The sequence below is a fragment of the Cerasibacillus terrae genome, assembly GCF_008039555.1.
GTDB classification, from domain to species: Bacteria; Bacillota; Bacilli; order Bacillales; family Amphibacillaceae; genus Cerasibacillus; species Cerasibacillus terrae.
The window spans coordinates 115,343-173,013 of the sequence record NZ_VDUW01000001.1 but is presented as its reverse complement, the minus strand read 5'-3'; the positions used below and the strand labels follow the sequence as shown (position 1 = coordinate 173,013).

General features: G+C 33.6%; 60 protein-coding genes (2 of these 60 running past the window's edge). 12 read left to right on the top strand and 48 right to left on the bottom strand.

The window, feature by feature from the left end; translation table 11 throughout:
• The 8 genes from FHP05_RS00850 to bshC form a co-directional block, all read right to left on the bottom strand.
• On the bottom strand, positions 1–1,356 hold the 5' portion of the coding sequence (locus FHP05_RS00850; protein WP_147665161.1) for a UDP-N-acetylmuramoyl-tripeptide--D-alanyl-D-alanine ligase. 9 nt of this gene lie to the left of the window's left edge; the window shows 1,356 of its 1,365 coding nt (coding positions 1–1,356); its start codon is at positions 1,354–1,356; the stop codon falls past the left edge of the window.
• A gap of 2 nt (positions 1,357–1,358) precedes the next feature.
• Positions 1,359–2,843 (bottom strand): UDP-N-acetylmuramoyl-L-alanyl-D-glutamate--2,6-diaminopimelate ligase, encoded by a 1,485-nt coding sequence (locus FHP05_RS00845; RefSeq protein ID WP_147665159.1) that lies wholly within the window; start codon positions 2,841–2,843, stop codon positions 1,359–1,361.
• Between the two features lie 178 nt (positions 2,844–3,021).
• A complete protein-coding gene (locus FHP05_RS00840) occupies positions 3,022–4,947 on the bottom strand; it encodes a stage V sporulation protein D (RefSeq protein ID WP_147665157.1) in 1,926 nt (641 codons plus the stop codon).
• A 111-nt stretch (positions 4,948–5,058) separates the two neighbouring features.
• The gene (locus FHP05_RS00835) at positions 5,059–7,254 is read right to left on the bottom strand and encodes a penicillin-binding transpeptidase domain-containing protein (protein ID WP_147665155.1); all 2,196 of its coding nucleotides are present in this window, start codon (positions 7,252–7,254) and stop codon (positions 5,059–5,061) included.
• A 14-nt stretch (positions 7,255–7,268) separates the two neighbouring features.
• The gene (gene ftsL / locus FHP05_RS00830; protein WP_147665153.1) at positions 7,269–7,637 is read right to left on the bottom strand and encodes a cell division protein FtsL; all 369 of its coding nucleotides are present in this window, start codon (positions 7,635–7,637) and stop codon (positions 7,269–7,271) included.
• On the bottom strand, positions 7,637–8,617 hold the full coding sequence (rsmH, locus tag FHP05_RS00825; protein WP_147665151.1) for a 16S rRNA (cytosine(1402)-N(4))-methyltransferase RsmH: 981 nt from the start codon (positions 8,615–8,617) through the stop codon (positions 7,637–7,639). Before rsmH ends, ftsL begins: the two co-directional genes overlap by 1 nt.
• Positions 8,618–8,729: 112 nt before the next feature.
• On the bottom strand, positions 8,730–9,161 hold the full coding sequence (gene mraZ / locus FHP05_RS00820) for a division/cell wall cluster transcriptional repressor MraZ (protein ID WP_147665149.1): 432 nt from the start codon (positions 9,159–9,161) through the stop codon (positions 8,730–8,732).
• Positions 9,162–9,521: 360 nt separating this feature from the next.
• A complete protein-coding gene (gene bshC / locus FHP05_RS00815) occupies positions 9,522–11,144 on the bottom strand; it encodes a bacillithiol biosynthesis cysteine-adding enzyme BshC (RefSeq protein WP_147665147.1) in 1,623 nt (540 codons plus the stop codon).
• Positions 11,145–11,380: 236 nt separating this feature from the next.
• Between bshC and FHP05_RS00810 the strand changes: the two genes are divergently transcribed.
• Positions 11,381–11,854, top strand: a complete 474-nt coding sequence (locus FHP05_RS00810; RefSeq protein WP_147665145.1) for an N-acetyltransferase — start codon at positions 11,381–11,383, stop codon at positions 11,852–11,854.
• Positions 11,855–11,949: 95 nt separating this feature from the next.
• On the opposite strand, the gene FHP05_RS00805 is transcribed toward FHP05_RS00810, so the two are convergent.
• The 4 genes from FHP05_RS00805 to FHP05_RS00790 form a co-directional block, all read right to left on the bottom strand.
• Positions 11,950–12,432 (bottom strand): RsfA family transcriptional regulator, encoded by a 483-nt coding sequence (locus FHP05_RS00805; RefSeq protein ID WP_147665144.1) that lies wholly within the window; start codon positions 12,430–12,432, stop codon positions 11,950–11,952.
• Between the two features lie 132 nt (positions 12,433–12,564).
• The gene (locus FHP05_RS00800) at positions 12,565–13,344 is read right to left on the bottom strand and encodes an enoyl-CoA hydratase/isomerase family protein (RefSeq protein ID WP_230973900.1); all 780 of its coding nucleotides are present in this window, start codon (positions 13,342–13,344) and stop codon (positions 12,565–12,567) included.
• A 94-nt stretch (positions 13,345–13,438) separates the two neighbouring features.
• On the bottom strand, positions 13,439–13,612 hold the full coding sequence (gene rpmF, locus FHP05_RS00795) for a 50S ribosomal protein L32 (RefSeq protein WP_147665142.1): 174 nt from the start codon (positions 13,610–13,612) through the stop codon (positions 13,439–13,441).
• A gap of 36 nt (positions 13,613–13,648) precedes the next feature.
• Positions 13,649–14,191: a YceD family protein gene (locus tag FHP05_RS00790; protein ID WP_147665140.1), complete on the bottom strand. Its 543-nt coding sequence runs from the start codon at positions 14,189–14,191 to the stop codon at positions 13,649–13,651.
• A gap of 193 nt (positions 14,192–14,384) precedes the next feature.
• Between FHP05_RS00790 and FHP05_RS00785 the strand changes: the two genes are divergently transcribed.
• Entirely contained in the window at positions 14,385–15,599 is a 1,215-nt protein-coding gene (locus FHP05_RS00785) for a nucleotidyltransferase (RefSeq protein ID WP_147665138.1), read from the top strand.
• Positions 15,600–15,650: 51 nt separating this feature from the next.
• Here FHP05_RS00785 and FHP05_RS00780 read toward each other — a convergent pair whose 3' ends face one another.
• A complete protein-coding gene (locus FHP05_RS00780; RefSeq protein WP_147665136.1) occupies positions 15,651–16,667 on the bottom strand; it encodes a SepM family pheromone-processing serine protease in 1,017 nt (338 codons plus the stop codon).
• A gap of 206 nt (positions 16,668–16,873) precedes the next feature.
• Between FHP05_RS00780 and ylbJ the strand changes: the two genes are divergently transcribed.
• The gene (ylbJ, locus tag FHP05_RS00775) at positions 16,874–18,097 is read left to right on the top strand and encodes a sporulation integral membrane protein YlbJ (protein WP_147665134.1); all 1,224 of its coding nucleotides are present in this window, start codon (positions 16,874–16,876) and stop codon (positions 18,095–18,097) included.
• Positions 18,098–18,221: 124 nt separating this feature from the next.
• On the opposite strand, the gene coaD is transcribed toward ylbJ, so the two are convergent.
• The 7 genes from coaD to FHP05_RS00740 form a co-directional block, all read right to left on the bottom strand.
• Complete coding sequence (gene coaD / locus FHP05_RS00770) at positions 18,222–18,707, bottom strand: pantetheine-phosphate adenylyltransferase (protein ID WP_147665132.1); 486 nt, start codon at positions 18,705–18,707, stop codon at positions 18,222–18,224.
• A gap of 1 nt (position 18,708) precedes the next feature.
• The gene (rsmD, locus tag FHP05_RS00765) at positions 18,709–19,269 is read right to left on the bottom strand and encodes a 16S rRNA (guanine(966)-N(2))-methyltransferase RsmD (protein ID WP_147665130.1); all 561 of its coding nucleotides are present in this window, start codon (positions 19,267–19,269) and stop codon (positions 18,709–18,711) included.
• 443 nt (positions 19,270–19,712) lie between these two features.
• Positions 19,713–19,976, bottom strand: coding sequence for a YlbG family protein (locus tag FHP05_RS00760; RefSeq protein WP_147665128.1), 264 nt, complete (start codon positions 19,974–19,976; stop codon positions 19,713–19,715).
• A gap of 37 nt (positions 19,977–20,013) precedes the next feature.
• Positions 20,014–20,454, bottom strand: a complete 441-nt coding sequence (locus FHP05_RS00755) for a YlbF family regulator (protein ID WP_147665126.1) — start codon at positions 20,452–20,454, stop codon at positions 20,014–20,016.
• Positions 20,455–20,558: 104 nt separating this feature from the next.
• On the bottom strand, positions 20,559–20,792 hold the full coding sequence (locus FHP05_RS00750) for a YlbE-like family protein (protein ID WP_147665124.1): 234 nt from the start codon (positions 20,790–20,792) through the stop codon (positions 20,559–20,561).
• 5 nt (positions 20,793–20,797) lie between these two features.
• A complete protein-coding gene (gene ylbD / locus FHP05_RS00745; protein WP_147665122.1) occupies positions 20,798–21,196 on the bottom strand; it encodes a YlbD family protein in 399 nt (132 codons plus the stop codon).
• 85 nt (positions 21,197–21,281) lie between these two features.
• Positions 21,282–22,325, bottom strand: a complete 1,044-nt coding sequence (locus FHP05_RS00740; protein ID WP_147665120.1) for a CAP domain-containing protein — start codon at positions 22,323–22,325, stop codon at positions 21,282–21,284.
• Positions 22,326–22,497: 172 nt separating this feature from the next.
• Between FHP05_RS00740 and FHP05_RS00735 the strand changes: the two genes are divergently transcribed.
• Both FHP05_RS00735 and ytvI read left to right on the top strand, forming a co-directional pair.
• Positions 22,498–22,860, top strand: a complete 363-nt coding sequence (locus FHP05_RS00735; RefSeq protein WP_147665118.1) for a YugN family protein — start codon at positions 22,498–22,500, stop codon at positions 22,858–22,860.
• Between the two features lie 319 nt (positions 22,861–23,179).
• A complete protein-coding gene (ytvI, locus tag FHP05_RS00730; protein WP_147665116.1) occupies positions 23,180–24,238 on the top strand; it encodes a sporulation integral membrane protein YtvI in 1,059 nt (352 codons plus the stop codon).
• Between the two features lie 129 nt (positions 24,239–24,367).
• Here the strand turns inward: ytvI and FHP05_RS00725 are convergent, their stop codons facing one another.
• The 7 genes from FHP05_RS00725 to cyoE form a co-directional block, all read right to left on the bottom strand.
• Positions 24,368–24,823 carry a DUF420 domain-containing protein gene (locus tag FHP05_RS00725; RefSeq protein ID WP_147665114.1) on the bottom strand — a complete coding sequence of 152 codons (456 nt, stop codon included), beginning with the start codon at positions 24,821–24,823 and terminating at the stop codon, positions 24,368–24,370.
• 32 nt (positions 24,824–24,855) lie between these two features.
• The gene (gene ctaG / locus FHP05_RS00720; RefSeq protein ID WP_147665112.1) at positions 24,856–25,770 is read right to left on the bottom strand and encodes a cytochrome c oxidase assembly factor CtaG; all 915 of its coding nucleotides are present in this window, start codon (positions 25,768–25,770) and stop codon (positions 24,856–24,858) included.
• Between the two features lie 177 nt (positions 25,771–25,947).
• On the bottom strand, positions 25,948–26,274 hold the full coding sequence (locus FHP05_RS00715; RefSeq protein ID WP_147665110.1) for a cytochrome C oxidase subunit IV family protein: 327 nt from the start codon (positions 26,272–26,274) through the stop codon (positions 25,948–25,950).
• A 3-nt stretch (positions 26,275–26,277) separates the two neighbouring features.
• The gene (locus tag FHP05_RS00710) at positions 26,278–26,901 is read right to left on the bottom strand and encodes a cytochrome c oxidase subunit 3 (RefSeq protein WP_147665108.1); all 624 of its coding nucleotides are present in this window, start codon (positions 26,899–26,901) and stop codon (positions 26,278–26,280) included.
• A gap of 2 nt (positions 26,902–26,903) precedes the next feature.
• Positions 26,904–28,778 (bottom strand): cytochrome c oxidase subunit I, encoded by a 1,875-nt coding sequence (gene ctaD / locus FHP05_RS00705; protein WP_230973899.1) that lies wholly within the window; start codon positions 28,776–28,778, stop codon positions 26,904–26,906.
• Between the two features lie 41 nt (positions 28,779–28,819).
• On the bottom strand, positions 28,820–29,872 hold the full coding sequence (gene coxB / locus FHP05_RS00700) for a cytochrome c oxidase subunit II (protein WP_147665106.1): 1,053 nt from the start codon (positions 29,870–29,872) through the stop codon (positions 28,820–28,822).
• 57 nt (positions 29,873–29,929) lie between these two features.
• A complete protein-coding gene (gene cyoE, locus FHP05_RS00695; protein ID WP_330998054.1) occupies positions 29,930–30,862 on the bottom strand; it encodes a heme o synthase in 933 nt (310 codons plus the stop codon).
• A gap of 556 nt (positions 30,863–31,418) precedes the next feature.
• Between cyoE and FHP05_RS00690 the strand changes: the two genes are divergently transcribed.
• Positions 31,419–32,336 (top strand): COX15/CtaA family protein, encoded by a 918-nt coding sequence (locus tag FHP05_RS00690; protein ID WP_147665103.1) that lies wholly within the window; start codon positions 31,419–31,421, stop codon positions 32,334–32,336.
• A gap of 51 nt (positions 32,337–32,387) precedes the next feature.
• Here the strand turns inward: FHP05_RS00690 and pyc are convergent, their stop codons facing one another.
• The 3 genes from pyc to FHP05_RS00675 form a co-directional block, all read right to left on the bottom strand.
• Positions 32,388–35,831 carry a pyruvate carboxylase gene (gene pyc / locus FHP05_RS00685; RefSeq protein WP_147665101.1) on the bottom strand — a complete coding sequence of 1,148 codons (3,444 nt, stop codon included), beginning with the start codon at positions 35,829–35,831 and terminating at the stop codon, positions 32,388–32,390.
• On the bottom strand, positions 35,819–37,012 hold the full coding sequence (locus FHP05_RS00680) for an FtsW/RodA/SpoVE family cell cycle protein (RefSeq protein WP_147665099.1): 1,194 nt from the start codon (positions 37,010–37,012) through the stop codon (positions 35,819–35,821). The genes pyc and FHP05_RS00680 overlap by 13 nt, the downstream gene beginning before the upstream one ends.
• Before the next feature lie 204 nt (positions 37,013–37,216).
• Entirely contained in the window at positions 37,217–37,498 is a 282-nt protein-coding gene (locus tag FHP05_RS00675) for a YlaN family protein (protein ID WP_147665097.1), read from the bottom strand.
• Between the two features lie 341 nt (positions 37,499–37,839).
• Between FHP05_RS00675 and FHP05_RS00670 the strand changes: the two genes are divergently transcribed.
• Positions 37,840–38,328, top strand: coding sequence for a hypothetical protein (locus FHP05_RS00670; protein ID WP_147665095.1), 489 nt, complete (start codon positions 37,840–37,842; stop codon positions 38,326–38,328).
• Positions 38,329–38,489: 161 nt separating this feature from the next.
• Positions 38,490–39,089, top strand: a complete 600-nt coding sequence (locus FHP05_RS00665; protein ID WP_147665093.1) for a YhcN/YlaJ family sporulation lipoprotein — start codon at positions 38,490–38,492, stop codon at positions 39,087–39,089.
• 37 nt (positions 39,090–39,126) lie between these two features.
• Here FHP05_RS00665 and FHP05_RS00660 read toward each other — a convergent pair whose 3' ends face one another.
• Entirely contained in the window at positions 39,127–39,366 is a 240-nt protein-coding gene (locus FHP05_RS00660; protein WP_147665091.1) for a hypothetical protein, read from the bottom strand.
• 184 nt (positions 39,367–39,550) lie between these two features.
• Entirely contained in the window at positions 39,551–39,859 is a 309-nt protein-coding gene (locus FHP05_RS00655) for a YlaH-like family protein (protein WP_147665089.1), read from the bottom strand.
• 183 nt (positions 39,860–40,042) lie between these two features.
• Between FHP05_RS00655 and FHP05_RS15235 the strand changes: the two genes are divergently transcribed.
• Complete coding sequence (locus FHP05_RS15235; RefSeq protein ID WP_191126193.1) at positions 40,043–40,216, top strand: DUF5325 family protein; 174 nt, start codon at positions 40,043–40,045, stop codon at positions 40,214–40,216.
• A gap of 9 nt (positions 40,217–40,225) precedes the next feature.
• Here FHP05_RS15235 and FHP05_RS00650 read toward each other — a convergent pair whose 3' ends face one another.
• From FHP05_RS00650 to FHP05_RS00610, 9 genes are all read right to left on the bottom strand, one after another.
• Positions 40,226–41,041: an inositol monophosphatase family protein gene (locus FHP05_RS00650; RefSeq protein ID WP_147665087.1), complete on the bottom strand. Its 816-nt coding sequence runs from the start codon at positions 41,039–41,041 to the stop codon at positions 40,226–40,228.
• Positions 41,042–41,206: 165 nt separating this feature from the next.
• Positions 41,207–41,407, bottom strand: a complete 201-nt coding sequence (locus tag FHP05_RS00645) for a hypothetical protein (protein ID WP_330998053.1) — start codon at positions 41,405–41,407, stop codon at positions 41,207–41,209.
• Positions 41,408–41,881: 474 nt separating this feature from the next.
• A complete protein-coding gene (locus FHP05_RS00640) occupies positions 41,882–41,986 on the bottom strand; it encodes a GapA-binding peptide SR1P (protein WP_147665083.1) in 105 nt (34 codons plus the stop codon).
• 303 nt (positions 41,987–42,289) lie between these two features.
• The gene (locus tag FHP05_RS00635) at positions 42,290–43,153 is read right to left on the bottom strand and encodes a polysaccharide deacetylase family protein (protein WP_147665081.1); all 864 of its coding nucleotides are present in this window, start codon (positions 43,151–43,153) and stop codon (positions 42,290–42,292) included.
• A 177-nt stretch (positions 43,154–43,330) separates the two neighbouring features.
• Positions 43,331–44,737, bottom strand: a complete 1,407-nt coding sequence (lpdA, locus tag FHP05_RS00630) for a dihydrolipoyl dehydrogenase (protein WP_147665080.1) — start codon at positions 44,735–44,737, stop codon at positions 43,331–43,333.
• A gap of 4 nt (positions 44,738–44,741) precedes the next feature.
• Complete coding sequence (locus FHP05_RS00625) at positions 44,742–46,022, bottom strand: dihydrolipoamide acetyltransferase family protein (RefSeq protein WP_147665078.1); 1,281 nt, start codon at positions 46,020–46,022, stop codon at positions 44,742–44,744.
• Between the two features lie 29 nt (positions 46,023–46,051).
• Positions 46,052–47,029 carry an alpha-ketoacid dehydrogenase subunit beta gene (locus FHP05_RS00620; RefSeq protein WP_147665076.1) on the bottom strand — a complete coding sequence of 326 codons (978 nt, stop codon included), beginning with the start codon at positions 47,027–47,029 and terminating at the stop codon, positions 46,052–46,054.
• A gap of 3 nt (positions 47,030–47,032) precedes the next feature.
• On the bottom strand, positions 47,033–48,115 hold the full coding sequence (gene pdhA / locus FHP05_RS00615) for a pyruvate dehydrogenase (acetyl-transferring) E1 component subunit alpha (RefSeq protein WP_147665074.1): 1,083 nt from the start codon (positions 48,113–48,115) through the stop codon (positions 47,033–47,035).
• Positions 48,116–48,447: 332 nt separating this feature from the next.
• The gene (locus FHP05_RS00610; protein WP_191126192.1) at positions 48,448–49,101 is read right to left on the bottom strand and encodes a YkyA family protein; all 654 of its coding nucleotides are present in this window, start codon (positions 49,099–49,101) and stop codon (positions 48,448–48,450) included.
• Between the two features lie 188 nt (positions 49,102–49,289).
• Here FHP05_RS00610 and def point away from each other — a divergent pair, with 188 nt between their 5' ends.
• From def to rnjA, 3 genes are all read left to right on the top strand, one after another.
• Entirely contained in the window at positions 49,290–49,841 is a 552-nt protein-coding gene (def, locus tag FHP05_RS00605) for a peptide deformylase (protein WP_147665070.1), read from the top strand.
• A gap of 678 nt (positions 49,842–50,519) precedes the next feature.
• Positions 50,520–50,729 (top strand): DNA-dependent RNA polymerase subunit epsilon, encoded by a 210-nt coding sequence (locus FHP05_RS00600; RefSeq protein WP_147665068.1) that lies wholly within the window; start codon positions 50,520–50,522, stop codon positions 50,727–50,729.
• 4 nt (positions 50,730–50,733) lie between these two features.
• The gene (gene rnjA / locus FHP05_RS00595) at positions 50,734–52,401 is read left to right on the top strand and encodes a ribonuclease J1 (RefSeq protein WP_147665066.1); all 1,668 of its coding nucleotides are present in this window, start codon (positions 50,734–50,736) and stop codon (positions 52,399–52,401) included.
• A 41-nt stretch (positions 52,402–52,442) separates the two neighbouring features.
• On the opposite strand, the gene FHP05_RS00590 is transcribed toward rnjA, so the two are convergent.
• The 7 genes from FHP05_RS00590 to FHP05_RS00560 form a co-directional block, all read right to left on the bottom strand.
• Positions 52,443–53,114 carry a potassium channel family protein gene (locus FHP05_RS00590; RefSeq protein WP_147665064.1) on the bottom strand — a complete coding sequence of 224 codons (672 nt, stop codon included), beginning with the start codon at positions 53,112–53,114 and terminating at the stop codon, positions 52,443–52,445.
• Between the two features lie 275 nt (positions 53,115–53,389).
• Complete coding sequence (locus tag FHP05_RS00585) at positions 53,390–53,842, bottom strand: TlpA family protein disulfide reductase (RefSeq protein ID WP_147665062.1); 453 nt, start codon at positions 53,840–53,842, stop codon at positions 53,390–53,392.
• Positions 53,843–53,946: 104 nt separating this feature from the next.
• Positions 53,947–54,489 carry a peroxiredoxin gene (locus tag FHP05_RS00580; protein ID WP_147665060.1) on the bottom strand — a complete coding sequence of 181 codons (543 nt, stop codon included), beginning with the start codon at positions 54,487–54,489 and terminating at the stop codon, positions 53,947–53,949.
• 159 nt (positions 54,490–54,648) lie between these two features.
• The gene (locus FHP05_RS00575; protein WP_147665058.1) at positions 54,649–56,136 is read right to left on the bottom strand and encodes an MDR family MFS transporter; all 1,488 of its coding nucleotides are present in this window, start codon (positions 56,134–56,136) and stop codon (positions 54,649–54,651) included.
• 71 nt (positions 56,137–56,207) lie between these two features.
• A complete protein-coding gene (gene cbpB, locus FHP05_RS00570; protein ID WP_147665057.1) occupies positions 56,208–56,669 on the bottom strand; it encodes a cyclic-di-AMP-binding protein CbpB in 462 nt (153 codons plus the stop codon).
• 496 nt (positions 56,670–57,165) lie between these two features.
• Positions 57,166–57,450: a PTS sugar transporter subunit IIB gene (locus FHP05_RS00565; protein ID WP_147665055.1), complete on the bottom strand. Its 285-nt coding sequence runs from the start codon at positions 57,448–57,450 to the stop codon at positions 57,166–57,168.
• 93 nt (positions 57,451–57,543) lie between these two features.
• On the bottom strand, positions 57,544–57,671 hold the end of the coding sequence (locus tag FHP05_RS00560) for a PTS galactitol transporter subunit IIC (protein WP_147665053.1). The gene runs 1,222 nt beyond the window's last position; 128 of the gene's 1,350 nt are visible here — the last part of the coding sequence; the start codon falls outside the window, past its right edge; it ends in the stop codon at positions 57,544–57,546.

Here is a 57,671-nt window from a genome sequence, read left to right as displayed (position 1 = left end):
TGGTATTAATTTATCGATGTATGTTTCTAACTTCATCCCACGAGAGGCTTTAAATAAAACAATTGTATCTTTTTGTAAAAAAGGTTGTAATTGCTTGATTAAAGATTCTGGTGTATGAATATGCTCACAAATAACATCATTTGTTCGTTTATTAATTTCTTCTGTAATAACAGAGGCCATATCCCCAATAGTAAATACAGCGTGGATTTCCTGATTGATTACATCCGCAATAGAACGATGCCATTGTTCGGAGTCATCACCTAACTCAAACATATCCCCAAGTACAAGTATTTTTTTGTGAAAATCATCCATTTGTTTTAACACTTCTATTGAAGCTTTCATAGAAGTAGGAGATGCATTGTAAGCATCATTAATGATGGAAACACCATTAATTCCTTCGATTCGCTCAAAACGCATGGATGTCATGGCGATATACTTTATAGATTCTTTTATTTTCGCTTCTTCTATCCCTAACTGTTTTCCAAGGGTAATAGCGTATGATGCATTTTTTGCATGATGTACACCGAGAAGTGGAATATGATATATAACATCATTAATTGAAAAACTAGTTCCATTTTCTTTTAATTGAACATTTTTAATCTGTATATCATTCTCTCGTTTAAGCCCACAGCGTAATACATTTGCAAATTGAACTTGTTCTTGTAGTAACTCTTCATCCCCATCTAAGATTAAACAGCCATTTTGTTTTAGGCCATCTTCTATTTCTAATTTTGCTTTGGTAATCCCAAAGCGAGAACCGAGAAATTCGATATGCGACTCTCCGATATTTGTGATAATTGCATAATCTGGTTCAGCAATTTTAGATAGTCTACTAATTTCTCCAAAATGGTTCATCCCCATTTCAAGAACAAGCACTTCCGTATTTGTTGGCATAGATAATATGGTTAACGGAAGTCCAATATGATTATTAAAATTTCCTTTTGTTATATGTGTCGTATAAGACGTTTGTAAAATGGTACCGACCAAATCTTTGGTAGTTGTTTTTCCATTGGAGCCTGTAATACCTACCACGATTGGGTTTACCTTTTGCCGATATTTAAAAGCAAGTTCTTGCAATGCCACTATCGTATCTTTTACAAAAAAAATTGGAAAATCATGCGGTAAAAAATCGGGAATTTCTTTTTGTTCATCCCATAAAGTGGCTACTGCACCATTCTTAATTGCTGCCTTTAGATAATGATGACCATCAAAAGTATCACCGATAAGCGGAATAAATAATGTTTGCTCACTTTTCATGCGACTATCAGTTGAAATTGCATTGATTTTGATATTATTTTCAGTCAATCCTTTATAATTAGAGAAAATTTTTGTTAACCAATTTGTTGTAAAAAGCATGATTATATCTCCTTATGTTTGATTGCTTCTAATGCAATTTCACGGTCATCAAAATGGATTTTCTTCTTGCCAATTTGTTGATATGTTTCATGTCCTTTTCCAGCGATTAGAATGATATCATCTTTTTTGGCACTCGCTATTGCACGATGAATTGCATCTTTTCGGTCCACAATGATTTCATAATTATTTTGATTTGGATTTAGTTCTTTTACCATATCATCAATGATTTGAACAGGGTCCTCTGTTCTTGGGTTATCAGATGTAAAGAAAGCTGTATCTGCATATTCAACAGCAATTTGAGCCATTAGTGGCCGCTTCGTACGATCTCTGTCTCCTCCGCAACCAACCACAACATAAACCTTCTGATTAGAAAATTGTTGAATTGTCTCTAGTACATTTTCCAAGGAGTCTGGAGTATGTGCGTAGTCTACAATGACACCAAAATTTTGACCTCCCGTAACAGGTTGGAATCTCCCATCAACACCTGGAGTATCTTCAAGGGCCAATTTTATCGTCTCTAATGATAGACCACCGGCAATTGCTGCACTAACGGCTGCTAACATATTGTACACATTAAACATACCGATGAGCTGACTATGAATAGATACATCCCCTATTGGTGTTGACAATCGAAATGTCGTGTGATCAATGTATAATGAAATATCTTCTGCCATAACATCTGCTTTGTTTTTACATCCATATGTTAACAGATGTTGCCCTGTACTTTTTTTCAATATAGAACTTGCTGCATCATCTTCATTAATGATAGCAAACTTCTTCCTTGATTCTGAATAAGTATTACCTAATTGAGAAAACAACAATGATTTCGCACGTAAGTAATCCCTCATATCTGTATGATAATCTAAATGATCTTGTGATAAATTTGTGTAAATGGCAATATCGAAATCACAACCAAATACTCTTCCCTGATCTAATGCATGAGAAGATACCTCCATAATTGCTGTATCTACTTTTTCATCTACCATTTTACGAAATAACTTTTGTAAAGAAAGTGCGTCAGGTGTTGTATTATTGCTAGGAAATACTTGATCACCTATCTTTGTTTGAATAGTCCCGATAACACCTGTCTTTTGTTGATGTTTTTCGTATATTTTTTCCAATAAATAGGTAACTGTCGTTTTACCATTTGTACCTGTAACTCCTATTAAGGTCATTTCATTTGTTGGATTATGATAAAACTTCATTGCAATCATTGCCAATGCACGCCTTGTATCTGACACTATAATTACTGGAATGGAAACACTAGATGGTATTTCCTTTTGTGCAATGATAACGCGAGCACCGTTTTCAACAGCTTGATCTATAAAATCATGACCATCGACAGTAAAACCTTGAATACATATGAACAATGAGCCAGGTATTACATTTCTAGAATCGATTTCGATAGATTTTATTTCTGCATTTTCATCAATGGATGAATTTGTTTTATAAAAAGATAAACTAGAAAGAATTTCCTTTAATTTCATGTGAAAACATCCTATCCATTTAAAATATCATTTTAATTTAATCAGACTTCTATATCTGCAACATTTCGTTTTTTAAATAACTCTTTAAGAATTAATGATTTTTTATTAAAAAACACACTTCGTTTATTATATCAAAATCCAAATATAAACACGATTGTTTTATTCAATTTAAATAAATCTATTTATCCTTTACATAAATTCGTACTTTCGCACCTTCTTCAACCATTGCTCCTGCTTCTGGTGCTTGATCAATAATTTCCTCTCCTGATCCTTCAACTTCTAAAGATAGATTTGTCATTATTTCTAATAAATCATCTGTCTTTTTACCAACCAAATTAGGAACCTCTACTTTCGGCGCTTCCGGCCATTGATATTTTTTATCTAAACCATCTTTTCGCCGTTCAACCCCTAATGCACTTAAACTATCTTCTATAATCGTTCCTACAATAGGTGCTGCAACTACCCCTCCAAATTGGACAGTCCCCTTTGGATTATCTATTGCCACATAGACAACAATTTCAGGGTCATCACTTGGGGCATAACCAATAAAAGATACTATATGATTATTTGTCATATATTTGCCATCTTTTCCAACCTTTTGCGCTGTTCCAGTCTTACCACCAACACGATATCCATCCACATAGGCTGGTCGTCCAGTCCCATGCGCTACAACACTTTCTAAAGCCTTTCTTATTTCTTTTGATGTTTCATTAGAAACAACCCTTTTTTTCAGCTTAGGTTCGTGTTTACTAACTACTTCTTTTGTATGTGGATCAACCCATTCTTTTGCTACAAACGGTTCATATAAATACCCGCCATTTATTGCTGCAGATACAGCCATTACTTGTTGGATTGGTGTAACAGACACCCCCTGGCCAAAGGAGGTTGTCCCTAATTCGACTGGCCCAACATCTTCCTTGTTAAATAGAATCCCTGAACCTTCCCCTTCTAGATCAATTCCTGTTTTTGAACCAAAACCGAATTTTTCAATGTAGCTAAATAATTTATCTTTGCCAAGCTTTTGGCCTAATTGAACAAATCCAGGGTTACATGAATTTTGAACAACTTCTAAAAAGGTTTGATGACCATGCCCACCACTTTTCCAACAACGTAACTTAGACCCTTCCACAGTAATTGATCCATTATCATCAAAGGTGTCTTTTTGCAAATCAACAAGCTCCTCTTCTAAAGCAGCTGCTAATGTTATTATTTTGAATGTAGATCCGGGTTCAAAAGTCATCCAAATTGGCAAATTTCGGCTATAGATTTCTGAATCTACTTGTTGATAGTTCTCCGGATGAAACGTCGGTCTTGCTGCCATGCCTAGTACACCACCTGTTTTTGGATTGACAGCAATAGCAACAGCACCATCTGGATTATATTTTGCTTTTACTAAATCAAGTTCGCGTTCCATAATCACTTGAACTCTTGAATCAATTGTTGTTTTTAAATCCATACCATCTTTCGGTGAGGCATAAACATCTGCTAAATTTTCTAGTTTTCCTCCTTTTGCATCCGAATAATATGATAGTCTTCCTTTTTCACCCTTTAATTTTTCATCATGATATAATTCAAGTCCCATTAATCCTTGATTATCAATTCCAGTAAAACCTAATACATGTGCAAGGCTTTCCCCATACGGATAATGTCGCTTTGAATCTTTTGCTAAATAAACACCAGGCATATTCAGTGTTCGAAGTGCCTTTTCTTGTTCATCTGAAATTTTTTTCCCTTCAGGACGAATATCTACTGAACTTGCATTTTTAGTCACATATTCTATTGCTTTTTCTTCTGAAATATGGAGAATGTCTGCAAGATTTTTTGCCGTTTCTTCCTTGTTTTTAATTTGTTTAGGAACGAGCACGACAGACGGGGCTGTTACATTTTCTCCCATTACGACACCATTCACATCTAAAATTCTGCCTCGTTCTGGCTCAAACATAATATCCCGACTCCATGATTCATCTGCCATACCGACTAATTGTTTTCCTAAAAAAAACTGAACATATCCTAGTCTAACACTAACAATGCCAAAGATTAATACACCAAAAAGAAAAACAGCTACTAATCGCTTTTTCACAGTAACAGTTGATACACGCTTCATATTCAATCTCCTTTTACATACTTAGGCTTGTATCAACTATATGAATATGTGAAATGGATTAGAACACTGTTTATAAAAGTCGAACTTACTATTTTCACGCAAACATTGTGACTATCTTTCTGATTTGGTATCCCTTTTTACATTATTTGGTAGTTTTAATTCAACGGTTAATAAATCATTCTTTTTTAGTAATTTACCTTCTTTTATACTTTGAGAATCTACATATCCACTTCCATTTACTTTTATCTTTAACTGAAGCAGATCGGATAGTTGTAATACATCGCGATATGACCAACCTTTTAGATTTGGCATCGATGGTTTATCAGTTATTAGGATTAAATGATCCGTTGGAAATACTTCTTTACCAGCCTGTAAATTAGAAGCTACTATTTTCTTTCCTTCACCTATGATACTTGTTTTAATTCCTAGCTTTTTCACTTGCTTCTCTACTTCTTTGGTAGATTTATTCATTAGTTTAGGTACTTTTATGGACACGATTTCTTCAGATTTGTCTTGATCTGGTTCGATGTTTAAATAGTGTAAACCATTCTCCATTACGTTTTTAAAAATATAAGCAAGTGGTGCACTACCTGGTTCATATCCTCCATCCTCTTTTTTGAGATCTGGTTGATTAATGGCGATATACATCATTAACTTAGGGTCATCTGCTGGGGCCATCCCTAAAAATGAAAATATATTATTTCCATATCCATTTAAATAGCCACCATTTGAACTAGGAATTTGTGCAGTACCTGTTTTTCCTGCAACAGAATAATCATCTAGTTTAAATGGCTTACCTGTTCCATGTTTTCCGTGTACAACTGACTCTAGTAACTGAAGAACTTGTTTCGATGTGTCTTTAGAAATGGGTTCACCAACCATGGTTGGCTCATGTTTTTCAATAATTTCATCTTTATTGGTATCAATAATTTTACTAATCACATAAGGCTTCATCATTTTTCCATCATTGGCAATTGCTGTTGCAGCTTTCATTTGTTGCATTGGTGTTAAAGTGCTTCCCTGACCAAATCCAGTTGTTACCTTTTCTAATGGCCAATTATATAATATCTTTCCTGGAACTTCACCAGGTAAATTAATTCCTGTCTTTTTATCTAAATCAAATGCCTCTATATATTCCAGGAACTTCTCTGTACCAAGTTTATCCCATACGAGTCGAGCAGCCGCTACGTTAGAAGAACGCTCGAAACCCTCGTCATAAGAAATAGTACCCCATCCTTTTCCACCATTATGATCATTTATAGGAACAACACGTTCATTAATCCGATATCGACCTGATTTAAATCCTTCCGAACCATTATATACTCCTTCTTCAATAGCTGCTGCCCATGTGAACATTTTTACGGTGGAGCCAGGTTCAAATGGGTTTGATATGGCGTCATTATACCAATTTTTAACTTTTAACGGTTTATTCGGATTAAAGCTAGGTCTATTACTAAGTGCTAGAACTTCTCCTGTTTTAGGATTCATCACAATTGCGATCAGTCGTTTAGGATCATATGCTGCTTCCACTTGCGTTAAAACATCTTCTAATAATGTTTGAATTTTTTGATCGATTGTCAAATGAATATCGTGGCCATTTTTTGGTGGTTTAACTATTTCATTTGGGTCTATTAATTTTTTATTGAAAAGATCTCGTTCATAAGAAATAGAGCCATTTTTCCCTGTCAATAAATCATTCATCGCTTTTTCTATACCTGTAATTCCCATTATTACTTTTTCATTTCCTGCTTTTGTTTCTTTTACTTCTTTTTTAGCAAAACCGATAATATGGGAGGCAAATTCTCCATTTGGGTAATAACGAATGGATTCTTCCATTAGATGTATACCTTGTAATTTTAAATCTTCAATTTGATCTTTTTGTTTTTTTGTTAGTTTACTTCCAGCATGACCAAATTCAATTTGTTTTGCTTTATCATTTTCGAGCCCTTTTGTTATTTTTTCTGTTAATTTTGCTTTATCCGTATCTAAAATAGGTGCTAAGAGTTTCGCAGTTTCTTTTGGTTTTTCAATACTTTTAGCATGTTCTTTATCCACATTTGCATATAATCGGTATGTCGGCCGATTATATGCAAGAGCATTATTATTTTTATCCAGAATTTTTCCTCTTTCAGCTGTTAGTTCATATGAATTTGTTCGTTTTTCTTTTGCCCATTTATCCAGTGTGACTTGTTCAACTTCTCCAGAAACTTGTATATAAAGAAATCTCCCTGCTATGATTAAAAACAAACAAGCAAACGAGAGAAATAAAATACCAGATGCTAATTGGGTACGCTTATTTTTTTTCATTCTTATTCACCTAACTACTTTTTAAAGACATCTACACTTTTAACCTTTGAATTTTTTATGTTTAGTCCGTTTTCTTTCGCCTTTTGTATGATTCTTTCTGGACGTTGCAATTCTTTCTTTTCAAATTCCAGGGCCTCGATTTTTATTTTTTGATCGTCTACTTTATTTTCTAATGTTTGTACATCACGATTCAATGTATCTGTTGTGGAAGAAAAGGTAACAAGAAATGATGCTGCCAAAAGAAATACACTTGTAAAAAAAACATACAATATTTTCTCGCCCTTTGTTACCCATCCTTTTTTATGTACTTTTTCTTTCGGTTGTGTATTAGGATTTTTCCTTACATAATTTTGTTCCCATGTTTGAACTTTTCTAACAGCCATTATTTTCTCCACCCTTCCTCATATTTAAATTCGTCATTCCATGGATGTTGCTTCTCTACAATTCTTAGTTTTGCTGGTTTTGAACGCCGGTTTCTTTCTAGTTCTTCTTTTGTTGGAATAATAGGTTTTCTTGAAATCAAACGAAATGGAGCTTCAAATTCTTTAGGCATAATCGGCAGATTTCTAGGTGTTTCTTTTGGCCGACTCCATTTTTTAAATGCTTGCTTACATAATCTATCTTCTAATGAATGAAAGGTAATTACTGCAATTCTTCCATGGATGTTTACTACTCTTGCAGCTTGATGAAGGGCATCTTGGAAAACTTTCAATTCATCATTCACAGCAATTCTAAGTGACTGAAAAATACGTTTTGCAGGGTGTCCACCTTTCCTTCGCGCTGGTGCAGGTATTGCTTCTTTTATAAGTTCCACAAGTTGATAGGTTGTGTCAATTGCTTCTGTTTTACGCCTTTGCTCTATTTTTCTTGCAATTTGTTTTGAAAATTTTTCTTCACCATATTTGAAAAAAATTTTAACAAGATCTTCATATGGCCATGTATTCACAATATGATGTGCGTTAAGTTCTTTAGATTGGTTCATGCGCATATCTAATTTGGCATCAAAACGATAGCTAAATCCTCTTTCGCCTTTATCAAATTGTGGAGAAGACACTCCTAAATCAAATAGAATACCATCCACATTCGAAATTTGATGTCGCTCTAGCTCAATTTCAAGATTTTGAAAGTTATTATGGATAAATAAAACTTGATCAATATATGGTTCGAGACGAGACTTTGCTGCTTGTAGTGCTTCTATATCTTGGTCAAAAGCAATCAATAATCCATCTTTATCTAATTGTTTGACGATATTTAAGGAATGACCAGCCCCACCAACCGTACAATCCACGTATGTACCATTTGGTTTAATCTGTAATCCTTCTATCGCTTCTTTTTGTAATACTGTTTCATGTTCAAACGTCATAACTATTCGCTCCTTGAAACGTTTTGGCCGTTTTTATTAGGCTGTTTTGTGTTTGTTTTGTTTATTATGTTCTCGTTTTAGAAAAACAGCCTCTCACTTTTTCCAACGTATTCTAAATATCAAAATCCATTAGGTTTTCTGCTATATCTGCAAAGGATTCCTCAGATTGTGCGAAATAATCCTCCCATACACCTTTCGCCCAAAATTCAATCCGATTAGACACACCGATAACAACACACTCACGGTCTAATACGGCATAATTTCTTAAAGGAGCAGGGATATTTATTCTTCCCTGTTTATCTATTTCACATTCGACTGCACCTGAAAAGAAGAATCGTGTAAACGCACGGGCATCTTTTTTAGTTAAGGGCAGTTTTTTTAGCTTTTGTTCCAGGATCTTCCACTCTTCCATGGGGTAACAAAATAAGCATTGGTCAAGTCCACGAGTCACAACAAAGCTACTCCCGAGTTCTTCACGAAACTTAGAAGGAACAATAATTCTTCCTTTTGTATCAATGTTGTGTTGAAATTCACCCATAAACATAGACATTTCCCCACTTTCTTATTTTCATGTTACCACAACTCACCACAATGCTCCACCCTATTTTTAAATCAATGCTATTTTTTTATAAAAAATGAAGAAAATGCTTCAAAAAAAGACTCTATATTTTGTTGTGTCTCCTAAAGAAACCCTGTAGTATCAATGGTTTGATTAACTTACCATGGAAAACAAACCATTAGTGGAGGAAGGTGGGGGATTTTTTCCATAAAGTGAAACGTAAATCAGCGAGGTTTTACTGTCAGTTAATCTGCGATAAAAAAAGCAACCAGTTTCAAATAACTGATTGCTCTTCCTTTAAATTGGTTCCTTTCGTATATATTTTTAGAAAATGGCCTTTAAAATTTATAATTGAACTAAATAATGATCATTGGTAAAAGTGATATCTTGTTCAATTAATTGCCTAATAAATGATATTCCATATTGATTCATCCATGGTAAAGGATTCCATACACGTTCTTGCAGACCTCCTAATGGATGTAAATATTGATTTAATTCATCAAATGCTGCTAAATCAGTAGTATATTTTTCCTCCATTGAAAGTGAAATTCTTTTTTGTAAAAATTCAATCTCCCGATTAATCCGCTCTAAGTTCTTTTCAGCAAGTCCTCCTAAATCATCCCGCATTTGTTGTGCAATGGATCGAATTGGTTTATGGGAAGCATCTACTGTTTTCTTTAATTGATGAAACATATGTTCAATTGGTGGATGAAATTGCGATTGTAACCACTTTTGTTTATAGAAATCTACTCCATGATTCACCACATCTGTAACGGTAATTCCATATTTTTCCGCCTTATCCACTATTTGCTGATTTACCATTGTAAAAGATAAACGTGGAATAAGTGGTGGCATATTCATTTGTAATATATGGAATGCATTCTTTAATACTGACCAATAGCTAATTTCACCAGGCCCACCAATAAAAGCAAGTGTCGGAAATAATAAATCTTGCATTAATGGCCTCGTTACAACATTATTACTTAATAAATGAGGTTTATTTTTTGCTATATGAACTAACTCTTCAGTTGTAAACATCACTTCCTTTTGTTTACCAACCCAGTTTCCTTGTTCATCCCGAAAAAGTAAAATCCGTTCATGATTCTTGTGATAAAAAAGATGACCTGCATTTTCTGCAACATCTAAGTCGATTGTGTAACCTAAATAGAGTAATTTTTTATGGGCTTGATATACATGGTGATTTATTTCCTGTTGATTCTCAATCATTTGTACAAAATAATTTGCTTCTAATTGACGAATGTCTTGATTTCCTGAATCCGCTAGGACAATTCCTTCATTTTGAAATAAATAGAACAAAACATTTGCAAAGAAATCAACATATGTATTCGACTTATCCAAACATCGATTCATCTCTTCATACAATGATTTTGTATGTTTTGTTTCATTCAAATGAGTAAAAACAGTATCTAACCACCGTGTTGCATGTTCTTTATTTAATTCAATATCAGAGACCGGATATTTTTCTAGTATAGTTTGTTGGATATGAAGTTTCTTCATTTCTGTTTTTTCTGGCATATAAACATGATTAATTTCCGCAAAGTCGTGATCTTCCCCCGCAATCCAGAATACTGGAATAACAGGCCTTGTAAGTAGTTTTTCCTGTTGTTTAGCATATGTAACAATGGAAATTATTTTATGGATGGTATACATCGGACCGGTCAACAATCCTGCTTGTTGTCCTCCAATGACAACAACGCTTTCTGGATCTTTTAAACGATCAATATTATGCATGGTTGATTCTGGTGCATCCCATGTTTTATTCATTGTTTTTAAAACTTCAGCAAGCCTTTTTCGTTGAAATGACCGATTCATTAATTCATTGACCCTATCCTTTAAACTCCGTTCTGTTTCCTCATAATCAAAAAATGATTGTAAATCACTCTTCTTATTTTTATAATCATATATTAATTTATTCTGTTGTTCTATTTTAATAGGGTCGATTCGCATAAGTCACAAGCTCCTTTATATAATAATACTTAATATGTATTTTAAATAATCTTCAAAGGAATTTCATGCTTTTTGTATTATAGCTACTTATTTAAGGTAAATATGGCAAAAAATTATCATTTATAAATACTTAAGCATTATTTCCTTGTCCTATATTTCATTCTTAACAAATTTATATTATAATTGTGTAAAAGACTTAAAATTTAAATGATTCATTTCATTAAGGGGGAGATCATATGGATACAGTTAAGATAGAAAGACTATTAATTAACTATAAGACATTAGAACAATTTAAACAATTCAAAGAATATGGTCATCAAGAACTGTCTATGTTGGAAGACCTACAGTCAAATATGATTGAAAATAATAGTGAATCACCATTCTATGGGATTTACTATGGAGATTCATTGATTGCACGAATGAGTTTATACAAAGTTAATAAAGAATACGATGTTTATTTTGATCCACCAACTGATTATATGGAACTATGGAAAGTTGAGGTGCTACCTAATTATCAAGGAAGAGGATACGGAAAAGCACTGATTGATTTTGCCAAAGGCTTCCAATTACCAATTAAAACCAATCCACGCATTAATTCGCATCAATTTTGGGAAAAAATGGGGTTCCAAAAAGCACATTATGATATGGAGAGGGACTTGGGAGCAAATCCATTAATTTGGTTACCTGAGGGAATTAAAGAAAAAATATAATAGTTCATGAAAAACGCTGTTGCATCACCTAATTACATTTTTTACCCATTTGCAGCAGCGTTTTCATATCTTTATAAATATATAATTATGATAACTTATTTCAATTCAGAATCTCCGTGCACCCAATGCCAAAGTTTTTCCATTTCCTTCCACGCACTCTCGTATCGAGTAATTTTTTCTTTTAAATCATTATTTTCTTGTTCTAATTGAACAACGTCTTTTTTTTGTGTTTTCTCTTCTTCACTATGCTTCATTCCATAATCCATCTTCATCTTTTCTAGTAAAGAGATTGCCGCTTCAATCGAATTTTGTTGTTTCTCTATCCCCTCATTCACAGGATATTGATGATGAGTTCTCTTCTTTCGTGCATCTTTTGCCAAAGAAATTGCATCTTGGTATTTTTTACGTAGTGTTGCATTCCATCGAAAACCACACGCAGCAGAAGTTCTTGATAAATGTTCGGCCACCATTTTAAAAGCTTCTAATTGTGTCTTCCCATCCCGGATATATCTTAAAACTGTTTCTGCCAATATCTTATCTTCTTCTTCTGTCCACGCATCCTGTCGAGTCACATACATACATATCACTCCTTAGCCTTCTTTGCTATCAATGTATGCAATAACTAGGATTGATAGAATCATTTTTTCACAATTTCAAAGGTTTTACGAAAAAATATCTACCTAACACTTTGTTACCAGAAAGGATATAGATTATATATGTTCTGTTTTCTTTCGTTCTAGAAACGTATTAACCGCCTCTACATGGGCAGGTGAGTGCCATTCTTTTGCACAATTTCTAATTTCTTCATTCATTTCTGCAGACAATGCCAGACTAGCAATCTTTCTTTTATACTGTTCCTTTAATGTTTGCATTAATGAAATAGACTTAGAAATATATGGTTCAATCATACTTTCTAAATTCCCCCACGCATCTTCAGAGATTAACCGATGGATCCACCCTTGCTTTTGTAAGTATTGTCCTTCGTATATCTTCCCCTCTAAAATCCATTGAAAAGCAAAACTCGGATGAACTTTTTCGTATAACAATATACCTCCACCCCAAGCAGGTGTAATTCCAATTGTAGATTGTATAAAACCAAAGCTTGTCCCTTCTTTAGCAATACGAATATCGCATGCTGTTGCTATCTCACATCCCCCACCTAAAGCATCTCCATTTAATAAACAAATAACAGGCACAGGAAAGGAAACAATATCCATAAGTACCTCTTTCATCTGATACAATTCCTGAAATGCTTCTTCTTCTGTTAGATTTCCATGTAAATATGTCAAATCCCCACCTGCACAAAACATACGCTCTCCAGCTCCGGTTATAACTAAACAATTCATTTGTTCATGTTTTGCTTGTTTTAAAGCTCTTTTAAATTGCTCGACCATCCTTTTTGAAATTGCATTTCGCTTTTCAGGACGCTCTATTCGAATAAGTCCATATGTATTATTTATATTTTGGTAGAAAATCTCTCCGCACATCATATACCCTATCCTTTCGCTTTATAAGTTGAGATATCACGATAGAAAAAAACAGATTACTTGTACAAGCAATCTGTTCTCTCACCAGAATAAGTCATTATTCAGCTACGACTTCTTTCCCATCATAATGTCCACATGCTTTACATACATGATGTGGTTTTGTTGGTTCACCACAGTTAGGACATTCTACTAAACCAGGTACATGTAATTTTTTATGCGTACGACGTTGGTTTTTAACCTTTTTAGATGTTCTTCTTTTAGGTACCGCCACGACACACACCTCCTTTAAAGAAAAGTGTTATTATCGTTACTTTTCTTTCTTATTATCCTTTAACAGAGATTGTAATTTTTTCATACGTGGATCAATCGATGGTTCTCGTTCAGATTTATTTTCCTCTGAAACTACTTCCCATCCTCGACCTTCTTGAGGTACATTATTCTGCGCTTTTTCATCCTGTGAAAAAACCCGAAATGGCATATCTAATAAAATATTTTCCTTTATATATGGAGTTAAGTCAAGCACTTCTCCATCAATTCGATGAATTTCTTCTTCCTCTTCTTCTTTTCCATAGTATGGTGAAATAGAGAAAATTTCCAATGCATCTATTTCAAAGGAATACTTTACATCCACTAATGTTCGGGCACAAGGTAAAATCATTTCTCCAGTTATAGTAAAAGTAAAAATAATTTCTTCTCCTTGCATCACATAGTTTCCAGCAACATCAACAGAATTAATTTTACGAATCTCATCATTTAATTGCTTTAGATCAGAAACATCTACTTCTTCTTTAAAATAAAAAGAAGTATTATTTATTGTGTTTTTCTTAATCTGTCCTAAAGTAAATTTCAATCATATCACCTCAAGGGAACAAGAATAATTTTATATAGAAAATCCCGTTTTGTCAATATGAATATACTTACTTTTATATTCTTCACTATTTTAATGATTAGTATCTCCAGTGTTACAAGATGCATGCTACGTACTTTTTTGATAAACTATGAAAACAGTTACTATTATAAAAATATATTGGAGTTGGGAAATAATGAATGCTTGTGGTTTAATTGTTGAATATAACCCTTTTCATAATGGACATCTATATCATGCAAGGCAAGCTAAAAAGATTACGAATGCAGATGTTCTAATTGCAGTTATGAGTGGCTCTTTTCTTCAACGAGGTGAACCCGCAATTGTCGATAAATATCATCGTACAAAAATGGCCCTCAACTCAGGGATTGACCTCGTTATTGAACTTCCGTATGGATATGCGGTCCAAAGTAGTAACCTTTTTGCATTCGGAAGTGTCCAATCATTACATCAATTAGGTGTTGAACAGCTATGCTTTGGTAGCGAATCAGGCGATATTCAATCCTTTCTGAATCATTATCATATGCTTCAGGAAAACAAAGCACAATATCAGCATACACTGAAAGAATATTTAACTCAAGGACTTCCTTTTCCAGTAGCTAATAAGAAAGCCTTAGAAAAAATTATACCTGCAAACACGATTGATTTTTCTAAACCAAATAACATTTTAGGATTTAGTTATATTCGGCAAATACTTGAACAAGAACTTGATATACAAGCCTGTACAATCAAACGAATTAAAAATGATTATCATGATACAGAAATTACAAATTCCATTACAAGTGCTACAAGTATTCGCACAAAAATCATAGACCAAAAAGAAAATATAAATAAAATCAAAGAAACGATGCCATTTCAATCAACTAAACAGCTGCAATCATATTATAATAAAACAAAAACATGGCATCATTGGGAACTGTATTTTCCTTATCTACAATATAAAATAGGAACGATGACACCTGAAGAACTTGTTACCATTGAAGGTATAGATGAAGGAATCGAATATCGTATTAAAAAATTCACAAAAAAAGCTGTAACATTTTATGATTTAATGCAAAAAATAAAAACAAAAAGATATACCTGGACACGATTACAACGTATGTTTCTACATATTTTAACCAATACGAAGAAAGAAGAGATGAAGTCTATAAAAGAATCCCGTTCTATTCCATATATTCGTTTACTTGGTATGAACAAAAATGGACAATTATTTTTAAATCAGAAAAAAAGCAATCTTTCTATCCCAATTGTCTCCAGCTATCAGCGTGAAATGCATCCTTTATTAAAAATAGAAGAAAGAGCTTCATACACATATTATAGTATTATTCCACCACAGATCCGGCGTCATTTATTCAAGCAAGAAATTCAAGGTCCAATTATTCTAAATGATTAATATAAAAAACCGAGACTAAATGAACATAAAATTGTCTCGGTTTTTATATCACTATTTTTCTAATTCCTTTAAGTAAGTTAAAGCCTCTTCAAACGTATCCACTGGTATAATTTTCATATCGGTATCTATTTCTTCGGCGGTTTGTTTTGCTACTGCATAATTAGAGTCTTTTTTTCCATTTTCATTTGCCGCAAAGAATATATCACATCCTTTTCGATGTGCTGCAATCACCTTCTTGTCAACTCCGCCAATTCGATGCACATTTCCTTCATAATCAATTTCACCTGTGCCAGCAATATTTAATCCACCTGTCAAATCTTCTTCCGTTAGCTGGTCATATATTTCTAAAGCGAACATCAATCCTGCACTTGGACCACCAATATTTCCACTTGAAAAATTAACTTTTGGAGTTACATTAACATGCCGATCAGTAACTAATTTAATTCCAATCCCGATTTTTCCTTCTTCAGAAAGTTGCTCTAATTCTACATCCTTTGTTAATGATTTATCTTCCCGTATAATATCAAGTGTTAACTTATCATCAACTTGCTTTTTTTCAATATAACGAATTAAATCATCTGCTTCTTTTATTTCTGTATCATCTACTCCTACAATGCGATCACCAGGTTCAAGAATTCCATCTGCAGGCATATTTTCCATAACAGAAACGACGTAGATTCCGTCATATTCAATATCTATTTCTTTGTCTGCTTCTTCATATGCAACCATTATAGATGCTTCTTGTGAATTCTCCATCATTAGTAATTGGGCATGGAAATATTCCTCATCACTAATTTCTTTTGGGATGACTTGTTCAATTGGCATTACTTCTTGATGTGGTATTATTTTCGCCATTAAAAACTGAATCGGTGTAGCAGGTCCACCTTTCACTGTAACTAGGTGCATATCCCCTTTACTTGGAAAAGCCCCTTCTACTTCAACAATTGGATTTAACTCATCTGCTTCCCCTGGCTTATAAATATAATATGGAAGTTGATAAAATGATAAAAATATTGCCAGCAAAATTGCTAAAGTAGAAGAGATAATAAATCTTTTCGTTAACTTCATTCTGGAACTCCTTTCTGCCCATTATTTAATCTTCAACTTCTTTGTTCGATTAAGAAATAAATGATGTCATAATCTCCTATTGTACTGGCGTATATTGATAAAGACATGCTTTATATATATTTATACATCCATGAATTTTATATAATCACTATATTTTACAATAAGTGTAATAAAAAGTACATTGTTATACTCTAGGGGGAAATACATTGAAGCAAGTAATAATAACAATCGTTTTAGCAAGCTTTGTCATCTTCTTAGCTTCCTTACTCATCACATTTCCTAAAGAAGCATTTGATGCTAGTCTTCTCGGCTTAAACATGTGGTGGGAAGTAGTTTTTCCATCACTGTTACCTTTTTTCATTATTGCTGAATTATTACTCAGCTTTGGAGTTGTAAAATTTATTGGTCGTATATTGGAACCGGTAATGAGGCCTATTTTTAATGTTCCAGGAGTAGGCAGTTTTGCTTGGATTATGGGGATGGCAAGTGGATACCCAACAGGAGCAAAAATAACAGCAAGATTACGAGAAGAAGGGGAACTCTCCCAAATAGAAGCAGAACGTCTAGTAGCTTTTACAAATGCATCTAGTCCATTATTTATCTTTGGCGCAATCGCTGTCGGTTTTTTTCATGATGCAGCCCTTGGATTGTTTATTGCAGTATGCCATTATGCGGGAAATCTTCTCGTTGGTATTTGTATGCGATTTTACGGAAAAAATCCCAAACAAAAAGAATCTATGACGAGAAAAAGTGTTAAAAGAAAAACCACTTTAAAACAGGCATTTAAGGAAATGCATCAAATGAGAATGGCAGACACCCGTCCTCTTGGTATGATCCTAGGTGATGCTGTTATTCAATCCATTAAAACACTCATCATGGTTGGAGGATTCATTATTTTATTCTCTGTCCTAACGGAGATGCTCTATCTTGTTCACATTACACAAATTGTCGCCAATTTAATTGAATATGTATTAAATATGTTTACTTTACCCGGAGATTTAAGTCTCCCACTTGTTTCTGGTTTATTCGAGATTACAGTTGGTGCAAATTTAATCTCTCAAATATCTGCAGATCCATTACTGGCAAAAATAATCATCATTAGCTTTATTCTCGGCTTTAATGGTTTTTCAATTCAAGCACAAGTTGCAAGTATTCTTGCAAATACAGATATTCGTTTCTATCCTTATTTTATGGCGCGATTATTACATGGAATATTTGCTAGTATATTAACCATTATATTGTATTACCCACTATATGTAGCAAGAAAGCCAATTGCAGGTAGTAATGTTCCTGTTATGTATTCTAATCAAGTGGATGCATGGATGAAAGCGTTTAGCTTTATAAAAGAGATTGGCCCGTATTTCTCCTTCATCTTCGTCGGAATAGCAATTATTATTATGTTTAATCGGACAAGAAAAATGAGAGTATAAAAATATAAAATAAAAAGTCCTGTGTTTCTAGAGACGGATGTATGAAATATGTATTGAACTATTATACAAGCTAACCCCCAAGAATGATGCTATTTCTAGTTACACAGGACTCTTGTATTTCATTTTATTTTTTGTTGAATTTCTCTCGTAGTGCAATTTCTACTATTTCAGGAACTAACTCTGATACCGATGCGCCATACTGTGCAACCTCTTTTACAATACTTGAACTAAGAAAAGAATATTGACTGTTTGTCATCATAAACAGCGTTTCCACTTTTTCATTTAAGCGCCTATTCATTGATGTAATCCGCATTTCATATTCAAAATCACTCACAGCGCGTAAACCTCTTAAAACAACTTGAGCATTTTTCTTTTCTGCATAGTCAGTTAATAATCCACTACTGGAATCTACAAAAACGTTTGGAAAATCCTTTGTACATTCCCTAATTAACTCTAGTCTTTCTTCTACAGTAAATAATGGATTTTTTGATTGGTTATTAAATACTGTTACAATAACTTTATCAAAAATTCTTGCTCCTCTTTGAATAATGTCAAGATGTCCATATGTAATTGGATCAAAACTGCCCGGACAGATCGCTAATTTTCCCATTTTATTTTTCCCCCTTTTGAAAAATAGTAATTCCTGTAGTTCCCCCATAAACTTGCTGTTTGAAAAGTGTTAAATAGCTGTTTTTACATAAAATATTCTCACTTGCATCATGCTCACAATAAATGAAACCGCTTTCTCCAAGAATTTGATGCGACATGATGGAATCAATTAATGCGCCATATTTTCCTATTTTATATGGTGGATCTAAAAATACAAGCTGAAAGGTCAATCCTCTTTTGGCAAGTACCTTAATCGCTCGGAAAGCATCATTTCGGTATACTTCTGTTTCTTCAGTAAGATCCAATGTCTTTAAGTTATTTTTTATCGTTTGAATTGCTTTTCCCTGCTTATCAATAAATATAGCTTCATCCATTCCTCGGCTTAAAGCTTCAATTCCTAACGAACCACTTCCAGCGAATAAATCTAAACATCTCCCACCATGAAAATATGGACCAATCATTTGAAAAACGGATTCTTTTATTTTATCTGTTGTAGGTCTTGTTTTTTGACCTGGAACTGCCTTTAACGCTCTTCCTTTATGTTTTCCTGCAATAACTCGCATGTTACCACCCCAAACAAGTTCACTCGACATTTATCCTATCATAAAGCGACAATATTTTACATAAGATTATACCTTTTTTCCTAAAAAAAATAAAAATTCTTTCCTTCAATGGCCTACTATTATTGTTAGAAAAGCATTTCCTCTTCATAATTTTTCTTATAATGAGAAAGAATTTATTCTCATTGTTGTGATATGTTAAACGACTACTTAATACTTTTTTAAAACAATGCAACCAATTATGTATATATTTATTCTTTTTGTCTAAAATAATCAGTGAGACAGCTACTTTACATAGCTGTTTTAGAACACGGAGAAGACTTACACTTCCCCATAAGTTATCTCCGGTTTCTCCTCTCCCTTTGCCTCTTTGTTTTCTTTATTGAAAACAAAGAGACCTGCAGATGTGATATCTGCAGGTTTTTTTATGGACTAAAACCTAGTAATCAAATTTTATAATCGTATTGTTTTGCTTTGTCTGGGATCACATATTCAAACGTGGTGTCTACAAACGGCTTATAAGAACGTTCTACTTTCGATACAAAAGGATACTCTAATAATCGTTCTTCAATATCGTCTATTTTCGATTGATCAACATATATTACGGCATATTTCATTTTTTTAGATGCATATAAAAGATGTCCATGTCTTCGTAATTTTTTTAAATTCTTTCTATGTTGAAACCAAACAATAATTCCTTGGCGTGCCAATAATTTCTCCACCTCACTTTATTTATTTTTATCTATATTAAGAGGCTTGACAGCCACATCCATTTCCAGAACCACAACCACAACCGCTATCTGTTAACGCTGCCCCATCTTTAGGGACTTTTATATTTTCGCTTACACTATTTGCAATTACCTCACTTACATCATCAAGTAAGCGCTGTATATTTCGTTCAGCTACTTTAAATTGAGCAACTTTCTCATTTAAATCCATTTTTCGCTTTGTAGCTCGAACATTTTTCATAATTTCATTATAGTCCGGATGATAACGTCCAAACCGTTTAACATCTTCATAATCATCTTTTATATTTACAAAATCACGGATTAGTCCTTGAGCGGTCTGGTCATATTGTAATTCTATTTTAGCATTTTTATAATCCTGCATCACATCAGACTGGAGTATGATTGCTCCTAATTGTTCTGATTGATCTAGTATTTCTATATATTGTTCATTTACAATCATGCATATTCACCCCTATCTTCTAATTCATTTTAACATATTCGTGCATGTTCAAAAAGAATCAACACCTTTTAGTTAAAATAAAAGAAGACAGAAAAAGCATAAAGTTACTCATTCATTAACTCGATTAACTGAACTAGCATTGTAATCATCTGTACATTCTCATTTAATTTTTCTACCCTACCAGTAAAATTTTTGCCATAAAATTGTTTTGCTACCTTCTCAAGCTCTTGTATATTACTAGGGTTTCGTGATAGATAACGATACCATATTGGTTGCTTACGGACAGTTCTTAATAAATCAGGCCGTGCTTTTAAATAAGCCATAACAGATTGATCCATATTATTTAATCCCTAAACAAATGAAATAAGTGATTTGGACGCTCTTTTGGTGTTGGATTTTTTGATTTTTTATATTGGTTAATTAGTTCTTGTACTGTTGATAATGTTTCATTTAATTGGCTTACTTGGTTTTGTACTCTATCAAAATCAATTTGATTGGTCAATTTAACAATTTGTGAAAATAATTCTGCTTTCTTACCACCTGATTCACTCTTGCTTTCTGAATCCTCATCTGATTCCTTATATGTGTCCCAAAACGAGTCATCTTCCCCAAGTAAGAGCCATTTTTCATAGTATTCCTGCCAAGAACGGCCGTTTTTCCTTATTTCTGTAATTAGTTTCGGATGGTTATTGATAAATGTTTTAAACGCAAGCACGGTAGGGTCTAATTTTTGTTCACTCATTTTTTCACCTCAAATGATAACGTATTTGAAGTATTTCATCCCTATAATATGCGAAAATGATTGCCGTCGTGCACTATTTCCAGTTTTACGGATTTTCTAAAAAATTTTGTGTATAATACATTCTATAGACTCCCACCCCTAAATGTGTGTATTCTTTATTTAACAAAGCCTCCCGATGTCCTTTACTATTTAACCAGCCCGCCATTGCTGATGGTGCGTCTGGATATAATGCAGCAATATTTTCTCCTGCCGCAACATAAAAAACATCCTCAGCCCTTAAACGCTCTTTTAGACCACTACCGTCTAATCCGTAATGGGAAAAGTACTGTTCATTCTCCATATCCTTACTATGCAAATAGGCTACCTTTCTTACTGTTTCATCCCATTCTAATCCATTTATTTGATGATTTTTTCTAAATTGATTGGTTATATCAAAAATTTGTTGTTCCATTCCCTTTTCTATTTTCTCCCACTGTTCTTCCGTTAAATTTAGTTCTTCTGGTAATTGACCGCGATATTTAATCTCGTATGGACGATGTTTTAATAAAACATCACCTGTTAAAACTCGAATAGATGACAGCTTATTTGTAAATATATCAAAATACAATTGCATAAATATATGATCTGTTACTTGAACCAATGGTTTTGATTTGATTTCTTCTTTTGACAATCTAAATTGATAGGAATTTAGTTTGTGTTGATAGGTTACCTCTTTTGAAAAATCCAATTCTTCATTTAAATCTTTATAGGGTTTCCCAATTGTAACAGGTTCAAATTGGATATCACCCGTGCCATAAATTGTCACAACTTTTTCATCTTCCACACCAAACTGGAGGTATGATTCCTCATCCGGGTAAACCCACCATACATAGCCGTATGCGCTCATATCCTTTCGAATTGGATCACCAAATTCCTCTTCTAATTCATTCGTAGATTTTCCAATCATATCAAATATAGGTCCAGTAAATTGCTCGCTTAACACCTTTTTATGAGGAATTTGTTTTGTTTCTAATTGATTTTCCTTTTCCATAACTGACTCATTACTTTTTAATGTGCTATTATTTATGAAGAAAACAATGGTTAAAACAGCAATAGAGCCTATCAATAATAGTATTTTCCACAAACGCATTCAATCATCACCTTCTATATTTTATTCATTAATTTAATATATGTACTAGATTTGCATTGTATGACCATTAACAAATCTCTTTAATTAAAGAAAATCATACTCATATTAATTGCAACTTCTAAGTTTTCATACTATGATAATTTAGAAAGGACTATTTTGTGAGGTGAAAAGAATGAAATTGGAAAATTTAGGTATAGAAGATTTAACTTTCGACTTAAAACCACTTGATCATGTCATGGGAAAACACGCCTTTATCCGTGCTGGCCAATGGGATTATGATCGTGTTACATATGATTATAAGATTGGCTCAACAGAAAAAAACGTTACATATTATATCCGTATTCAAGGATATGCCATTGAAGGTGATGTTGATCGTGGGGATGCCGTCATTAAACTTATGACACCACTACTTGGAAAACACTATTACCCACATGGTATCGAATACGGCGAGGAAGAATTTTCCGAAAACTTAATTGAACGTGCCAATAAACTTATTACGAAAGCAAAAGAGGAACTCATTCAATATAAAAAATAATATTTCCTTTGTCGCTAACCGACTGTTTTTTTATAAACAGTCGGTTTTTAAATATACAGTTCCTGTTAGGTATTCAAATGAATAGATATGATGGTGAGTTTTTTTAAAATAAAACCATTTCTATAAGATTCATATAATGTAAGAATATTTCTTTTTTAAAAAAGAAACCGCATCAGAAACAAAGTGCTAAAAAAAGCTTTTAATTAAAACTTCATTAATATTTTTTGGAAATTAATCTGTTCAAATACCTTATTACATGCTATATTCTTAATAAGTCATTTGTTCGTCATCTTCCTATAGAAAGGAGATTATATATCGATTGATCCGTAAAATTAGTAAAAAGCATTGGACACTTATTCTATTGTCCGTTTCTCTCATTATCGTGTTTTATTTTATTTTACCAATTTCTATACCATTAGTTGTTGCTTTTTTTACTGCGCTGGCCCTTAACCCGATTGTCCGTACCATGAAGGAAAAATTAAAATTTTCCCGAGAGTTGTCTGTTATTATCATTTTTCTATTGTTTGTTCTATTACTTGGTGTAGCTGGCACATTTATTGTGATTAAAGCTGTTGCACAAATTGTAAATTTTGTTGAAGATGTCCCATTATACTTTAATGAATTGAATAAAATCTACCAAGATTGGGAAACCCATTTTAAGCAATATACTAGTAATATGCCCCCTGAATTCGTTAAACAAGTGACAGATAGCTTACAAGATAATTTATCAACTTTAACAGATAAAGCAAAGGATATTTTTACAATTGATAATATCGCACAAATTGTATCGAAAATACCACAATATTTAATTAGCATCATTGTGTACATTATTGCTTTATTTTTATTTATGATGGAACTTCCTTTGTTAAAAAATAGAGCCTTTTCACTTATGACGGAAACTACACAAGAAAAAGTTACCTTTATGGGAAAAAGACTTTCACAAGTAATGTTAGGATTTCTTAAAGCACAACTTTTTCTTAGTTTAATCATATTTTTTGTATCATTAATTGGTTTATTTATCATTGCTCCAGATGTGGCGATTATCATGTCATTAATCATATGGATTATTGATTTAATCCCCATTATCGGTTCCATTGTAATTCTTGGACCATGGTCATTGTTTATGTTTTTAACAAATGATATATCAATGGGAATACAATTAGCTATATTAGCTATTATTCTGTTAGCTATAAGGCGAACGGTAGAACCGAAAGTCATGGGCCAACAAATAGGACTTTCTCCATTAATAACATTAATTGCAATGTTTTTAGGATTAAAATTACTGGGATTTTTGGGATTTATTTTAGGACCATTAATTGTCATCACCTACCGCTCGGCAAAAGAGGCAAAAATTATTAATTGGAAAATAAAAATATAAAGTAAAATGTCAATCAGTGAGCTTTTTTGCACCCTGGCTGAATGTTATTCCCAAAGTATGGGCTAAAGGTCCTTGATCAAATTGGACAATAAAAAAGTATGAACCATCATAGTGGTTCATACTTTTTTATTACGTACCTAATATTGCTTTAATCAAACTTGTCGTATCTCCGCCTTTATAAAATACATATAGAAGCAAGTATACCGCAACACCGGTTATTGCTGTAAAAAACCAAATAATACTTGTAACTGGCCCAATTTTTCGATGCTTCTTAATATTGCGTTTAAATGCCAATATCAATGTAATAATACCAAAGACAGCTCCAGTAGTAGCCAAGAAGATATGAAAAATAAGGAAAATTGTATAATACATTTTCACTTCATCAGGTCCGCCAAAGCTTGTATTACCTATAAACACCGTCCGTGATACATAAATAATGAAAAACAATAACGCACTAATCGCGGCTGCAATCATCGTCTTTTTATGTGCGCGCTTTTCTCCCTTTATAATGAGTCGCCATCCAATAGCAACTAAAATAGCACTTAAAATAATAAAAGATGTACTTATCGTTGGTAATAAAGGCATATTCTTCTATTCTCCTCTAGGTATTTTTATTTTTATAAATGTGATTCAGGTATCTGATTGGGAATTGGATCCGTCTTTAAATTTTCCTTCGTAAACCATGCATGGAAAACTTGGGTTAAAATGATACCATACGTAATTTCTTGTAGGATTTTCATAATAATACCACCCAATTGTTGATCATCTAAAATGCTTAATGGTGAGAAAAGTTCTGGACCAGAAATTAAATCTGGTATACCAGTTAGAATATCACCAGGAACGCATAAACTTAAAGCTTGAATCCACGCACCACTAGCTGTATATGCTTCATATAACGGTACATCAGCAAAGATAATTAATACACATGCCGGAGTAATTAAAACAGCATTCCCAAAGATATAAAAGATTTTTACTAACGGTTTTAATCGATCAAATTCTTTAATAGGTGACATCATCGGAATAAACATAATAAATGCTGCAATTAAAAGAATTATTGTACTTACGGTATGTGCTGGTATTGATGATTTCGTAAAATCAAATACTGGTGGTATATGATATAATGAAAACAGTCCATTAAATGACAGAATAGCAATAATAGGATGTGTCAATAATTTTAATGTTGGATAAATAATTGGTAAATAAAGCACTTTCTCCCATAACCATTTCGGCAATCCTTTTAATAATAATATTGGAAAAGCCAAATATAATAATGCTAATTGTGTCATATGAAAAGTTAACATAATATGGGATAATAAATCAACCGGAGAGCCTTTTACAACATATAAAATAATGAGTGCAGTATAGACTGCAATATTCTGTTTAAGAGTAGGACGTGGTTTCCCTTCTCCGCCAAACTTATGGCGATACGGACCTGTAATTAAATAATATAAAATACCTAAACTAATGACAAATATCATAAAATATGGACTCCACAAAGCACGAAATCCAAATATTTGTAGTTGAAGCCACATAAAATATCATCTCCATAGATGTGAATTGTTTTCATTAGTATACAACATATCACAAATTAACACTATAAACATGTTTAGAATATGACAAATCATAAACAATTATTTTTGATAATCCAAATTGTTCATTAAAAAGGGAGATCAGATATATTTCTGATCCCCCTTTTGTCATTCAAATAATTACCACCATACGGCTGCTATTAAACCAAAAGTAGTTAGAAATGCAGCCCATGTACCTGCTACAATCATAACGGCCGGCATTGCATGACCTTTTTCTTTCATATGCATAAAATAAAAGAATTGGAATGCAACTTGAGCTACGGCCAAGATAAATAAAAGAAATATAGCAAAGACACGATCCATCACGCCACTTGCAACGACAGCAAATGCAATAATAGTAGAAACTATCATCATTGCAAAGGAGATGACATTACGTTTCATTTCTTCTTTATTTTTCTGTCTGTGAAAATCTGTTAGTTGATTATTGGTATTGGTGTTTTCTGTCACGACTTAGCCCACCTTTCCCATTAGATATACAACAGTAAATACAAATACCCATACAACATCAATATAGTGCCAGTATAAGCTAAATGTATTGAATTTAGGTGCGTTGTATAAATTTAGTCCTCTTCTTGCATTACGAACCATAATGGCAATTAACCAAACGATTCCAAATGTTACGTGCCCGCCATGGAAGCCAACTAAAGAATAGAAAGCTGACCCAAAAGCAGATGATCTAAATGTAAAACCATATTCCGTGATATAATGCGTAAACTCATAAATCTCTAGACCAAGGAAACCAATTCCTAATAGTCCAGTGATACCAAGCCACAATTGCATTTTTTTGAAATCATGATTTTTCATATGATACATCGCATAAACACTTGTTAAAGAACTCGTTAACAACATGACTGTCATAAGAAAGACGAGTTCCAGTCCGAAGAGTTCTTCGGACGATGGACCCCCTGCTGTAGAATTACGCAGTGCAACAAATGAACCAAATAAACTGGCAAATAGTACAGTTTCGCCACCAAGGAAGAACCATAAGCCAAGAAACTTATTTTTACCTTCAAGGGTGGCCTTTTCTGGTGAATTTGGTAATGATTTTGGATTTAAAATCTGATCCTGACTCATGATTATTTAGCCTCCCCTTTTAATTCCTCTTTTGTAATGTAATGGCCAACATCATCTTGTAAAGATCTTACAAGCATTGCTAATAATGCAATAGCCATTCCACCGAATAGTGCAATATACCACAATTTATTTTCTGTTTGGTAAATGAACCCAAAACCTGAAATAAAGAATCCAAGTGTCATAATAAACGGTATGATTGTGTTATTTGGCATATGAATATCTTTCAATGGTTCTGCAGGTGTCATTTTACCATTACCTTCTGTTTTTTCTATCCATAGACAGTCTAAACCACGAATTAATGGTGTTTGTTTCCAGTTATAATGTTCTGGTGGTGATGCAGTCGTCCACTCTAATGTACGCCCATCCCATGGGTCTGCAGCTGCTTTTTCACCTTTTAGCCATACATAAATCGCATTATAAATAAACACAATTACACCAATTGACATGAATAGGGCACCAAGCGAACTAATAAAGTTCCCAGTGTCTAACCCTTGATTTTCTAAAAACACCCAGTAACGACGTGGCATTCCCATTAATCCCAAGAAGTGTTGGATAAAGAATGTCATATGGAAACCAATAAAGAATGTCCAGAATGTAATTTTACCAAGTGTTTCATTTAACACACGTCCAAATATCTTTGGCCACCAGTAATGAAGTCCAGCAAAAATTCCCATTACTGTTCCACCAACAATTGTATAGTGGAAGTGTGCGATAACAAAGTACGTATCATGGTATTGATAGTCGGCCGCAACAGTAGCAACCATGATTCCTGTCATACCACCAATTGTGAAAGATGGAATGAATCCAAGAGCCCATAACATTGCTGAGTTAATTTTTACGTTTCCACCCCACATTGTTGCTAACCAGTTAAAGATTTTAATACCTGTTGGAATAGCAATAGCCATTGTCGCAACAGAGAAAATGGTGTTAGCAATTGGCCCCATACCTACAGTAAACATATGGTGAGCCCAAACCATAAATCCTAAGAATGCAATTAACATTGTTGCAAATACCATGGATGTGTACCCAAATAAACGTTTTTTGGAAAACGTTGAAAATATTTCACTAAATAAACCAAAAACTGGCAAAATCAAAATATACACTTCTGGGTGACCGAAAATCCAGAATAAGTGTTGCCAAATAATCGTGTTTCCTCCAAGAGCAACATCAAAAAATGCAGATCCAAACATACGGTCAAACATTAATAAAAATAGTCCTACTGTTAAAGCAGGGAAAGCAAATAAAATCAAAATACTAGTAATAAATGTCGTCCAAGTAAACAATGGCATCCGCATATATGTCATACCCGGAGCGCGCATATTAATAATGGTTACTAAGAAGTTAATACCACTCATTAATGTTCCTGCACCTGCTATTTGTAATCCCACAGCATAGAAATCAACCCCATGCCCTGGTGATGTAGTGGATAATGGTGCATATGCTGTCCAACCAGCATCAGGAGCACCGCCAAAAAACCAACTCATATTTAGCATGATTCCACCTAAAATAAATAACCAGACCCCTAAACTATTCAAAAATGGAAAAGCTACATCCCTTGCTCCAATTTGTAACGGCATAATCGCATTCATCATACCGAGTAAAAGCGGCATGGCTGCTAGGAATATCATTGTTGTACCGTGCATGGTAATTATTTCATTATAAAAACCAGCACTTACAAAGTCATTTTCTGGTACTAATAGTTGAATTCGAATAATTACTGCTTCAATACCACCGAGGATAAAGAAGAAAGCTCCACCAAAAAGATATAGATGAGCAACCTTCATATGATCGACAGTTGTTAAATAATCCCACAGTACAGCGCCGATACTTCTTTTTTGTGTTACGGCACTGTTTTTATCACTAACTGCAATACTCACAAATTAAACCTCCCTAATTTGTTCTTTTTATTAATTTACACTTATTTACCTGCACTTTCAGGTGTGACATCTGTCACTTTCATTTGCAAGAGGTATTCTGCAATTTTTTCTGCTTCATCATCATTTAATTCTGGATATTTACCCGTCATTAAGTTACCAGGTTTTAATGTTTCTGGATCTTTTAACCAATCTACTAAATTCTCTTTAGTTGGCTCTAAATATCCAGCAATTTTTGTGCGGTTACCAAAGTTAGTAAGATTTGGACCTACTTCAATTGGTGAAGAACCGATAGCATGACATCCCATACAGTTATTCTGTTCAAATAACTCTGCTCCTTCTTGTGCAACTGCACTTTCTGGCTCCACCTCTGGGTCATAGTTTTGCATATCTGCTACCCATTTTTCGTACTCCTCTTTACTTACAACAATTACTTTAAAGTCCATCAAGGAGTGACTTGGTCCACATAATTCAGCACATTTACCCCAGTATACTCCTTCTTCATATGCTTCAATATACATTGTATTCGTATTCTCAGGGTTTACGTCCATTTTCCCACTAATAGATGGTACCCAGAATGAGTGAATAACATCATTTGATTTCATATTTAGATAAACTTTTTCTCCTACAGGAATGTATAAGTCCTGACTTGTTTGAATTTCTTCATCTTGATAATTAAAATGCCACCAGTACTGATTACCTGTAATATCAATATTGATGTTATCGCTCTTATCGCTTGCATCTGCTAAATCAAATGAAACAAGTGTTGTAGGGATTGCCATAATTATAACTAAAATAACAGGAATTACTGTCCAGATGGTTTCTAGTGTGTGATTTCCTTCTACTTGTTTCGGAATAAAGTCCTCTTGTCCTTTCTTTCTACGGAAGCGAATAGCCACATAAGCTAAAAGAATAACTACTATTAAAAGGACACCACCCATTATTACAGTAGTTAAAATAATTAGCTTCATGGATTCATCTGCACCGTATCCTTTAGGGACAAGAGCAGTTAGATTTTCTTTCCCACAGCCCGCTAATAGTAGTGCTGTAAAGCCCATTAGCATAAGAGCTTTGATCTTACCCATCCAACCTTTCATTTTTTATACCTCTCTTTCTCATTTTCAATTAATACATCTTTCATTAGAATGACAATCTTATAAGGGGAAATCTATTGTGACAATTGCCATCGTAATAAAAAGTATTGTTAGATAGTTTAACGAATAAATAAAAATGATATTGGCCCATTTTAAATCATCTTTCATGAAAAAGCCCATAACTCCTAAAATCAGCCAAGCAATGTTTAATATGCTTGCAATTATTAAGAATGCTTTACCAAGGGAAAACATGAAAAATGGTAATGGTAATAAACAAGCAATATAAATAACAATTTGACGCTTGGTCATATCAAATCCATAAACCGCCGGAAGCATAGGAACTTGAGCTTTCTTATATTCTTCACTTTTTTTCATTGCTAATGCTAAGAAATGAGGAATTTGCCAGATAAACATAATAGAAAACAATGTCACTGGTATTATGTGAAGTTCCTGGCTTACTGCCGTCCAACCTATTAGTGGTGGCACTGCCCCGGATATACTACCTACAATCGTGTTTAATGTATATTTTCTTTTTGACCACATTGTATACAACACTACATAGGTAAACCAGCCTACAAAAGCCCATAGTGCTGCTTGCCAGCTAACCGTCAACAAGAATGCATGGCCTACAACAGATAATAAAAAACCAATTCTAAAGGCAACTTTTAATGATATCCTACCTGTAACAGTTGGTCTTAGTTTTGTTCGTTTCATGACAGGATCAATATCAACATCATACCAATTATTTAAAACAGCCCCACCTGCAATAACTAGTGCAGAGCCAACGATTGTTAAAATAAATGCCTCTATGTTATTAATAAATGATGATCCTGTAACATGAAGTGCTAACCAAAATCCAACAAAGGTAGTGATTAAATTTGAATTGACAATACCGATTTTAACTAATGCCTTTAGCTCTGTAATCCATGTAGTATCTTTGTTGAATGAAGTAGACTTAGTCCCTAATTCGGGAGTTATTTCTGTCTTACTCAATTTTCCATAATCCTCCCTTCTAATCATTAATAAAGCTAAAATGATTGTTAAAAAAGTTCCTCTCTAAAATAAAGACGATATACATTATACTGATATATTGCTTTATTACAACCATAAAAATTATGATGCTAGAACTTCTTTCAGATAGAGACTAAACCTACTTCTTTATTATGCATGGCTTTATTCACATTTTGTTCAATTATACAATAGATGTGTCAGTTTTGTGAAATTAGAAGCTAAGAATAAAGAAAGCACATGCAACACTTTGTTTAATAAGGTTTTATAGTATGTTTTTATGTATAATCCCTTCTGCATCTTAACTAAAATTAGAATTGCGATATTCCCCTACATTATTTCTAGCAAACTAAACGCCTTTTTGCAAGTATTTTTACCTTTTTACACTGTGGAAATGGTAGAATGTCATGAATGTGTAACAATTACGTGACATTTATCACTATTTGTTACAATTTATTTGATTTATTATATCATTAACCATTATCATTAAAACCAGGTTTAAAAAATATAAAATAATAATCAGCTGGAGAGAGGCAATATTATGGTAAGAACTTTAAAATGGTTGTCTGTTACAGCCAGTATAATAATGGTATTCATACTAATGGGTGGTGCGTTGGTTACAAAAACAGATTCAGGAGATGGATGCGGAAAAAGTTGGCCTCTATGCCATGGGGAGCTCATTCCATCTGAAATTACTCCAGAGCTTATAATAGAACTAAGCCACCGTGTTGTATCTGGAATCGGTGGGATTGTAATTCTAGCCTTAGCTTACCTTGCATGGAAACATATTGGTCATATCCGGGAAGTAAAATTCCTTTCATTTGTTTCTGTATTATTTTTAATTTTGCAAGGATTAATCGGAGCTGCTGCTGTTCGTTGGGGACAATCTGATTTTGTATTAGCTCTTCATTTCGGTATCTCCCTTATATCTTTTGCATCTGTCTTTTTATTATCCTTGCTTATTTTTGAAGTAGATAAAAAATTAGATACAGAGAATTTGTTTATAAGAAAGAAACACCGAATTGAAATTTATCTGTTGACCATCTACACATTAATTGCTGTATATACTGGTGCATTAGTCAGGCACACGAATGCAAATTTAGTTTGTGCAGATTGGCCTTTTTGTTTCAATGACTCGCCATTTGCAATTTCTGATTATTCATTTGAACAAGCTGTACAAATGGGTCATCGATTCATTGCAGGAATATTATTTTTATGGACTATTACTTTCTTTGTAAGAATGATGAAGCAGTACAGAGATAATCAGGTAATGTACGGAGGCTCCATATTCATGATTATCCTAATTACATTACAAGTCATTTTTGGTGCTTTAATTATTTTCACATCATTAAACCTTGGCGTTGCTTTATTACATGCTTTAGTCATTTCATGTTTCTTTGCTCTCTTATGTTATTTTATCTTATTATCATCAAGAAGTGCTTCTGAAGAAAGTAAATAAAGAGTAATAAAAACAGGTAGCTATTTGTTGCTACCTGTTTTTATTGTTTTGTTATTCAAACTCAATCAATAAATCACCAACTGCTATTGCATCATTATTATTTACATGTACTTTTTTAATAACGCCTGCAAATGGAGCTTGAACCGTAGTTTCCATTTTCATTGCTTCCGTAATGATTAAATGTTCCCCTTTGTCTACTTTTTCTCCATCTTCACAAATTACATTCACTACCGTACCAGGCATCGTTGCACCGATATGCTTTTCATTTGATGGATCAGCCTTTGGTGCTGCTTTATAATCTGCGTCAATACTTTCATCTTTTACAGTAACAACACGTGGTTGTCCATTTAATTCGAAATAAACAGCTCGTGTACCATCTGATCGTGCCTCAGAAATAGAAATCAATTTGACGAACAATGTTTTCCCTTTTTCTATTTCCACTTCTATTTCTTCTCCGAGTTTCATACCGTAGAAGAATGTTGGAGTATCTAATACAGAAACATCACCAAATTCATTGTGAAACTTATGATAATCCATAAATACTTTTGGATATAAGGCATGAGCAATTAAATCAAAACTAGTTACTTGACGATCAAGTTGTTTAAATAACGTATTTCTTGATTCTTGGAAATTAACTGGTTCCAATAATTCTCCAGGACGTTTTGTTATCGGTTTTTTTCCTTTTAAAATGATTCTTTGTAATTCTTGCGGAAATCCTTGATAAGGTTGTCCAATATAACCTTGGAAAAATTCAATTACAGAATCTGGAAAATCAATAGTATCTCCTTTTTCATAGACATCATCTTCTGTTAAGTTGTTTTGCACCATAAATAAAGCCATATCACCAACAACTTTGGATGACGGAGTAACTTTTATAATATCCCCAAACATATCATTCACACGACGATACATTGTTTTTACTTCGTTCCAACGTTCGCCAAGTCCCACAGCTTTTGCCTGTTGTTGTAAGTTACTATATTGTCCTCCAGGCATTTCGTGAAAGTAAATTTCTGTATGTGGAGAATTCATTCCATTTTCAAAATCCTGATAATACATTCTTACTTGTTCCCAGTATTGGGATAGTTGTTCATATCCTTTAATATTTATATTTGGTTGACGTTTAGAGTTTCCTAAAGCGTAGTATAATGTTTGTGCACTTGGCTGAGAAGTATGTCCTGCCATTGAGCTACATGCAACATCAACTGCATCAACACCTGCTTCCACCGCTTTAGCATACGTATAGACCCCATTTCCACTTGTATCATGCGTATGTAAGTGGATTGGTAAATCAACTGTTTCTTTCAAACTATAGATTAACTGGTATGCTGCTTCTGGTTTCAATAAACCAGCCATATCTTTAATTCCCAAAATATGTGCCCCAGTATCCTCTAACTGTTTTGCCATATTTTTATAATACTCTAAATCATATTTTTGGCGACCGATGTCTAGAATATCACCAGTATAACAAATCGTAGCTTCAGCTATTTTATTATTTTCTTTCACTGCTTCAATGGCTGGTATCATATTTTCAACCCAGTTCAAGCTATCAAATACTCGGAAAACATCAATTCCCGCATCAGCACTTTTTGATACAAACTGCTGAATTAGGTTATCTGGGTAATTTTTATATCCTACTGCATTACTTGCTCGAAGTAACATTTGGAATAAAACATTCGGCATTTTTTCACGTAATTTCAGTAATCTTGACCATGGATCTTCTTTTAGGAAACGATATGCTACATCAAATGTTGCTCCTCCCCACATTTCCATGGAAAATAAGTTAGGTAGTAACTGTGCAGTAGGCTCTGCTATATTTAATAAGTCTTTTGTACGAACTCGAGTTGCAAGTAGAGATTGATGCGCATCACGGAACGTTGTATCTGTTAATAATACTTCTTCTTGCTCTTTCATCCATTTTGCTACACCTTCCGGACCTTTTTCTTCTAAAATTTGTTTTGTTCCTGGTTTTAATTCTGTTAATCCAGTTGTTTTGGGAATTGTAATCGAGTCAAAATTCGGTTTTTTCTTTTTAGACAACCCTTCAAAACCATTGATTGTTGTATTTGCAATATAAGTAAGCATTTTCGTCCCACGGTTTTTACGTTTCGGAAAGACGAATAATTCTGGGCTTTCATCAACAAAAGTCGTATTATATTCACCTGATAAGAATTTCTCATGTAACATGACATTTACTAAAAATGGAATATTTGTTTTAATACCACGAATTCGAAATTCTTGTAGGTTTCGAACCATTTTTTGAACTGCTTGTTTAAAATCAAGAGCCCATGTTGATACTTTAACAAGTAGGGAATCATAGTACGGTGAAATTTCTGCACCTTGAAATCCATTTCCAGCATCTAAACGGACACCAAATCCTCCACCAGTACGATATACATTAATCTTACCTGTATCAGGCATAAAATTATTTAACGGATCTTCTGTTGTAACACGTGATTGGACGGCAAATCCCCATGTTTTAATATCTTCTTGTTCTGGAATGCCGATTACGGAACCATGTAGATTTTGTCCATCCGCAATTTTGATTTGGGTTTGAACAATGTCAACACCAGTAATCATTTCTGTGATTGTATGTTCCACTTGTACACGGGGGTTTACTTCAATAAAATAAAAGTCATTTCCTGTCACTAAAAATTCTACTGTTCCTGCATTTATGTAATTAACATGCTTCATTAATTTAACAGATGCATCACAGATTTCTTTACGTAGTTGGTTCGGGATGGAAAAGCTCGGTGCTACTTCTACTAACTTTTGATGTCTACGCTGAACAGAACAGTCTCTTTCATAAAGATGAACAATATTTCCTTCTTTATCACCGATTATTTGTACTTCAATATGTTTTGGATTTTCGATGAATTTTTCTACGTAGACTTCATCATTACCAAAAGCTGCTTTTGCCTCTGATTTAGCTCTTTCATAAGCTGTTTTTAAACTTTCAGGACTACGGACAATACGCATCCCGCGGCCCCCACCACCAAGTGTTGCTTTAATAATGAATGGGTACCCATGCTCCTTACCAAAGGCTTCCACGTCTTCTAATGAATCAACAGGGCCGTCACTTCCAGGTATAACCGGAATTTCAGCATTTACCGCTTGTGTTCTAGCTCTTACTTTATCCCCAAACATATGCAAATGTTCACTTGTTGGTCCAATGAAAATAATTCCTTCTTCTTCACATCTCTTAGCAAATTCGATATTCTCTGATAAAAATCCATACCCTGGATGTATTGCATCTACACCCACACTTTTTGCTAATTTAATAATTCCTTCAATATCTAAGTAAGCATCAATTGGCTTTTTTCCTTCTCCAATTAAATATGCCTCATCTGCCTTATATCTATGATATGAACCAGAATCTTCTTTTGAATAAATGGCTACTGTACGAATATTTAATTCTGTACAAGCCCTGAATATCCGAATCGCAATTTCCCCTCGGTTAGCAACCATAATTTTTTTAATTTGATTTAACTTGACCATTTTCTTCCCCCTCTGTAAGTAACAAAATTCCGTTGATTTAATTTTTGTGGTACAGTCTGGGCAGTTCCTTGGCCCCTCTCATTTCTCTTCGTTGTTGCAGCAATATTATTTAAAATCCCCATTGAAATCATCAATACTAATAATGAGGATCCCCCATAACTAAGAAATGGGAGTGTTATGCCTGTAATAGGTAATAACCCACTAATAGAACCAAGGTTGATAAGGGCTTGAACTCCTACCATAGATGATATACCTATGGCCATTAATGCACCAAAGCTATCTTTACATTTTATGGAGATATAAATCCCCCGAAGAACAATTGCAGATAATAGTCCTATAACAATTGTTACTCCGAAAACACCTAATTCTTCAGCAATTACTGACATGATAAAGTCTGTATGTGCTCCAAATAAAAAGCCCAATTTCTGAACACTTTGGCCTAATCCTTCCCCCGTTATTCCTCCTCCACCAATTGCGAGATAGGATTGGATTAAATGATGTCCAGCCGATTCTGGATCCTCAAATGGCTGATATGCACCTGTAAAACGGGAAATTCTTTCATCTGTAATCATATATGGTATAGCCACTGCTACCACGAGGATACTTACTCCACCTAAAATGAGTATATGCTTAAATCGCATACCTGAAGAAAAAACAATTGTACACGCTATAAGAAAAATGGTTACAGCCGAACCAACATCAGGCTGTTTTAAAACAAGCGCAATGATAATAACCGTCATAATGAGGGGCGGCAAAACCCCTTTTTTAAAATCATTGATATAAGCTTGTTTTTTTGAGTATACGGAAGCCAAATATAAAATAAGACCCAATTTTACAAATTCGGTTGGTTGAATCGTAATAGGTCCAATTTCCAACCATCTTGTCGCATTTCCGCGTGCATCACCAAATAACAAAACACCTAATAGTGAGAATAATGCCAAAGCAATAATCCAAATAATTGCTTTCTCATATTTTTGATATGGAATAATAGAGAATAATATAAATCCTCCTAAACCAAGTACAAACCACTGGCTTTGTTTTACAAGATAGTATGTACTATCTAATCCTTCCATAACTGCGGTCACCATGCTAGCGCTATAAATCATTACAATGCCAAATCCCGCTAAGATAATTGGTGCAAATAATAGTATAAAATCATAGTTCTTTATCTTTTTTAACATGTGCATCTCTCCGACCATTTAGAATCCATATCGATACAGGGGAAATTTTAAATAGTGTGGCACATTTTATATTAGTATAACACAAACCACAACATTAAACATTTAAAATTTCAGACTTATGTATATTTTAAATAAAAAAACCTTGCCTTTCAATCTTAAGGCAAAGTTTTATTCTATTCCATTCTATATGCTCTATCTTGAAAATCAACTAGACTTTTGCGCTTTCTCATGTAAAATATTAAGTTCTTTTTCGAGATTTTCTAATAGAGCTTTCCCTTCACTTTCCTTAATTAAGTTTAGGCGTATAGCAAAGTCGATTTCTCTCGATAAACCAAACATTTGTGTATCCAACACTTCTTCGTATAAAGGACATTGTGGCATTGTTAAGTTATCTATTTGGACTTTTATGAGTCGTAAAATTTTTTCAGCATCAGCCTTAAGAAGGGCACGTGCTTCCTCACGATAATTAATCGTTAACTCAGGCATCAAATACATCCCCTCCATCAAAAACTTAGCACAACAAATGATTAAGAGTATGTTGTCTGTAAACAAATCAATTGCCAATTTATGATATATCTTTATCTTATCGCTTGCCATTCCAAAATGCAAATATAAAGACGAATTATTTATCAATCCTCCTATCCTTTCACATAATCTTTTTCAATCTAAATAATCATAGTAATTTCCCCAAAAAAATACCTAATAATCGTGTAAAATAAAGTTGTGTAATAAATATTTTTCTGTATATATTTTAAAATACTTGTTTCGTGATATTTGAATAGATGTCTGTTATTCTAATAGGGATAGTATAGAAAGGTGGAACAAAAATGATTGTACCTATTGTAGGAAACGTTACATATCCGATTACATTAGATCCTACTGTTTGGATCTTTGATGATCGAAAAATTTTATTAGAAGAAGCATTTCTTCATACTTCAGAGAAAGAAATGACGGAGGAAGAAAAATATAAAAATGCAATTCAAAATAATGACTGGTATCACCATGAACACATTAAACCTCCCGTTAATAAAAGCATATCAAAAAAAGAAAGGGAAGAAGCATTAAAAAATTCCTATGTCATGCCGATCCATCACTTTTTAGAGCATGCGGAAATAAATTCAGACGCAAAAAATGTATCATTAGAAACAAATAAAGGAAATATAAATATTTCTTTAAATCAATTATGGAATTCATACTTACTTTTTGCTGTGAATGGAAAAATAGTTTCAGAAAATGGACCAGTACATCTTTATTTTAAAGACGGTTCCAATCAAGACAAGCCAATCAAGGGAATTTCAAAAATTATAATTGAATAAAGTGAAACTTTAATCTATATTCATATAGCCAATTAATTTAAGATAAAACATTTGAATCATCGAACCCCATCTTTTAAAAAATGTTTATTCTTTTTCGTATAATTTAGCATTTAACACTAAAAATAATACAACATGTCCATTATTTTTAGGAGGAATGCTAAATGAATATTCGTACCCTTGTTTTAATTATCGGTGTTACTCTATTGTCTGGTTGTATGCAAACGAATGAAGAAAAATCTTTACAGTCTGAAAATGATAACAATCGTTTTGTCCAAGTGAAGCAGTCTGATCAATCGGGTAAAGCGAATAGGTCAAATGAACAAATCGCCAACCATTTGGCAAATATTGCAGCGCAAACACCAAATGTAGAAGACTCTGCAGCAATTGTTGCGGGGCCATATGCTGTCGTTGGAATTGATGTAGATCAAAAACTCAATCAATCAAGGGTTGGCACCATCAAATATACTGTATCTGAGGCTTTACGTGATGATACCTACGGGAAAACCGCTGTAGTTATTGCAGATGGCGATATTAACCAACGTATAAGAAATATGGGAGATAAAATAAGTCAAGGATACCCTGTACAAGGTGTCATTGAAGAATTAGCTGCAATTATTGGAAGGTACATGCCAGACCTTCCCACACCACAACAACAGCCAATAGAGCCAGATCAAAACAAACAAAAGATGCCAAAAGATGAAAGAGAAAAATTAAATGACACACAAGATGAGCAATCGAATCACCAAAAAAATAATAAATAAAGAAATAGATGCTAGTATTTGACTAGCATCTATTTCTTTATTGGTAATTACCTTCTTTTACATCATTATAATACTGTACACCAAACTGTGAACCCTCAGAGACCATTTTAGCATTTTCAATATCGTCTATTTCGTTGGTTCCAACCTGGTCAGGGATTCCTGCATAATGCAATGTATCCATTGCCTCTTCATTATTTCTCATTTTTTGATATAGATAGTATGTTCCAGTTCCTACTGCAACAGCAGCAGCTACAGTTAAAAGCATTCGGTTGTTCACTTTTTACTCACCCCTTATACTTATTTATACCCTAAATGTTTTTAATCAAACATTTCTTTAAAAGAAAGGCAGAACTCCAAAAAAAATATGGATTTTAGAAGTACACTTTGTAAAATAAATAAACCTGCATTTGTAATTTACCCAAAGTAAAAAGCCCCCTATTTCTAGAGCGCTTTTAGTTAAATTATGTATTTTCTTGTTTGTTTTTTCGTTGATGATGTAAACGAAATCGATAAATTGCTAAGACAATTGTCGTTATAATTAAACTTTCTGTTATTGGTAATTTAAATATACTAAAGACAGTAATAACTAATGTTCCAATGGCCAATAAAAAATAAACAATAATATTTTTTCCGAGTGACAACTTGCGAGCAAATCCTAATTTATAAGAAATCGCACCAAAAATAAGATTTAAAACATATAAAGTCCAATACATATTGTCTTCGCCATAGGCATCAAGTATATAATTAAAAATAATGCTAAATTGGTACATACAGTGTCTCCTCTACATAAATTCTTTGTATCTTAAATTATGATAGCATTATTTTTCAAAAAATAAAATAAATCCACTTCAACTTGTTTTGCTAAGGCCCATTCATTTTGATTCTCCATAAAATATACGATATAATTATATTGTAAATACATTCACATCTTATAGACATAGAGGTGCTCATACATGAAAAAAATAGATTTTCCCATGTTATTATTAGCCATCCTGGTTATTTCAATGTTCATCGGTGTCGCTATTGGTATTTCCTTTAAAAACATATGGATGATTCTAATAATGTTAGTCTTAGGTTTTGCTTTTATGGGATTTGGCATATCTATCAAACAAAAACGAACGGAGTGACTTGGTTTATCAAGTCACTTTCCTTCCTTTTGTAATATAATTTTTTATTATTATTTCTTGGATTGCTGGATTGCAGGTTAGAATTGGACTTTGTTTCAGCATATGTACAGATTCCCCATCAATTGTTGTTGTTACTCCACCAACTTCATTTACGATCACAATACCTGCAGCAATATCCCATGGTGCTAAGTTCAATGTAAGGTATGCATCTAAAATCCCTTCTGCAATATATGCAAATTCTAAAGCAGCTGAACCATATGATCTTGTGCCACGCACAGTTCGCACAAATTTTTCCATTACTTTTTCATCAACCAATCGATTATGACATAACCAAAAATGGTTCATTCCTATGATTGATTTTTCCAAGGTAAGATCACGCTTCAATGGTGTTAATTTTACTTTATTTTTATAAGCACCTTCCCCCTTTTTTGCATGATACAATACGTCTCTCTTCACATCATAAATCAGACCTATTTCACCAACACCGTTATAGTAAATGCCAATGGATATTGCAAAATTACTTTTTTGATGTACAAAATTTGTTGTTCCGTCAATTGGATCAATAATCCAAACTGTTCCAGTTAAATTATCTAATGAATCACCAAACCCTTCTTCACCAAGAATAAAGTGATTAGGGTATGTACTACGAATTTTATTTACAAAAAACTTTTCTGTTGCTTGGTCAATTTCTGTTACCAAATCATTTGGATTGGATTTTGTTTCAATATGTAATGGGTCATTCATTTTTTCCCGAATCATAGAACTTGCCTCGTATATCCATTTTATTGCTTGCTGAAAAATATTATCCCGAATGATTTTCTCCATTTTTCATTCCCCTACTTCCAAATATTTCTTTTATCTTACTCAATGTTACGTTAAAACTCCAACTATCTCTAATCTCTAAAAAACTGCTACGAATGAGAGAATACTGCTAACATGCAAAAAAAGGACCCTTATACATATTTGGGTCGACATTCATAAGTATGTTAATCAATTTCCTTGAATCTTTAACAATCGGTTTCGTAAATGATGTAATTTTTCTTTCGCTCTAATAATCTTTACTGTATCATTATCCTGCATGGCATCGTATAAAGTCAATAATTCATAATCAATTTCCATCCGTATAACTGGCAATTTTGCTGCTTCTTCCTCCCTGCGTAACGTCTCCAAAACATACTTCAATTGAAACACATCCTTTTTTTATCATTTAAGTGAAATCTTCAATCAGTGAGGTTTTCTCCATCCCACACTGATTGTTAGCACCACAAAGGGATGATCTAAAGGTTTTTGAACGAATTGGGCGTTTAACTTGTTGCCCGTCCTCCTCTTATAATACTTGAAGTGGGGCTGGTTCTTACAGCCAGTTTAATCTACGACAAGTAATCATGATGTTTTTCTATTGACTTTGGACACGAATATTTTTAAATTGGCCTAATATAAATGTTTCTATATATATATGTTATGCTATAGATTTTTGTTCATTATATTCTTTTTATAAATCATAACCTTTCTTTATTAATCTTAAATATTTTTATAAAGCAAAACTAAATTAAAATTGTATTTATTATTTAAAAAACACATCGGGAATTAATTAGTCACCGATGTGTTTCGTTATTCTATACAAACTTTCTATTCACATTAAAAAACATATAGATGAACGAAAGATTATTTAGATTTACAATTAGAACATTTTCCGTATAATGTTGTGACCTTTTCAGCTGGATAATGTTCCACTACTTTTTGACAGTCCTTACAAACAATTGTCCCCATTTATTATCCTCTCCTTATAATGTAACTTAATCATTTATTAGTATAACACATTATATATAAAATTCTATATTAGCATGACATAAAGTGAATATTTTATTCGTGAGGATTTTCCTCATCCTTCACTGATTATTAGACAACAAAGGGATGACCTAAAGGACCTTGAACAAATCGAGCATTCGATCTACAACTTATATCCAATTTATAATTCTTGATTCCCCTTAAATTCCTTAAAGCGGGGACCTTACAGCCAGTTATACTACAGTACATAAAAAAATCCCATTCAATAAGAACAGGATTTTCAAATTAATATACTTGAATTAAATTAGGGTCAACAATCGTATATCCTTTTTCACGGAGCCCGATAATAATTTCCTCTAAAGCATCTTTTGTCCATTTTCTATCATGCATTAATAAATTTGCACCATTTCCCAACAGTTCTGTCTGTAACATGATTTCTACAAGAGCTTCTTTTTCCATATATTCCGCTTGAAAATCATAGCCATAGGACCAATTCATAAGTACCATTTCTTCTTCATCAGCCAACTTTTTGGAAAAATCCGTATTTGCTCCATGTGGTGCTCGAAAAAACAGTGGTTTTTCGCCTATAATTTCTTCCACCATCTCATTCACTTGCTCTATTTCTTTTGCTTGTTTATTTTCATTTAAATCTGGTAAATATGCATGACTATATGTATGATTTCCTATTATAAAGCCCATGTCATATATTTGTTTTAGTATTTGCTTTTGTTCATCTGTTTCTAGCAAATGCCCATTTACGAAGAAAATTGCACCCGCATTATTTTCTTTTAATATTTCAGCCATTTCTAATGCATGTTGATCTGGTGCATCGTCAATTGTTAAAAGAACAATATTTTCATCTATATCCTCGTTTAATGGGCGGATTGACCAAGTTTTCTTATCTACTACATATTGAGGAGCTTTTAATTTTTTATCATTTTCCTTTGCTTTTTTCTCATTTACTTTATTAGCAGATTCTTTTTTCTTTACTTTTTCTGATTTCGTTTGTGTATCTTTGTTCGATGTCTTTTCTTTTTGTATTTGTTGTTCTTCTTCTACCATTTTTTCTTTGTTAGTTTCTGATGCACAAGCCATTAGTGTAATCATGATTATTAATACAGATATAAATAACCACATATTGTTTCTCATCATCACCCCTCCTACAAATTCTATTATAACGAATAATAAGACGAGATGAATATGATTTTTTAAAAACATCTTAAAGACAACAAGAGAACCATCTCTACTCGTATTAATCTAATCAACTGCATTGGTAAAAAGCAAAAAAGAGACAGTCTTATTTGACTGTCTCCTCTTCAAGGCATCTTATAACATATGTGTTGGTTTACCAATTGCAACATCAGCAGCTTCCATTGCCATTTCACCTAGTGTAGGGTGTGCGTGGATAGTAAGTGCGATGTCTTCTGCTGTCATACCTGCTTCTACTGCAAGGCCAAGTTCTGCAATCATGTCACTTGCATTAGGTCCTGCAATTTGTGCACCAATAACAAGTCCGTCTTCTTTTCTTGTAATTAATTTTAAGAAGCCGTCTGTGTTATTCATTGATAATGCACGACCGTTTGCTGCGAACGGGAATTTAGAAGCCTTTACATTAATTCCTGCATCTTTAGCTTCTTTCTCTGTATATCCAACAGATGCTAATTCTGGATCAGCAAATACAACTGCTGGAATACCTAAGTAATCAATTTCAGATTTTTCACCACTGATTGCTTCAGCAGCAATTTTTCCTTCATAAGAAGCTTTATGTGCTAATGGTGGTCCTGCTACAATATCACCAATCGCATAAACATTTTCTTTATTTGTACGGCATTGTTTATCAACTTTGATTAGCCCGCGGTCATCTAGTTCAATACCAGCTTGCTCTAAACCAAGTTCGTCTGTATTCGGACGGCGTCCAACAGTTACTAATACATAGTCAGCTTCAACTGTTTCTTCTTTTCCGTTTACTTCATAGGAAACTTTTACGCCGTCTTTTGTTTCTTCAACACTTTTTGCCATTGCTTCTGTAATAATAGAAGCACCTTTTTTCGTAAGGTTTTTCTTAACAAGTTGGCTCATTTGCTTCTCAAAGCCACCAAGAATATTTTTTGTACCTTCTAAAATAACAATCTCTGTTCCAAAGTTGGCATATGCTGAACCTAATTCAGTACCGATATAGCCACCGCCAATAACAACCATTTTCTTAGGAATCTCTTTTAGTGCTAATGCCCCAGTGGAATCAATCACACGTTCAGAGAATTTGAATCCTGGAATTTCGATTGGTCTTGAACCAGTCGCTATAATACAGTTATTAAATTTATATGTTTGGGAGTTCTTTTCATCCATCACTTTCACAGTGTGTTCATCAACGAAATAAACTTCCCCTTTTACTATTTCTGCTTTGTTTCCTTTTAGAAGACCTTGTACTCCTGATGTCAGTTTATTAACGACACTGCCTTTCCATTCTTGTACTTTCGTGAAATCCACGGAAACGTTCTCTGTTTTAATCCCTAATTCTTCATTTCCTTGTGCTTGTTGTGCTAAGTGACCTGCTTGGATTAATGCTTTTGATGGAATACAACCAACATTTAAGCAAGCACCTCCCAATGCATCTTTCTCAACGATTGTCACTTTTTGGCCCATTTGCGCAGCACGAATTGCTGCAACATATCCTCCTGGACCTGCCCCAACTACTAGTGTGTCTACTTCAATCGGAAAATCCCCTACTACCATACATCTACGCCTCCATCATGATTAATTGCGGATCGTTTAATAAACGCTTGATTTGATTTAGAGCTAACTGAGCTGTAGCACCATCAACAATTCGATGGTCAAAACTCAATGATAATGCAAGTACTGGAGCGATTACAATTTCTCCATTACGAACAACAGGTTTTTCTGCGATTCGGCCAATTCCGAGAATTGCAGCCTCTGGATAATTAAGGACAGGAGTAAACCATTGCCCACCAGCTGATCCTATGTTTGTAATTGTACTTGAAGCCCCTTTCATCTCCTCAGATGTTATTCTACCACTTCGGGCCTTATCTGCCAATTCATTTATCTCTTTTGATATATCAAAGATAGATTTTCTATCAGCATCTTTTACAACTGGAACTAAGAGTCCTTTATCTGTATCAGCCGCAATACCAATATTGAAATAATGTTTATATATGATTTCATCTGTTTCATCATCAACAGATGCATTTAAAATTGGATGCTTTTTCAATGCGGAAACAAGAGCTTTTACTACATATGGTAAGTATGTTAGTTTAATTCCTTGTTCATTAGCAATTTCTTTAAATTTCTTACGATGTAAAACAAGTTCAGTAACATCAATGTCATCCATTAATGTAACATGCGGTGCTTTTGTTTTGGAATTAACCATCGCTCCTGCAATTGCACGGCGAATTCCACTCATTTTTTCACGTGTTTCTGGATATTGACCGACCGGTACTTCAGGAGTAGTAGTCACTTCTTCTTTATCTTTTGTAGTATCTACTGTTTCTGCTTGTTCTACCTGTCCACCATTCATAAACTGATCAATATCTTCTTTTAGGATACGACCGTTTTTACCTGTACCAGTTACTTCATGAATATTTACATCATTATCACGAGCATATTTTCTAACAGATGGCATGGCGATAACAATTTTTGTTTCAGTTGATTTTTCTATTATTTCTTTTGATTCTTTCGTTGCTTCTTTTGAAGGAGTATCTGATTCCTCTACAACAGCTTCCTCTTCTTTTGTAGACTCTTCTTCCACTTCTTCATCCTCATAACCTTCTGCATCAATTGTAATAAGTGGGTCTCCTACAATTGCAACAGTTCCTTCATCAACATGAATCTTTAGTACGGTTCCCTCTTCTGGCGATGGGATTTCAACAACTGCTTTATCATTTTGTACCTCACATAGTACGTCGTCTTCTTGAACTTCATCGCCTTCTTTTACAAACCATTTAACGATTTCACCTTCATGAATTCCTTCACCGATATCAGGGAGTTTAAATACAAATGCCATGAGATTTGACCTCCTATTCTTTCTTCTTATTAAAAGTTAAGTACATATTTTACTTTTTCAATAATATCTTTATCATTTGGTAACCATGCTTTTTCTGCTTCAGAGAATGGATACACAGTGTCTGGTGCTGTTACACGAATAACTGGAGCTTCTAAATGTAAAATTGCTCTTTCTTGAATTTCAGCGGCTACATTTGCTGCAATTCCAGCTTGACGTTGTGCTTCTTGAACAACGACAACACGATTTGTTTTTTGAACAGATTCAATAATTGTTTCATAATCAATTGGTGAAACAGTACGTAAATCAATTACTTCTAGATCAATATTTTCTTTTTCTAATTGTTCTGCTGCTTTCAATGCAGAATGAACCATCGCACCATACGTAACGATTGTTACATCTTTTCCTTCACGCTTTACATCAGCTTTACCAAGTTCAATGGTGTACTCTTCTTCCGGTACTTCTCCCCGGAAAGAACGATATAATTTCATATGTTCTAAAAAGACAACAGGATCATTATCACGAATAGAAGCAAGTAATAATCCTTTTGCATCGTATGGCGTGGATGGGATGACTACTTTCACACCAGGTTGCTGTGCAATTAATCCTTCTAGGGAATCTGCATGTAATTCTGGTGTATTAACACCACCACCAAATGGAGAACGAATTGTAATTGGCGCTGATTCTGTATTTCCTGAGCGATATCTCATTCGGGCCATTTGTCCATTAATAGCATCCATTGTTTCATAAACAAAGCCGAAGAATTGAATCTCTGGCACCGGACGAAATCCTTCTAATGCGAGTCCAATAGCAAGTCCATTAATAGCGGATTCAGCTAAAGGTGTATCAAATACACGCTTTTCTCCAAATTCATCCTGCAATCCTTCCGTAGCTCGGAATACACCACCATTCTTACCGACATCTTCCCCAAACACTAATACATTTTCGTCATTTTTTAGTTCTATTCGTAATGCATCAGTGATTGCCTGAATCATTGTCATTTGTGCCATGATTTATTTCGTCTCCTTTGCTTTATATTCTTCCATTTGTTCTTGTAGATTGGATGGAAGTTCTTCAAACATATTTCCAATAAAGTCTGTCACTTTTTGTTTTGGATATTTATCTGCTTTTTTAATTGCTTCTTTTATATCTGCTTTTGCTTGTTCAATTACCTTATTCTCTTCTTCTTCAGACCATAGTTTTTTATCTTCTAAAAACCTCCGGAAACGAACAAGTGGATCTTTCTTCTCCCATTCCGTATCAAGATCTGATGTACGATAACGTGTCGGGTCATCCCCTGCCATCGTATGTGGCCCATAACGGTATGTGATGGTTTCAATTAACATTGGACCTTCACCTTTTACTGCACGCTCACGAGCATGTTTCGTAACAGCATAAACTGCTAGTGGATCCATCCCATCAACTTGGATTCCTTCAATACCAGCGGCAACCGCTTTTTGAGCTAATGTTTTGGCAGCAGTTTGTTTATCCCGTGGTACGGAGATAGCAAAACCATTATTTTGAACCACAAAAATACAGTTTGCACCATAAGCACCTGCAAAGTTTATTCCTTCATAGAAATCCCCTTGTGATGTTCCTCCATCACCTGTATAAGTAATCGCTACAGCATCTTTCCCGCGCATTTTCATTCCAAAGCCTATTCCTGTCGCTTGAATGTATTGTGCACCAATAATAATTTGCGGACTTAGCGCACGTACACCTTCTGGCATTTGATTCCCATGGAAATGACCTCTTGAGAAGAGAAATGCTTGATATAAAGGAAGACCATGCCATATTAACTGTGGTACATCACGATATGCTGGTAGTAAAAAGTCTTCTTTTTTTAATGCGAAATGGCTCGCAATTTGTGATGCTTCTTGCCCTGCTGTAGGTGCATAAAAGCCAAGTCTCCCTTGTCTATTTAAGGCAATAGAACGTTGGTCTAATATACGTGTATAAACCATTCTCCTCATCAATTCTTTTAGCTCGTCATCTGATAGATCAGGCATAGCTTCTTTATTTACAATTTTTCCTTCTTCATTTAGGATTTGAAACATTTCAAATTGCTTTTCCACATTTTTTAATACATGTTTCATTTTCCTTCACCTCTTCCTTTCTATAAGTAATTATCCTTTATCTAGCTTACCCAAACAACAAAATAATGTACGTCTGCTTGAGAAAACTTTCATCTGTTACATAAATGAAATAAGTTCAAGTAGTACAAACATCTATTTACTAGTTTAACCCTGTAACAGAAATTGGTCAACCATTTTGCAACATATATGATATCAACCATTGACACATCTTTCTTATCCCTACACAGTAACACCAAACTGTTATAGTTCAGAATAACACCTGTACTAGTATAGTTTGTTATATACATAAAAAAATAGGACCCTTTATTTTTATATGGCCCTGTTTTGAATTCCTATTTATATGATACATTCAAATCTGCTTCTTCATAGAATTTTTTCTTTAAATCATTATATTCCTTTGTTTTCTTATTAAATTCATCATTCATTTCAATCAATTGTTTATAACTGTCATTTAGTTTTTCTAATTGGTCTGATAATTGATCCTGTGTTGAGTTTTCTTTAGATAAAATGTCATATAGCTCTTTTTCTAACTTTAATGAGGCCGTATACTCTTTATGAAATTGATCATAAGTATCATAACGATCCATCATTTTTTTATACATTTTATCTGCTGTTTTCTTTAATGAATCATCTTCTAATTTCTTTTTTACATTTTCTACTTTTTCAAATTCCTCTTTCGAAGAGTGTAAACTTTCCTGTTCTAAATTTATCTTTTCTAACCGCGTTTCAATCGTCTTTTTTGCATCATTAGATAATTTTTTAATTTTATCCAATTCATCCAAAGGTAAGTCTATAATTTTTTTATAAATAGCTTGTTCCTTTTTCTCAAGCTCCGCTAAATCAGATTGTTGTTGTTCAAACTCTTTTTCCAGCGACACAACTTCTTCTAACTGTCCATGAATTTTCTCTTCCACTGATCCCCCACATGCAGTAAGTAGCATCATTAAACTGATTAAGAGAAAAAGATAAATTCTTTTATTGTACATTTTTCCTCTCTCCTTACAATATAAACAATTGTTTTGTAGCAAGTATACCATAAGCAACATACGCTAAGATATGAATATTTTATGTTGGTCCTATGCCAATTATATGTTTTGTTATATGACATTATGTTAAACTATTAAATAGATTTTATTAAAAGATATAATCTCGTATTTATTTGGGGTGAAAAATAATGATTACAATGAAGGATGTTGTGCGTGAGGGCCATCCTGCTTTAAGAGAAAGAGCTAAAGATGTTTCATTGCCAGCTTCTGAAGAAGAAAAAGAAACATTAGAAAAAATGCTCACCTTCCTAAAAAATAGCCAAGACGAAGAAATTTGTGCTAAATATAATTTACGTCCTGGTGTAGGATTGGCTGCACCTCAGCTTGGTATTACAAAACGAATGATAGCTGTTCATTTTGAAGACTATAAAGGAAAACAATATAGTTATGGCCTTTTCAACCCAAGGATAGTTAGTCATTCAGTCGAACTTGCTTATTTAACAGCTGGAGAAGGATGTTTATCCGTAGATCGTGACGTAAAAGGTTATGTTCCAAGATATGCACGAATCACATTAAAAGCAACTGATTTAGATGGTAATGATGTGAAACTACGATTAAAAGATTTCGCTGCAATTGTTGTGCAACATGAAATAGATCATTTAAACGGCATTATGTTCTATGATCACATTAATGAAGATAATCCATTCCAAGCTCCACCTAACTCAAAAGCTATTGGTTAAAAAATCTGCCCTATTTCATAATTAGGGCAGATTTTTTCTATTATATATTATAAAAAAATTGCATCTAAGCATAAAGAGAAGAAGGTTTAGGAACGAATAAAGATTAAATAGATGTATAAGTTGTTTATGCCATGTTAACTATAATAGTACATATATTAAAAAATAAAAAACAACTACAAGATAAGTCAACATACATATGTTATCGACATATAATATATTACCGATTATTTATAAACTTAAGGGATAACCCTTTCAATATTCCAAAAAGGGTATTATAATGAAGATATGTAGTAATGGATCGGTTGAACGTATTGGGGCTTTTTTCTAAAAATCGAAAGGAGATGCCCATCTATGTTAAAACGTCTAAGAGAAAAGCTAAAAAAACGTTTGAAAGATTTATTGGGCAGAGGGCGTGTTCCAACAACATATAAAAATAATAACCAATCATCTTAACTGACATACAATTTGCCATTTTTTGCAAATAAAAAGCTGGATGATACACAGGTCTTATAAATCCAAAAATAGAACGAATTAGTAACATAAAAATAATTACAGATGACGGAAAAAGAAAAACTTTCACTAGTTATCGTACGTTTGATAACCATTTTTGAACCGGATTTTTACGGAATAAAAGAAGTAATAAAATAAACAAACAAAGATTAGGAGAGATGAAATACTATGATATTTAAAGTCTTATATCAAGAAGATCCAAATGAAATAGCTACTCGCGAACGAACAAAAAGTATTTACATTGAAGCAGATTCCATTCGTGATGCACGTAAAAAATTAGCAAATAAAACAATTAACATTGAATACATTCAGCCCCTAAATAAAGCACATTTAGCCTATGAAAAACAATCGGAAAATTTTGAATTGGAGACAATCTAAGCAAATGAAATTTGTTAAAAACGATCAAACAGCAGTATTTGCATTAGGTGGGTTAGGTGAAATCGGAAAAAACACATACGGTATCCAATTTCAAGATGAAATTATTTTAATTGATGCTGGTATTAAATTCCCTGAAGATGAACTTCTCGGAATTGATTATGTTATTCCAGATTATACTTACCTTGTTCAAAATCAAGATAAATTCAAAGGTTTATTCATTACACATGGACACGAAGATCATATCGGGGGTATTCCCTACTTACTTCGTGAAATAAATGTGCCGATTTATGCTGGAAAATTAGCAATGGGGCTTATTAAAAATAAATTAGAAGAACATGGGCTATTAAGAAATGCCAAATTAAATATTATTCAAGAAGATGACGTTATCAAATTCCGTAAAACATCTGTAAGCTTTTTCCGTACTTCCCATAGTATTCCGGATTCATATGGGATGGTAGTAAAAACACCACCAGGAAACATCGTTCAAACTGGGGATTTTAAATTTGATTTTACACCTGTTGGAGAACCAGCTAACTTAACAAAAATGGCACAAATAGGAAATGAAGGAGTACTTTGTCTTATTTCAGACAGTACTAACAGTGAAATTCCTGGTTTTACCATGTCAGAAAGTGTGGTTGGCGAAACGATCCACGATATATTCAACCAAGTAGAGGACCGAATTATCTTTGCTACTTTTGCATCTAACACATATCGATTACAACAAGTTGTATCAGCAGCAGTAAAATATGACCGAAAAATTGCTGTATTCGGAAGAAGTATGGAAGCCGCTATTAATCTTGGACAAGAACTCGGCTATATCCAAGCACCGAAAGATACGTTTATAGAAGCAAACCAAATTAACCGACTCCCAGCAAATAAAGTTACGATTTTATGTACCGGTTCCCAAGGAGAACCTATGGCAGCTTTATCACGAATAGCTCGAGGTACACATAAACAAATTAAACTTATCCCAGGAGATACAGTGATTTTCTCTTCTTCACCAATCCCTGGTAATACCATAAGTATTAATCGAATTATTGACAAGCTTTATCGTGCAGGAGCAGAAGTTATTCACCATAAAGTAAGTGACATCCATACTTCTGGTCACGGAAGTCAAGAAGAATTAAAATTAATGTTACGATTGATGAAACCTAAGTTTTTCATGCCAATGCATGGAGAGTACAGAATGTTAAAGGAACATACGAAGCTTGCTGAGGCTTGTGGAGTCGATTCAAAAAATACATTCATAATGGATAATGGAGAGGTCTTAGCATTAGGAAAAGACACTGCAAAAATCGTAGGAAAAATTCCTGCTGACTCCGTTTATGTTGATGGGAAAGGAATTGGTGATATTGGAAATATTGTACTTCGTGATCGCCGAATCCTATCACAAGAAGGTTTAGTAATTGTTGTTGTAAGTATCAATATGAAAGAATTTAAAATATCCTCTGGACCAGATATTATCTCACGTGGCTTTGTGTACATGCGTGAATCGGAAGACTTAATTAATCAAGCGCAAGAACTTGTCGATGAACATTTACACAAAATCATGAAACGAAAAACAACCAAATGGTCTGAAATAAAGAATGAAATTACAGATACAATAGCACCATTTTTATTTAAAAAGACAAAAAGAAGACCGATGATTTTACCAATCATTATGGAAGTATAATCAAAAGGGAGAACTTCATGTTCTCCCTTTTTGTGTACCGTTTATTCATCATCTTCTATGACAAGTTCTTTTTCAAATTTAGAGATATCATGATCTGCCCCAATAACAATTAAAATATCATTTTCTTGCAATAATTCATCTGCCATCGGAGATACATTAATATCATTCCCCTGCCGAATTGCCACAACGTTACATCCATAATTCGCACGAATATCTAGGTCAACTAATGATTTTCCAATCATTTTATCACTCGTTTTCACTTCCACAATACTATGATCATCAGATAATTCTAGATAATCCAATATATTATTCGAGATAATACTATGAGCAATTCTTTTCCCCATATCTCGTTCTGGATGCACAACATGATGTGCACCTATCTTATCTAAGATTTTACCATGATAATCATTATTTGCTTTAACTGTTATTTTCTTTACACCTAAATCAGTCAAGATAACGGTCGTAAGAATGCTTGCCTGAATGTTATCACCAATTGAAACAATGACATGGTCAAAGTTATTTATTCCCAATTCTTTTAATGTCGCCTCATCTGTCGTATCCGCAATCACCGCATGAGATGCAATATTTTTAAATTCATTTACCTTTTCTTCACTAATATCAATTGCTAATACATCCATACCTTCTTTACTTAGTTCGTAACAAATACTACCACCAAATCGTCCTAAACCTATGACAGCAAATTCTCTTTTCATAAAGCTTCCTCCAAATCGAACAATTATCTTCCAACATAGTGTACCACACTATCTATTTTGCCGTCTTGTTATTCGATAGTATTATTTCCAATGCATCTCATTTCGAACTGGAATTTTACAAGTTCATAATATTCACCACGGTTGTATATTAACGGATTGTGACTACCAAATTCTAATATTTTTCCATTCTCTAACACAAAAATCCTAGCTGCTTCACGAATGGATTCGAAATAAAAAAACTGTCTATATCTCTAGACAGTTTTAAAATAGAATATTTACTTTGTTTTTTTGCCTAATACTCGGTTGACACGTTTGCGTAACATCTTCATTCCGCCGCCACCCGCTTGAAAATGCCGTAATTGCCCTTCTTTATCAAAGACATAATATGCAGGGACATATTGATTTTCAAAGGCATCAGTTAATGCATGATCATTATCAACAAAAATAGGTTGTATAATATCATGTTCCTTAGCCACTTCTTTCACTTGATCAATATCTAGGTCTTTTTCTGAACGCGGCATATGAACAGCAAGCACATTTAGTTCATCTTTATATTCATCACGGAACTCATTTACGTTTGGCATTGCTTCTTTACAAAGTCCACAACTTACAGACCAAAAATGAATAAGTGTTGGTTTGTCTCCAAGTAAATCATCTTTTTTAATAGGACTACTATTCAACCATTCCGTAGCACCAGCTAATTCTGGTAATGGATCTCTTAATCGCATAAGATTCCTCCTTTTAAAAAAACAAATATTTCATTATAAGACAGAAAAGGAACTGACCTTTTCTTTACTATTATGGATCAGTTCCCACTGTTTATGAAAAATAATTATAGAGTTTTTTGTCCCGGTTTCCAGTTTGCAGGGCATAGTCCACCAGTTTGTAGGGCTTGTAGTACACGCAATGTTTCATCAACATCACGACCAATATCGTTATGGTTTACTACTTGATATTTTAGTTCGCCTTCTGGGCTAATAATAAATAGTCCGCGAAGTGCAACCCCTTCTTCTTCAATCAATACACCATACTCTTTAGAAATCGCATGGTTTGTATCAGCTGCTAATGGGTAGTTTAAATCACCTAGCCCATTGTCTTCACGTGCAGTGTTAATCCATGCTAAGTGAGTATGAATTGTATCTGTTGATACACCAATAATTTCTGCATCTAGATCTTGGAATTCTTCGTAACGGTCAGACATCGCAGTGATTTCTGTTGGACATACGAAAGTAAAGTCCATTGGATAGAAGAAAAATACAGTCCATTTATCATTTTTCATATTTTCTTCCAGACTTACCTTCCCAAATTCTTTATTCGGCATAACTGCATCCATTTCAAAACGTGGTGCCTGTTTTCCAACCATTCTTTCCACCATATGTAATCCCTCCAAAAATTATTATAATAATAATTACCATCAATATCCATTATAAAATATTTACTTTTTTAAGTCAATTTTAATTAATAATAATTTTAATATAGACTTAAAATTGTCATTTTTCACTTTCTATTTATTATCTTCATCTCTACAATATTCTCATTTATTTTTATATCTTGGCATAAAAAGTATAAAAATAAAGCTAAGTAACGCTAAAACAAATAGCCCTGTATAAACAGTGTGTAAACCTATGGTAAGCCCCTCTTGTAGGATTGTTTCTACACTATTGGACAATTTTTCACGCTCAACTGGATCTAATAATATATTTATTGAATCTAGTGAAACGTGATCATTACCTTCTATTTGATTAATATGTTGTTGAATTTGCTTATTCAATATTCCCCCTAAAAGTGCAACACCAATTGCACTTCCTAAAGAACGCATAAACATATTACTCGCTGTAGCAATTCCTCGTATTTCCCACTTAACATTACTTTGAATCGCAACAATAAATGAGGTACTTGTTAATCCCATTCCAATCCCAATAAATAATGAACCAGTTCCAGCCCAAATAGGTCCTCTTTCAGGTGTCAAAAAATAAAAGAATAAACTACCAGTAAGTAAAGCAATTCCACCCAGTAGAGAGGTTTTACGGTAGCCAATTTTTAATAAAAGTCTGCCTGCGATAGTTGAAGCAATTGGCCAACCAATAGACATCATCGTTAGGGTAAATCCTGCGATGGTTGCCGTTTCCCCCATGACCCCTTGCACAAATGCTGGTAAATAACTAGATACTCCAATAATTATCATCCCAGTTGTTAAAGAAGTTATATTAGCAATAAAAATGAGGCGCTTTCTCCATAATTCAAATGGCATAACAGGAGTGTCCACACGTTTTTCATGAATATAGAACAAAGTCAAGCTAATAATTAAGATGCTAAGCAAACCTAGAGTAACAGGGGATTGTAATATTTCTTTATTTCCACTCTCAGTTAAAAGTATCATAAGAGAACTAACTGCAATAAATAGCAAAGTAGTACCTTTATAATTGATAGTTTGACCCTTTTTTTCAACTTTTTCATGTAGAAAAAGGACAATTCCAAGCATCGCTAAAATCCCTAGTGGAATGTTCATCCAAAATACATACCGCCAATTTAAAATATCAACAAACAATCCACCTAATAACGGGCCTGATACTGCAGAAATCCCCCATACACTAGATAAGTAGCCTTGGATTTTAGCTCGTTCTGTTTTATTATAAATATCTCCAACAATCGTCGTAGCCATTGGCATTAAAGCTCCAGCACCTACTCCCTGAATAAAGCGTGCAGCAATAAGCATTTCCATGGAGGTACTAAATCCCGATAATGTCGAACCGATTAAAAATATACATGTTCCTCCAATAAAAATTGGCTTTCTACCATAAATATCAGCTAATTTCCCAAAGATTAATACGGTAGAGGCGTTTGTTAATATATAGCTAGAAAACACCCAACTATATAATGAAAATCCACCCAAATCAGCGACAATACTTGGCATCGCCGTTGCGACGATTGTTCCTTCTATTGCAGCTAGAAACATCCCTAGCATGACTGAGGCAAGAACAAACGGACGATGTGTTTTTTGGCGTAATATTTTTTCTCTCATATACAATCCCTGCTCTTACCTGTTTATTTCAATTTCTTATATCAAAGAATCAAATTCAAAACGTTTTCATATTATTGGTAAGCTTTTTGATTGATTAGATAGTAATCTTTTCTTGCCTGTTTTAAAATAGCACGTCTCGTTAAAATTCCGTCAAAATGGTGATTCTCATCAACTACACATATAAAAGGGTAATCGATTACCGCTTTTAAACCTTCAATATACGAATCATTCCCAGACAATACAGGTATATCTGCATTCATCACTTCTTTTACTTTCATTTCAGACAGTCTTTCAAATTCAAAACGCTCTAATCCAAGTGTTTCATTTAATATAATGGATTTTCCAATAATACCTTCTAATTTATATGATGCATCAACAACAGGAACAGCTGAATAACCCGTTTTAACAAGTACTAACAAAGCATGTTCCAATGGATTATTTATTTGTACATGGGCCACTTTCTCGGATGGAATCATTAAATCCTTCACACTTAATTGTGATGATTCATTATTTTTATTTTGCATAGCATTCATCGTATTCCTCCTTCTGAACCTCTTACAACAAATATAAAATCAGTAGGGAAATGTATCCCTTTAAGTTTTTTTACACTCCAGATTCTATACGTAGGTCTTACAGTGTCTGAATTTCTTTCCATTTTAAATACCTTCACCATTGTATTTACGGAAGCATAAAATGACTCATTCATATTTAATTAGAAAAAAGGCACCACCAATATTTTACCATAATTACACCATTAACTAAATAAAGTGCTTAAAGAGAAGGATAAGAACATTACTTAGAAAATAATAAGTAATGATAATAAAACAACTTTATTATCTAAACAATAAGAAAAAAGCAACCGACCAACCATTTCACGAGAAACTAGAATAGGTTACTTTTTGTAAATGATTTATTAATTACTATTTTATAGCAGATTAACTGGTTGTAAGATCCCCACTTCAAGAATTCAAGGGAATCAAGATTTATAAGTGGAGGGATGAAGACCCCCCCAATGGTTGAAGCTTCACTCTATTTCATAATTTTCTTCAGAACTTTCTCATATACTGTATCATCACCAACTCCAGTCAATAACGGTATGCCATCAATTGTTTTATGTTTTATAGAATTTGGAACGATAGTAGTTGAAATAACGATATCGTATTCATCAATTCTTCCTATTGCTTCACTTATTTTTGATTGGTGTAATATCACTCTGTCTTGTATATTCTTTTCATGTAACCAAGATTTCACTTTACCTGTAACGACTGTTGATGTTGCAATACCAGTTCCACACATAATTAATAGTTTTTTCAAAAGAAAGTTCCTCCTTTCTCAAAATCCTACTTTTCTCTTCATTAAGATTTTGCCTTTACCTAGTTTTAGTACTATCACAAAAATAGCTTATAATTAACTTACTTGATTTTTTTCAGATGATTTGTGAGCGGGTTTTATTTTATTTATATACACTAATCCACCTAAAATGATAAGTCCCATGATTCCAATTCCATACCAGCTAATAATTTTTGTAATCCCAA

Excerpts from the sequence above, each read along its gene's own strand:
- rnjA (WP_147665066.1), top strand. The coding sequence starts at position 50,734 with ATGAAATTTGTTAAAAACGATCAAACAGCAGTATTTGCATTAGGTGGG.
- coxB (WP_147665106.1), bottom strand. The coding sequence starts at position 29,872 with ATGAAAGGTTGGATGGGTAAGATCAAAGCTCTTATGCTAATGGGCTTT.
- FHP05_RS00740 (WP_147665120.1), bottom strand. The coding sequence starts at position 22,325 with ATGCGTTTGTGGAAAATACTATTATTGATAGGCTCTATTGCTGTTTTA.
- FHP05_RS00710 (WP_147665108.1), bottom strand. The coding sequence starts at position 26,901 with ATGAGTCAGGATCAGATTTTAAATCCAAAATCATTACCAAATTCACCA.
- FHP05_RS00750 (WP_147665124.1), bottom strand. The coding sequence starts at position 20,792 with ATGGATCAATCTGTTATGGCTTATTTAAAAGCACGGCCTGATTTATTA.
- coaD (WP_147665132.1), bottom strand. The coding sequence starts at position 18,707 with ATGGGAAAATTAGCGATCTGTCCGGGCAGTTTTGATCCAATTACATAT.
- pdhA (WP_147665074.1), bottom strand. The coding sequence starts at position 48,115 with ATGAAACATGTATTAAAAAATGTGGAAAAGCAATTTGAAATGTTTCAA.
- FHP05_RS00590 (WP_147665064.1), bottom strand. The coding sequence starts at position 53,114 with ATGAAAAGAGAATTTGCTGTCATAGGTTTAGGACGATTTGGTGGTAGT.
- FHP05_RS00780 (WP_147665136.1), bottom strand. The coding sequence starts at position 16,667 with ATGAAGTTAACGAAAAGATTTATTATCTCTTCTACTTTAGCAATTTTG.
- rsmH (WP_147665151.1), bottom strand. The coding sequence starts at position 8,617 with ATGACGTTTGAACATGAAACAGTATTACAAAAAGAAGCGATAGAAGGA.
- mraZ (WP_147665149.1), bottom strand. The coding sequence starts at position 9,161 with ATGTTTATGGGTGAATTTCAACACAACATTGATACAAAAGGAAGAATT.
- ftsL (WP_147665153.1), bottom strand. The coding sequence starts at position 7,637 with ATGGCTGTTAGAAAAGTTCAAACATGGGAACAAAATTATGTAAGGAAA.
- FHP05_RS00625 (WP_147665078.1), bottom strand. The coding sequence starts at position 46,022 with ATGGCATTTGTATTTAAACTCCCTGATATCGGTGAAGGAATTCATGAA.
- FHP05_RS00835 (WP_147665155.1), bottom strand. The coding sequence starts at position 7,254 with ATGAAAAAAAATAAGCGTACCCAATTAGCATCTGGTATTTTATTTCTC.
- FHP05_RS00580 (WP_147665060.1), bottom strand. The coding sequence starts at position 54,489 with ATGGTGGAAAGAATGGTTGGAAAACAGGCACCACGTTTTGAAATGGAT.
- FHP05_RS00755 (WP_147665126.1), bottom strand. The coding sequence starts at position 20,454 with ATGATTGTAAATGAACAATATATAGAAATACTAGATCAATCAGAACAA.
- ctaG (WP_147665112.1), bottom strand. The coding sequence starts at position 25,770 with ATGTGGCTTCAACTACAAATATTTGGATTTCGTGCTTTGTGGAGTCCA.
- FHP05_RS00585 (WP_147665062.1), bottom strand. The coding sequence starts at position 53,842 with ATGCGATTAAGAGATCCATTACCAGAATTAGCTGGTGCTACGGAATGG.
- rsmD (WP_147665130.1), bottom strand. The coding sequence starts at position 19,269 with ATGCGAGTTATTGCAGGAAAACATAAAGGAAGAGCGTTAAAGGCAGTT.
- FHP05_RS00670 (WP_147665095.1), top strand. The coding sequence starts at position 37,840 with ATGATTGTACCTATTGTAGGAAACGTTACATATCCGATTACATTAGAT.
- FHP05_RS00575 (WP_147665058.1), bottom strand. The coding sequence starts at position 56,136 with ATGAGAGAAAAAATATTACGCCAAAAAACACATCGTCCGTTTGTTCTT.
- ylbD (WP_147665122.1), bottom strand. The coding sequence starts at position 21,196 with ATGAGTGAACAAAAATTAGACCCTACCGTGCTTGCGTTTAAAACATTT.
- FHP05_RS00690 (WP_147665103.1), top strand. The coding sequence starts at position 31,419 with ATGGTAAGAACTTTAAAATGGTTGTCTGTTACAGCCAGTATAATAATG.
- def (WP_147665070.1), top strand. The coding sequence starts at position 49,290 with ATGATTACAATGAAGGATGTTGTGCGTGAGGGCCATCCTGCTTTAAGA.
- pyc (WP_147665101.1), bottom strand. The coding sequence starts at position 35,831 with ATGGTCAAGTTAAATCAAATTAAAAAAATTATGGTTGCTAACCGAGGG.
- FHP05_RS00810 (WP_147665145.1), top strand. The coding sequence starts at position 11,381 with ATGGATACAGTTAAGATAGAAAGACTATTAATTAACTATAAGACATTA.
- FHP05_RS00800 (WP_230973900.1), bottom strand. The coding sequence starts at position 13,344 with ATGATGTGCGGAGAGATTTTCTACCAAAATATAAATAATACATATGGA.
- FHP05_RS00600 (WP_147665068.1), top strand. The coding sequence starts at position 50,520 with ATGATATTTAAAGTCTTATATCAAGAAGATCCAAATGAAATAGCTACT.
- FHP05_RS15235 (WP_191126193.1), top strand. The coding sequence starts at position 40,043 with ATGAAAAAAATAGATTTTCCCATGTTATTATTAGCCATCCTGGTTATT.
- FHP05_RS00650 (WP_147665087.1), bottom strand. The coding sequence starts at position 41,041 with ATGGAGAAAATCATTCGGGATAATATTTTTCAGCAAGCAATAAAATGG.
- FHP05_RS00805 (WP_147665144.1), bottom strand. The coding sequence starts at position 12,432 with ATGTATGTGACTCGACAGGATGCGTGGACAGAAGAAGAAGATAAGATA.
- FHP05_RS00640 (WP_147665083.1), bottom strand. The coding sequence starts at position 41,986 with ATGGGGACAATTGTTTGTAAGGACTGTCAAAAAGTAGTGGAACATTAT.
- FHP05_RS00840 (WP_147665157.1), bottom strand. The coding sequence starts at position 4,947 with ATGAAGCGTGTATCAACTGTTACTGTGAAAAAGCGATTAGTAGCTGTT.
- FHP05_RS00655 (WP_147665089.1), bottom strand. The coding sequence starts at position 39,859 with ATGTACCAATTTAGCATTATTTTTAATTATATACTTGATGCCTATGGC.
- FHP05_RS00610 (WP_191126192.1), bottom strand. The coding sequence starts at position 49,101 with ATGTACAATAAAAGAATTTATCTTTTTCTCTTAATCAGTTTAATGATG.
- FHP05_RS00665 (WP_147665093.1), top strand. The coding sequence starts at position 38,490 with ATGAATATTCGTACCCTTGTTTTAATTATCGGTGTTACTCTATTGTCT.
- FHP05_RS00635 (WP_147665081.1), bottom strand. The coding sequence starts at position 43,153 with ATGAGAAACAATATGTGGTTATTTATATCTGTATTAATAATCATGATT.
- FHP05_RS00735 (WP_147665118.1), top strand. The coding sequence starts at position 22,498 with ATGAAATTGGAAAATTTAGGTATAGAAGATTTAACTTTCGACTTAAAA.
- FHP05_RS00680 (WP_147665099.1), bottom strand. The coding sequence starts at position 37,012 with ATGTTAAAAAAGATAAAGAACTATGATTTTATACTATTATTTGCACCA.
- FHP05_RS00785 (WP_147665138.1), top strand. The coding sequence starts at position 14,385 with ATGAATGCTTGTGGTTTAATTGTTGAATATAACCCTTTTCATAATGGA.
- bshC (WP_147665147.1), bottom strand. The coding sequence starts at position 11,144 with ATGCGAATCGACCCTATTAAAATAGAACAACAGAATAAATTAATATAT.
- lpdA (WP_147665080.1), bottom strand. The coding sequence starts at position 44,737 with ATGGTAGTAGGGGATTTTCCGATTGAAGTAGACACACTAGTAGTTGGG.
- FHP05_RS00620 (WP_147665076.1), bottom strand. The coding sequence starts at position 47,029 with ATGGCACAAATGACAATGATTCAGGCAATCACTGATGCATTACGAATA.
- FHP05_RS00725 (WP_147665114.1), bottom strand. The coding sequence starts at position 24,823 with ATGCCTTTATTACCAACGATAAGTACATCTTTTATTATTTTAAGTGCT.
- FHP05_RS00845 (WP_147665159.1), bottom strand. The coding sequence starts at position 2,843 with ATGAAATTAAAGGAAATTCTTTCTAGTTTATCTTTTTATAAAACAAAT.
- cbpB (WP_147665057.1), bottom strand. The coding sequence starts at position 56,669 with ATGAATGCTATGCAAAATAAAAATAATGAATCATCACAATTAAGTGTG.
- FHP05_RS00675 (WP_147665097.1), bottom strand. The coding sequence starts at position 37,498 with ATGCCTGAGTTAACGATTAATTATCGTGAGGAAGCACGTGCCCTTCTT.